Raw genomic sequence first — 55,008 nt, 5'->3', positions numbered from 1 at the left:
CGGCGCTCATCAAGGCGCACCTCGGCCTGGACTAGGACATGCGCGCGGATGCGCCGGGCGCGGGGCACGTGCGGGCGTAGACTCGCCGCGTGGAGCAACAACTGAACGCATACTATTTCGACACCTACCTGTTCGAGGCCGACGCGACCGTCATTGCCGCCGGGCATGACGACGGGGGCGAGCCGTGGATTGCGGTAAGCCCGAACATCTTCCACCCGCGCGGCGGCGGACAAATGGAGGACTCCGGCACCGTTGATGGCCGCGAGGTTGCGGTAGGCCGCCTCGATGACGGGCTGGTGGTACTCACCGGTGCGGGGAAGCCTGCGGTGGGATCCATGGTGCGCACGGCGGTAGACGCGGACACGCGGCTCCTGCACGCCGCCCTGCACACTGCCGGACACCTGCTGGGTTTCCTGGGAGAGGAACGCGGGTGGCGGCACCGCGGACACAGCCACTTCCCGGGCCAGGCGCGACTGGACTTCCACCCGGAGTCCGTCGCCGAGGACCTCGTTGCGGCGCAGGCGCGCGAGCTGGTCGTTGGCGGGATCCAGGAACGGCTCGATGCCCTGGTGGCAACGAAGGCTCCCGTCACGAGCAGCCTCGACGAGGACGGCGTCCGCACCGTGGTGATCGCCGGGGTCAGCGCGGAGGCATGCGGCGGCACCCACGTCCGCGACCTCGGCGCCCTGCGGGGCGCCCGGGTCCTGGATGCCAAGGTCAAGCGCGGAGCGCTCAAGGTGCGATACGAGGCAACGCACGACTGACCCGTGCCCCCGGGCTGCGCAACGGCAGGCGCGGGGCGTTGAAACGCCGCGCCCACCACTAAGCTTGACGACGTGCCACTGCAAATGACTCCCGCCATCAAGACGGCCCTCTCGATCTCCGTCGCAACGGGACTGTATGGCATTTCCTATGGCGCCCTGGGCATCGCCGCCGGCCTGAACCTCTGGCAGGTTGTGGCGCTGAGCCTGCTCATGTTTACCGGAGGCTCGCAATTTGCCTTTATTGGCGTGATTGCCGGTGGCGGCGGCCCCGGAGCGGCCTTCGGTGCGGCCACGCTGTTGGGCGTGAGAAATGCCGTCTACGGCATGCAGGTCAAGGCAATGCTCAGGCCGCGCGGGCTCAAGAAGCTTGCCGCCGCGCAGGTGACCATCGATGAATCCACGGCCACCGCCGCCGGACAGAGCGATCCCGGCGAGCAAAGGCTCGGGTTCTGGGTTGCCGGGATCGGCGTATACGTGTTGTGGAATATCTTTACGGTCGTGGGCGCGCTGCTGGGCGACGCGCTGGGGGACCCGAAAGCCTGGGGCCTCGACGGAGCGGCCGTGGCCGCCTTCCTGGGCCTCCTTTGGCCTCGCCTGAAATCCGCAGAGCCGGTTGCCATCGCCTCGGTCTGCGCGCTTGCCACGGTCCTGGCGATCCCGCTGGTGCCACCGGGCGTGCCGATCCTGGTGGCCGCCGTCGTCGCAGGGGTCTGGGGCTTCTTCGGCCGGGGACCGGCCACCGAAGGGCTCGAACCGGATGTCGAGCCGCACAACATCCCGAAGGGTGACCGATGAGTGAATTGTGGTGGTGGATCCTTGCCGGTTGCGCCGCGGCCTATGGGATCAAGCTCCTGGGGTACCTGGTCCCGGAGAAAATCCTCGAAAACGAGCGGGCGACCCGCGCCGCGGGCGCCCTGACCATTGGGCTGCTTGCCTCCCTGACCATCGTCAACACGGTCGCCAGCGGAAGCAGCGTGGAATTCGACGCCAGGCTTGCGGCCTTGGCTGCGGCCGCAGTCGCACTGCTGTTGCGCGCACCTTTCCTGGTGGTGGTCATTGCCGGCGCCGGGGCGGCCGCGCTGGTGCGTTATCTGGGCTGGGCCTGAACCGGCCGCGGTGCGCCCGATTCCTACTTCTGCGGCCCCGCTGCTCCGGGGTCCGTGGAATAGACGAGCGTCGAGTACGTATTGCCGGGCTCGAGCGCCATTGACACTTTGCTCGGCCGCACCTCGGCGGTGACGGGGATGTCGACGGTGGCAATATTCCTGTCGCAGGGGACCACCAGACCGTCCGCGTGGTCCAGGGAAAGTCGCAGATTGCCTTCGCCTTGGCAGACGGCAACCACGGTCAGCCGGGTTCCCCGGTAGGTGCCGAGCTCAGCGGTTGCCATGACCTGGGCGTGGTCGTCCGATCCCATGCCCATGAGTACCTGGGCATCGCCGGGAACCAAGGTCAAGAGGTCCTCCAGCACGGCCGCGGAGGAGGAGACCGCCGGCGGTTGCGTCGAAGCGGCACACCCGCACATGGCACACGCCAGGCCAAGTGCCGCGCCGACCCGTATGAGCTGTCCCAAGTTCCCGCCCCCAAACTTTGTCACGTGGATCGAGCTTCGCAGAGCCCTTGGCACTTGGCAAGGAAAATGCCAAGGGTTTGCGCCGCAAGTCTTTTTCGCGATGCCGACAAGTGACATGTCGGGGCGGCGGTGGCAAAGTGGAAGCATGATTGTTGCCTTTTCCGTAGCCCCCAGCACCGACAACTCCGATGGATCGGTCCACGATGCAGTGGCCGCCGCCGTCAAGGTCGTCCGCGAGTCGGGCCTGCCCAACTCCACCTCCTCGATGTTCACCGAGTTGGAGGGCGAGTGGGACGAGGTCATGGATGTGGTCAAGCGCGCCACCGAGGCCGTTGCCGCCTATGGCTCGCGCGTTTCGCTCGTCCTGAAGGCCGACATCCGGCCCGGCTACAGCGGGGAGATCACCGGAAAGATCGAGCGTCTGGAAAAGGCCATTAGCGAGCAGGAGTAGCAACAATGGACACCTCGGCGACCTCCGCCAGCCCCGTCGACGTCGACAGATTCCTTGTGGAAAAGCTGCTTGCCCCGGAACCGGAAATGGCGGCGGCCCGCGAGCGCGCGCACCAGGCGGGGCTTCCCCGGATTGAGGTCAGCGAGGTGCAGGGCAAGTTCCTGATGCTGCTGGCGCAGATCGCGGGAGCCAAGCGGGTGCTGGAAATCGGAACCCTTGGCGGCTATTCCACCACCTGGCTGGCGCGCGGGGTGGGCCCCGACGGGCACGTGACCACCTGCGAATTCGAGCCGCTGCATGCCCGGGTGGCCGCGGACAACCTGGCCGCCTGCGGGGTCGAGGACCGGGTGGAAATCCGCATTGGCGCCGCCCTCGACACCCTCGACGCGCTTTTGGCCGAGGACGGGGAACCCTTTGACCTGTTCTTCATCGATGCCGACAAGGAAAACAACGCCCACTACATCGACCTGGCGATCATGCTGGGACGTCCGGGCAGCGTCATCGTGGTGGACAACGTGGTGCGCGAGGGAGCGGTCCTGGAGGACGGGGATCCGCTCACCGATGCCGGCCGCCTGGTCAATGGCGTGCGGCGCGGGATCGACGCGCTGGGTGCCAACCCGCGCGTGGATGCCACGGCGCTCCAGACCGTGGGCGTCAAGGGCTGGGACGGTTTTGCCATGGCGGTCGTCCGCTAGCGGCGCCAGGTGCGCCCGCCGCACCGCGGCCACCCGTTGAGGTGCATCACGGCTTTCGTCGCCCGGCCCCCGAAGCACATAGGCTTGCCCCTGTGACTACAGAGCCCTATGCCATTCGCCTTGCCGTGCCCGAAGACATCCCTGCCGCACTTCAGATGAAGCTGAAGGCCTGGGAAGAGGCCTATGGCAGCCAACGGCCCGCATCATTCTTTGCCAATGCCCGCGCCGCCCTTGAACAGCAGGCCGACTGGTGGATCCGCGGGCTGGCCCAGGGTGCCGAGCTGTGGATTGCCACCGACACCGCCGGGGACATCGTCGGGGTCGCCGGCGGCGGCCCGGCAGCCGACGACGACGCGGACACCGGGATCGGCATCGAATTGCAGCTGCTCTACGTCCTGGCCGCCCACCACGGCACCGGGCTGGGCGGCCAGCTGCTTGAGGCCGTGCTGGGGGACCGTGCCGCGGTGCTCTGGGTCCTCGAGCACAACCCGCGCGCCCACGCCTTCTATGCCAAGCACGGATTTGCCGCCGACGGCAGGGTCGAGGCACTCGCCGACGACTGGAGCGGACTGAACGAGCTCCGCATGGTCCGCCGTGGCGCACACCGTGGCTAAGGGCAAGAACAAGCGCGCCAAGAACGCCTCCGCTGTCCAGGCCGACGCCCCCGCGGCGCCCCAGGACGGCCCCGTCGAGGGGATCTACCCCATCGACACCGGCACCGCCGAACTGGAACGCGACCACTATTCGCCCACCGGCTGGCTGCTGCGGATCAACGACGTCCCCTCCTCGCACGTTGACCTTGCCGCGCCGGGGCACCTGGACTTCGAATACATGCGCTGGATCGCGGCCCTCATCCGCTCCCGCTTCAACCCGGCGCAGGTCGAGGCGCAGGGGCACAAGCTGCGCGCCCTGCACCTGGGCGGCGGTGCCTGTTCCATGGCGCGCTGGGCGTCGGTGACCTACCCCAATGCCCGCCAGGTCGTGGTGGAGCTGGACGGCAAGCTCGCCGCCCTGGTGCGGGCCTGGTTCGACCTGCCGCGCGCCCCGCTGCTGCGCATCCGCGTCGGGGAGGCAGGCGCAGTGCTTGCAACGCTCACCGACGCCACGCGCGACCTGGTCATCCGCGACGTCTTCGCCGGGGACCAGACGCCGCGGGACCTGACCACCCTGGCCTTCACCGCGCATGCGGCCCGGGTGCTGGACGAGACGGGCCTGTATGTGGTCAATTGCGGGGACACCCCGGCGCTGGAAAACGCCCGGCGCGAGGCAGCCACCATCGGCGCGGTCTTCAAGCACGTGGCCATCGTGGCGGACCCGACCATGCTCAAGGGCAGGCGCCACGGAAACGTCATCATTGCCGGCTCCAACGCGCCGATCCCGGCGGGCCCGGAGTTCATCCGCGAACTGCTCGGCGGCGGCGTCCCCGCCCAACACTGGGACGACGCCACGGTGCGCACCTTCGCGCGCCACGCCACCGCGGTGTAGCGATGCGGCAGGGCCAGGCCCGGCAGCGGGTGCCGGCCCGCCGCCCACTATAGGCTTGGATCCACTGCGCCGACGTTTCGCGGCACCCATCCCACCCCCGTTGAGCAGGAGCGCCAGCACCGCCATGAACACCCCCGCAACAGTTACCTGGACACATAGCGGCCTGGACCGGACGGCGTTGTGGTCCTCGGCCAACGCCGCCCCGCCGCCGAAGAACATCGTCGAGGTCGACGACTCCCTGGGGGCCGACGAGGCCTACCGGATGGCCACCAATGGCACCGGCATGCTGTTCACCGGGGACTACCACAACGCCCGCCAGCTGCTGAGCGCCATCGCCCGCCGCATCCCGGCCGGGACCAAGGCCAAGCGCAACGCGGCGGCCCCCACCACCGCCGAGCGTTTCTACAAGTACCGCCAGGCACGCACGCACCGGGCGCGGATCCTGTCCATGCTGTTGGTCCCGGTGGGCCCCGGACCCGCCGTTACCTTGCGCCGCGCCCCGGATGTCACCGAGGCCTGGACCAACGCCTTCGGGCCCGTGGCCGAACCCGTGGTGGTTTCGCTGCAGGAACTGCTCGGTGCCATCGGCGCCCAGCAGTGGCGCAGCACCGGGCTGCACGTCCCGGCGCTGGATGCGAGGATCCACCCCCACTACGGCACCTTCGCCCCGGTGCGCGGCGAATACCTGGACCTGGTGGCGCGCGCCGAACTTCCCGGCCTCGGGCTGGCCTTCGACATCGGCACCGGAACCGGGGTGCTGGCGGCAATCCTGGCCCGGCGCGGGGTTGCCGAGGTCATCGGCACCGACTCGCAGGACCGGGCCGTGGCCTGCGCGCAGGCGAACCTGGCGGCGCTGGGCCTGGGGGACCGGGCGCGGGCCGTGAAGCAGGACATGTTCCCCGAGGGCCGTGCGGACGTCGTGGTGTGCAACCCGCCGTGGCTGCCGGGCACCCCGCAGACACTGCTTGACTACGCGGTCTACGACCCCAAGTCGGCGATGCTGCGCGCCTTCCTCGCGCAGTTGCCCGACCACCTGGCCGAGGGCGGGCAGGGCTGGCTGGTCATTTCCGACCTGGCCGAGCGGCTGGGGTTGCGCACCCGCGGGGAACTGCTGGGATGGATCCAGGACGCAGGCCTGGTGGTGCTGGGCCGCGACGACACCGTCCCCGCCCACGGGCGGGCGGCCGATGCCTCGGACCCGTTTCACGTGGAACGCTCCGGCGAGGTCACCTCGCTGTGGAAACTCGGCGTGAGGTAGCCGCCCCTCCGGGTCGCGGGGCAAAGGGGAAGCGGGCAGGGGACTTGAGTCCCCTGCCCGCTTCCGTGGTCTTGTGCGTGGTTGGCGTGCCTAGATGCCGATGGCCTGCTCGATGACGCCGATGCCGAAGAACAGCACGAAGGCGCCTGCGACGGCCCACATCAGCGGGTGCACCTCGCGGGCCCGGCCCTGGACGGAGCGGATGAAGACGTAGGCGACGAAGCCCGCCCCGATGCCGTTGGCGATCGAATAGGTGAACGGCATCAGCACGAACGTCAGGAACGCCGGAATGGCAACGCCCCAGTCGCTCCAGTCGATCTTGGACACGTGCGAGATCATCATGAACCCGACGACCACCAGGGCCGGCGCGACGGCCTCGAAGGGCACCAGGTGGATCAGCGGGGTGAGGAACATTGCGGCCAGGAACAGGACACCGGTGACGATGGAGGCCAGGCCCGTGCGGGCGCCCTCGCCGATGCCGGCCCCGGATTCGACGTAGATCTGGCTCGAGGAGCCCGAGGCGCCGCCGCCGACGACCGCACCCATGGCGTCAACCAGCAGCACCTTGTCCACGTCCGGGATGTTCCCGTTCTCATCCACCGTGCCGGCCTCGTTGGCCAGGCCCACCATGGTGCCCATGGCGTCGAAGAAGATCGACAGCAGGATCACGAAGGCCAGCAGCAGGGCGGAGGTGGCGCCCAGGGTGCTGAAGGCGCCGAAGACGTTTGCCTGGCCCACCAGGGACAGGTCGGGAAGCGCCCAGGTGGGCATCGAGGGGGCCACCAGCGACCAGCCCTGCGGGTCCGCCGTGCCGGTGGCCGCGTCGAAGGAGGGGCCGATGTCGAAGACGGCCTCGAGGATGTTTGCCAGGATCGCCGAGACCACGATGCCGATGAGGATAGCGCCCTTGGTCTGGCGCACCACCAGGGCGATGGTGAGCAGCAGGCCAACGATGAACACCAGGATCGGCCAGCCTACCAGCGAGCCGTCAAAGCCCAGGCCCACCGGGACGGTGGTTCCTGCGGCGTCGGGGACGCGGCGCACGAAACCCGCATTGACCAAGCCGATGAGGGCGATGAACATGCCGATGCCGACCACGATGGCCGACTTGAGGCTGGTGGGGACCGCGTTGAACACGGCGGTCCGGAAACCGGTGAGCACCAGCACCAGCATGGTGACACCGGAAATGATGACAAGACCCATGACGTCGGGCCAGGTGAGTCCCGGGTTGGCGGCAACAGTGACGGCGATGAAGGCGTTGACGCCCAGTCCGGCGGCCATGGCGAACGGGTGCTTGGCCCAGGCCCCCATGAGGATCGTCATGATGCCGGCAACCAGCGCGGTGACGGCGGCGACACGGGCCGAGCCCAGCGCGTCGCCGTTGGAGTCGGCACCGGAAAGAATCAGCGGGTTGAGCACCACGATGTAGCTCATGGCGAAGAAGGTGGCGAAGCCGCCGCGGATCTCCCGCGAGTAGTTCGAGCCGCGTTCGGTGATCTTGAAATACCGGTCCAAACGCGACAGGTCGGTCCTTTGGGGGAGGGTTTTTTCCTGAGGGGGCATGTGGGAATTATAGTGCGGGTTTACGCCGCTAGGCGAAAAAACCGGGGAGAAATGCGCCACGCTCGATTGCGGATAGACCCACGTCACACTGTGGTGAACAATGGGAGTACGGGACCTCGTACGGGGGAAGCCCGGGAGGACTCAGACCGTTACACGTAGGAGTGAAGACGATGAGCGAAAACACCAAGTCCCAGGGTGGCGCCGAGGTCATCGAAGGAATCGTTGTCGGCGTCGACGGTTCGGACCAAGGCCTTTGCGCCCTGAAATGGGCGGCACAGGAAGCCAAGCGGCGCGGAAGCGTCCTGAATATCGTGACCGCGTACACGATCCCGGTTTTCGCCGCGTCCTCCATGGATGCCGGCTATGCCACGCTGGATGACCAACTGATCCGCAACGGCGCGGAGGAGGTCGTCCGCCAGGCACGGGCCACGATCACCGACATGGACATCACGGTGCGCACCTACATCGAGTCGGGCGATCCCGCCGGGGTACTGCTGGACCTGAGCCGCCAGGCCGAACTTGTCGTGGTCGGAACCCGCGGTCGCGGAGGCTTCGTGGGCAGGCTGCTCGGCTCGGTTTCCAGCGCGTTGCCGGCACACGCAAAGTGCCCCACGGTCGTGGTTCCATTGTGCGTGTCCAAGCGCGACGAGGATGCCACGATGGTCCAGGACCGGATCGTCGTCGGTGTCGACGGATCCGACCGGGCGCGCCTGGCGGTGCTGGTTGCCGCCGAGCTCGCGGCCTCCCGCGGCCTGGCCTTGCGCGTGGTGTGTGCCCTGGCCCCGATCAGCGGAGCGCTGGCCTGGATGCCGGCAACCGTTGACCAGGAGGCCGTCACCGCCGACGTGCGCCACCAGATGGGGATCGGCAAGGCCTGGCTGCAGAGCCTGTTCCCGGGCCTCGAGATCGAAACCGACGTCATCGACGGTGCCCCGGTGGAAATCCTGATCCGCGAATCCGAGTCCGCACTGCTGCTGGTCACCGGCTCGCGCGGCCGCGGCGGCTTCGCGGGGATGCTGCTGGGCTCGACCAGCCAGGGCGTGCTGCACCACTCGAAGGGCCCGGTCATGGTGGTCCCCGACGGGGACGACCCGCGTCTGGCCTCCCGCCAGGAATTCGAGGACAGGGCCAACGGCCTCTAGGCCTTTCGAGCTATCCAATGCGTGAGGGCGTGGCAACCATTGGTTGCCACGCCCTCACGCATAAGTCCCTGGTGCGGTGTGTTTCCTAGTAGCGTCCCGCGTAGGAGTGCAGGTTGTTGACGTAGCTCAGCGGCGTCACGGAGATGCCGCTGTTCGGGTTCCGCGCGTGCAGGACCTGTCCGCCGCCAAGGTAGATGGCGACATGGTAGAACGAGTTCCCGCCATTGGACGAGGAGAAGACCAGGTCGCCGGGGCGCAGCTGGCTCAGCGGGACCTTCGTCGGAGCGGCCGCATACTGCTGCGACGAGGTCCGCGGCAGGTAGATGCCTGACTTGGCGTATGCCGCCTTGGTGAAGGACGAGCAGTCGTAGAAGTCGGGGCCGTTGGCACCGTACCTGTACTGCTTGGATTCATCGTTGGCGATCATGCGGCCCCAGGAGAAGGCGGCGTTGTAGTTGCCGGACGACTGCGGCGCCTCGGGCTCCTGGGTGGGCTCGGGCTTGGGCTTGATTGACGGTTTCGGGGCCTGCGGAGCAATCGTCGGCTTGGGCTTCGGCTTGACCGTTTCCTTCGGGGCCTCGGGCTCGGGAGCCGGCTTGGGTTTGGGCTTCGGCTTGACCGTTTCCTTCGGGGCCTCGGGCTCCGGGGCCGGCTTGGGCTTCGGCTTGACGGTTTCCCGTGGCGGCTCGGGCGCGGGAGTTGGCTTCGGGGTGGCCTTGGGCTTCTCCTCGACGGGCTTGGCCGGTGCCGGTTCTTCGGTCGGCGGAATCGCGACGGTGAGCTGCGGGGCCTTGGGTGCGGCAGGCTTGGGAACCAGTGACTGGTTCTGCGGGCGTTCGGTGGGGACCTTGGGCGGGGCAGCCAGCGGCTTGATCTCGGGTGCCTGGCTCCGCGTGGCCTCAAGGGGCTTGGCCTGGGGTGCGTTCTCGATCAGTTCCTGGAGTTTCCTGGCCTCGGCCTCCGCTTCCTTGGCGGCAATGCGCTCGGCTTCCTCGCTGGCGTCGACCTCGTGCAGGTAGGCCAGTTGCCCGATGAGCTCCTCTCGGAGTTGTTCCTGGGGCGCAACGGAGGCCTGGTAGCTGGAAAGCGTCGACGAGGCGTCTGCCGCGGCGATTTGCTGGGCGGCGGTGGCTTCGTCGGCGGCCTTGGCCGCGGCAGCGGCATAGTCCTGCCATGCGGTCCACAGTGCTGCGGCGTCCTCGGCGTTGCTGACCGTCAGGGTGCGGTTGGCGCTCAACGCGTCCATGGTGGAGGCCTTGTACAGGACGTCGTTGTCCTTGGAGTCTTCCAGCAAGGTGACAACGCCCGGATTGATGCCACCGTTGCGGTACAGGTCCGAGGCCAGCGCCCCGACGTCCTTCTTGCTCGAGAGCAGGTACTCGGTGGCCTTTTCCGCCTCGGTGGCGGCTTCGGTGGCGGCCTGGGTGCGTTCGGCGAGCAGTTCATCGGCGGCCAGCAAGTTGTCCTGGGCGTCCAGGGCGGCGGCCTCGGCGGTGATGATGCCCTGGCGCCCGGATTCGATGCGGGCCTCTAGCTGTTCGACCAGCGCCTTGAGCGCCTCCGGATCGGACTTGGCGCTCTGCAACTGTGCCTGGGTGGGGAGCGCGGTGTTGGAAGAGCTGGGCTCCATCACGACACTAAGGGTTCTTGGTGCTGTAGGCGTTGCCGCTGCTGCCGGGAACGCGCCCGAAAAGCACGTGGCGGCCAATGCAATTGAGCAGGCGGCGACGCCCAGTGTTTCCCTGATTGCCATGCCGTGTTGTTCCTTACCTCGGCGATCGTTGTGCAAGTCCCGCAACAGATGCGGGAAATATGGCCGGAACGGTGCGGCCTGATCGCTGCTTCCTCTAGCACCTTATGGGAAAACTATTCACACTGGCAACACCAGTCACATCAATAACTACAATTACAACGGTGTAATTATTCGGTAATTTTCTCGGTTTTTTGGCGAATTTTCGAAATGGCCCAGCCTCCCTGGAACGGGTCGCCATAGGTCAGGGCGGAGTGTCGAGTCCCTCGCCTTTTAGCCGGACGTCCGCCGACGCCGGCCGATGGGGGCTATCGGGGGCGCGTGGTGGATATCGGAACGGGCCGGACCAATGCATGCCGACAACCCGGAAATGACGTTCGTTGGCGGGCAACGGGGGATCCCGTGTTGGCCGCGAGCGCTTTCCGCCCGGGCCGCTGGCCTAGCCCCACCCGAGATCGTGCAGCCGTTCGTCGTCGATGCCGAAATGGTGGGCAATCTCGTGAACGATCGTGATGCCAACCTCTTCGACAACCTGTTTCTCGGTGGAGCAGATCTCAAGGATTGCGTCCTTGAAAATGGTGATGCGGTCGGGCATTGCCCCTGCGTCCCATCCCGAATCGCGTTCGGTGAGGGAGATTCCCTCATAAAGCCCCAGCAGTTTGGTTGCGGGATCCTCGCCGGGCAACGGCTTGTACGCATCCTCGATGAAGATGGCGACGTTCTCCATCATGGACAACAGGGCCCCGGGAATTTCATCCAGGGCGCGTTCGGCCACACGCTCAAACTCGTCATCAGACATTTCGTACCCCATGCTTTGCACTCTACCTATTGCCTGACCGGGTTTCGAAGGCAGTTCAACGAGGTGAAGGGCGGGAAGCCGGGGCATAGGCAACTGTGCCGATCGTCACGCGCGCCCCGTTTTGCGCGGTGGGAAATTTACCTCTATAGTTATTTGAGTCCACTGCGGCGGAGTAATCCAACGCGGTGGTTCCTGGCCCCCATCGTCTAGCGGCCTAGGACACTGCCCTTTCACGGCAGCGGCACGGGTTCGAATCCCGTTGGGGGTACGCACGAAATCTGGATTTTGTTGGAGCGAAAAGCTCTGGTAGAGTTCTTGTCTTGTGAGCGAGGGAGACTTCGCGAATAAGGCCCTGTAGCGCAGTTGGTTAGCGCGCCGCCCTGTCACGGCGGAGGTCGCGGGTTCAAGTCCCGTCAGGGTCGCTTAGGTTTTCCGGTTCGCCGGAAGATCGGGTGATCATCTAGCCTGATGATGCCAGGCTCTGTAGCTCAGTTGGTAGAGCGTTCGACTGAAAATCGAAAGGTCACCGGATCGACGCCGGTCGGAGCCACCATCTAAAACCCCCTTGTTTTCAAGGGGGTTTTTGCTTTAACCAATCATGTTCGGAATCGTTCGCCCCTGCCGCCCCAGCGTCCCCGGAAAATTGCCGGCGGCGTCCGCGGAACCCCAACCCACCCGCCAATTCTTGCGATGTCCATCACAATCGGCTGTAGGCTGGGGGCGTACGCCGAGCATGGCGAGGCGAGCGCAGAAAGGACCGGACCCATGGATCGTGAACTTTCGGTGCACAACCTGCCCGAAACCGAAGCCAGCGGAACAACGAGAATCACCGACCTGGCCGTCGCCAAGGTCGCAGCGGCCGCCGCGCGCGCCATTCCCGGGGTGCATTCCCTGGGGCTGGGAACCTCGCGGGCGCTGGGCGCCCTGCGCGGCGCGGTGGGTTCCGCCACCGAGCCCGCGCATGGGGTCAGCGTGGAAGTCGGCACACGCCAGGTCGCGATAGACATGATGCTCACCGCGACGTACGGGTACCGCCTGCACGACCTGGCGACGGCGGTGCGCGAGGCTGTATTCAGCGCCGTCCAGGACCTCACGGACTTCGAAGTCATTGAGGTAAACATCGAAATCGGGGACGTGCATATTCCCGCCCCCGAGCCCGTATCCGAAAAACGGCGCAACGCGGCGGCGGAAGGGTTGGCATGAAAGCAACACTCATTGGCGCGCTCGTGGGGGCCATCCTGGCCTGGGCCGCACTTGAGCACGGACTGGGAGGCTTCCTCCTGATGGCATTGTTCATGTCCATCGGCGCCCTGCTGTCCAGGGTCGCCGGCGGGCGGGTCGACATGCGGGCAATCCTTGACGCCCTGACCGGGCGACGATCCTCGTCATGAGCCAGGGCGTCCCACCGGCGGTGCAGCAGGCGGCGAGTGTTCCCCGCGCCGGGCACACCCGGGTCAGCGCACAAGCGCTCACCGGCACCGCGCGGGCGGTGGCGGCCAGCGTCTTTGGCGTGCGCCCCGGACTAGTTCGGGCGTTTCTGCGCGACGATGCCGGCTACCTGGCGCTGACCGTCCACCTGCCACTGCCGTTGGCCGGGCCCACGGTGTCCCCCGGATCTACCGTCCTTGACCGGGTGCGCAGCCGGCGGGGCGAGATCGGCAAGCAGTTCAGCGAGTTGACCGGCTCCCTGGTCAGCCGGGTGGACGTGCGGGTCACCGGAATCGTGGACGCCGCCGCGGAACGGAGGCGCTAATGCGGGAGGACAACGCAGGCATCAGGGAACGAGAGCTCACCAGCGGCCGCTCACCGGCCGCCATCGCCGTGGCATTGCTCGCCCTGCTGGGCTGCCTATACGCCCTTTTGGAGGTGGCGCTCAGGGCCCTGGGCCAGGAAGCATGGCTGGCCGCCCCGGACACCTGGTGGCACTGGGGCTCGACGCTGCCCGGGCGCCTGGAGCCCGCGGCCCAGGTGGCCATTGGCCTCTGTGCCGCGTTCCTTGGCCTGGTGCTGCTGCTGCACGGGCTGCGCCGCGGGCGCCACGCCCGCCACGCGCTTGCCTGCGAGGACGGTGTCCTCGTCGTCGACGACCAGGTGCTTGCGGCGTCGCTGGCCAGGCGCGCACGCGCCGAGGCGGGCGTGGGGCCGGGCCAGGCACTTGTCACCGTGAACCGCGACCGTGTCGACGTGCAGCTGAGCCCGACCTCCGGCACGCCCATCAACCCGGCACTCGTCGTGGCCGGCCTGGAGGACGAGCTGCGCACCAACCTGGTCGAGCCGCTGCCGCAGGTCCACATCAGGGTTGCCGAACGCGGGGTGATCGGCCAATGAACCGCACTCCGCGACTCCTCAACCGGATCCTGCTCTCCATCCTGGGTCTGGCGCTGCTGGCATGCGGCGCACACCTACTGCTGGCCTGCATTTCGCCGGTCTACGCCGGCGGGTGGCGACGGGTCGCGGCCGACGTGGGTGCACGGGCCAACGACGTCCTTGCGGCCACCACCCTTCCGGGGCAGAGGGAATCCTGGTTGTGGATCCTCATCGCCGCCCTGCTGCTCTGCCTGATCCTGTTGGTGCTGTGGTGGATCGCGGTGCAGGGCCGCGGCCGCGGCGGCGACTACGTGTCGGCGTACTTCGACGACGAGCCCATGCCCGGGCGCGTCGAGATCTCCCAAACCGCGGTTGAGCAGGCGCTGCGGCATGTCCTGGGGCGGCGCAACGACGTCATCTCGATCGGAGTCAGTGTCTGGGAGCTGGAACCGGCCGCCGGCCTGCGGATCAAGGTCCAGCCGCGCAAGGGCACCGCTCCCGGGCCCCTGGGCCGGGACGTGGCCCGGGCAGCGCAGGTGGTCCAACAGGCCCTGGGTGTCAGCGGGCCCGTGGTGGTGTACCTGGCGGTGGGCACCCGTTCCCGTTTCGCCCGGGTCGAGCGCGTCCTGTAGCCGGGCTCGGCTAGCCCTGGTTCGCGATGACCGCCATGACCAGCAAGGCGGTGAACCCCATGAAGGGCAGGCAGAGCAACGCGTGCAGCCACTTGTGCTCCACCAGCACCGCCACGTACTCGCGCAGGAATGCACTGGGAAGGTAGTACTTTGCGGTGGGCGAGCCCACCACCTCGGCCTCGATTCCCAGCCGGCGGGCCAGCAGGGCCGCCCGCAGCACGTGGTAGTTGTTGGTGACAGCCAGCAGCGGCCCGCTGCGCCCGGCTTCCGCAAAGAGCTTCGTGGAAAACATGAGGTTTTCCTCCGTGTTCACGGCCTTGTCCTCCACCGCGACGTCATCCCGCGCGGCCCCGGCGCCAACCAGGTAGTCCGCCATGGCCACGCCCTCTGGCAGGGGCTCGTCATGGCCCTGGCCGCCGGAAGGGATCAGCAGCGGGCGGGGCGTGGTGCGGTGGTAAATCTCCAGCGCCTTGTCCAGGCGGCTGCGCAGCAACGGCGGGACCCCGCCATCGACCAGCCGCGAGCCCAGCACCACGATTCCCTGCGGCGATTCCTTGAAGGGCATGCGCCCGTAGACGACGGCATAGGCCAGGAAGACCACGAACACCACGCCGAAATAGCTGCAGAGGAAAAAGAGCAAGGCGGCCAGCCCGATCCCCAGGGGGCTCATGGTGAGCACCAGCAATAGCGCCAGGGGCGGTAACGCGACGAGCAGCAGCCCCGCCACAAGGGACAACAGGTTGCCCAGCCGCCTGCCTTCGGACTTGAGCATCACCGCTCCGTTGCGGAGCAGGGTGGCTGCCAGCGCCAGGATTGCCAGCGGGGCCAGTGCCAGGACCACCAGAAAAACGTATGACATGCCCGGAACCCAGCGGGAGAGCAGATTGCCGATCTCGATCAGGGCCAGGTAGCAGGCGGCCACCAGCACCACCCCGTTGCGCAGCATCCGGCGGTCGCGCCGGCGCAGGAGGAAATACAGGGCAAAGAGCAGCAACGCGGGGATGAACGACACCGTCCGAGACTATCAAGCGCGGGCGGCACCCCGGCCCGGGACGCGGACTAGTTGGCGCGCGCCAGCTGGCGAACCGCCAGCCACCGGTTCGAAAGCCGGCGGTAGGACGCGGCGGCCCCGGTCAGGTCGGATTCGGCCAGCGACTCGATGCCCAGACGCAGGTCGTGCGGTGAATCGTCGGGCCAGACCAGCGCCGCGATGCGCCCGTAGTCGAGCTCGACCACCGATTCCTGGTCAAAGAGCTGCAGCCATTCGCTCAGCGAGGCAAGCTCGTCCAGCAGGTCCATTTCCGGTGCATGGATGGCCAGGGTCGCCGCCGCATAGCGGACCCGGTCCAGGGCCTGGGGCAGGGGCGTGTAGATCCGGCTGGCGAGCAGCTCCTCGCCGTCCTCGATGACATCCACCTCGTCGTCCTCGTGCACCAGGATCAACCAGCCAAAGGGGATGCCCCAGGTCGCGGTGCGGGTATGCATGTGGGCCAGGTCGTCGGTGAAGCGCTGCCGGTCCACGCGCAGCGCGTTTGCCGCGCGGGCGGCGTCGGGAACCAGCAGTTCCAGCAGTGCCGGGCGCATGGATCCGTCGAGCTGTTCCGAGGCAAGGATGGTGCGGGTGGCCAGTTGGTCGGGGCAGTACAGGGTGTTGACGGTCCCGTCCCAGGAGGTGGTGACCAGCTTGCGGAAGGTCTCGTTGTGCAGGTGCGGGAACGGGTCGGAGGCCGGCCGGGTGAGGCGTTGCAGCGCCGCGGCGGCGCTCGCGTCTTCCATGGCCTCGCGGTTGGTCCGGCCGCTGGCCACCGCCAGCCGCTGGTCGGAATCCGAAAAGGCCCGCAGCGGCTCAAAAATGCGCAGGTAGGAGGTCGGCGGGAGGGCCCGCCGGTTAGCTCCGCTGACCTGCACCATGGCTAATCCAGCTCCACGATCACCGGGACATGGTCGGAGGCACCCTTGCCCTTGCGCTCGTTGCGGTCGATCTCGGCACCGATCACGCGGGCGGCCAGCGCGGGGGAGGCCAGCGTGAAGTCGATCCGCATGCCCTCGTTCTTGGGGAAGCGCAGCTGGGTGTAGTCCCAGTAGGTGTAGGTCTTGGGCGTGTCGGTGTACGGGCGCACCACATCGGTGAAGCCCGTTTCGAGGAAGGCCTCGAAGGCGGCGCGCTCCGGGGCCGAGACGTGGGTGAGTTCATTGGCGAGGAAGAAGTCGATGTCCCAGACGTCCTCGTCGCGCGGGGCGATGTTCCAGTCGCCCATCAGGGCGACCTGCGCCTGGGGGTCCTCGGCCAGCCATCCGGCGGCCTGCTTGTTGAGGGTATCGAGCCAGGAGAGCTTGTAGGGCATGTGCTCGTCCTCAAGGGCCCGGCCGTTGGGCACGTACAGGCTCCAGACGCGCACGCCCCCGCAGGTCGCGGCGATCGCGCGCGCTTCCTGGACGGCGTCCTTGCCGCCCTTGCCGAAGGCCGGCTGGTCAACGAAGGTGCGTTCCACGTCGTCCAGGCCCACGCGGGAGGCGATTGCCACGCCATTCCACTGGCTGAGGCCGAAGTGGGCGACCTCGTAGTCGTTGTTTTCGAACAACTCCCACGGGAAGTTCTCGTCCTTGCACTTGGTTTCCTGGATCGCCAGGACATCGACGTCGGCGCGGCGCAGCCAGTCCTCGACGCGGTCGGCACGGGCACGAAGGGAGTTCACGTTCCAAGTAGCAATCTTCACCCTCCCAACCTATCAACTCTCATCACCGCGGTCAGTTTTGCGCAGCCGCCGGTTGCCCACCTGCCGGGTGGGGGCTCCGTGCCGCGGCGCACGTGCAATGTGCGGCCATGGGCAAGGCCCGGGTGCGGCAAGACCTAGCAATTTAGTAGGAAGTCCGAGTATATTTTTGGGTAACAGGCGTGGTGCGCATCACAGGCCGCTGCCGCGTTCAGGCGAATCTTGCTTAGGAGCATCCATCACATGACCCGCGAATTGACCCACTACGTGGGCGGCGCCCACGCCAAAGGAACTTCCGGCCGCTTCTCCGACGTGTACAACCCCTCCACCGGTGCGGTTCAATCCAGGCTTCCGCTGGCCTCGGCCGACGAGGTCGGCGCGGCCGTCGCCGTCGCCGAGGCCGCGCAGGTCGAATGGGGGCAGACAAATCCCCAGCGCCGGGCCCGCATCCTGAACAAGTTCGTCGAACTCGTCTACGCAAACATGGACGAGCTGGCGGCGCTGCTGACCAGCGAACACGGCAAGACCTTCCCGGATTCCAAGGGTGACATCCAGCGCGGACTCGAGGTCATCGAGTTCTGTGCCGCCGCCCCGCACCTGCTCAAGGGCGAATTCTCCGACAGCGCCGGAACCGACATCGACGTTCACTCGCTGCGCCAGCCCCTCGGCGTGGTTGCCGGAATCACCCCGTTCAACTTCCCCGCCATGATCCCGCTGTGGAAGGCCGGCCCGGCCCTGGCCGCGGGAAACTCCTACATCCTCAAGCCCTCCGAGCGCGACCCCTCCGTGCCGCTGCGCCTGGCCGAGCTCTTCACCGAGGCAGGGCTGCCGGACGGCGTCTTCAACGTCGTGAACGGGGACAAGGAAGCCGTCGACGCATTGCTCGAGGACCCGCGCGTGAAGGCCATCGGCTTCGTGGGCTCCACCCCGATCGCCCAGAGCATCTACGCCACCGCAGCGGCCAACGGCAAGCGCGCCCAGTGCTTCGGCGGGGCCAAGAACCACATGGTGATCATGCCCGACGCCGACCTGGAAATGGTTGCCGACGCCCTCATGGGCGCCGGGTACGGTTCTGCCGGCGAACGCTGCATGGCCATCTCCGTCGCGATCCCGGTCGGCGAGGCCACCGCCGACGCCCTGGTGTCCAAGCTGAAGGAACGCGTGGCGCAGCTCAAGGTGGGCGACGGCATGGACAAGGAATCCGACTTCGGGCCGGTCGTGGCCCAAAGCGCCAGGGAGCGCATCGAGAACTACATCCAGGTCGGCGTCGACGAGGGGGCCTCGCTGCTGGTCGACGGGCGCGGGTTGAAGGTCGAGGGCCGCGAAGGCGGATTCTGGGTCGGCCCCACCCTCTTCGACAACGTCACCGAAAACATGCGGATCTACAAGGAGGAAATCTTCGGCCCGGTGCTCTGCGTGGTGCGGGCCAAGGACTACGAGGAGGCCCTGCGCCTGCCCTCGGAACACGAGTTCGGCAACGGCGTCTCCATCTACACCCGAGACGGCGACACCGCCCGGAACTTCACCTCGCGCGTCCAGGTCGGCATGGTCGGGGTCAACGTGCCCATCCCGGTCCCGATCGCCTACTACACCTTCGGCGGCTGGAAGGCCTCGGGATTCGGGGACCTGAACCAGCACGGCGCCGACGCCTTCCGCTTCTACACCAAGACGAAAACCGTGACCACGCGCTGGCCCTCGGGCATCCGCGAGGGCGCCAGCTTCGTGATGCCGGAAGGAAGCTAGGCGACGTGGACGAACCACAGATCCTTTCCGAGGTGCGCGGCACCCTCGGCGTCATCACGCTGAACCGGCCACGCGCCGTCAATGCCCTGACCGCTTCCATGGCGGCAACCATGCTCGAGACGCTGACCGCCTGGGCCGCCGACCCGGCGGTGAGCCAGGTGCTGGTGCGCGGATCCGGGGAACGGGGGCTGTGCGCCGGCGGCGACATCGTGGCCATCCACCGCGACATCGCGGCCGGCGGCACGGAGACCGAGGCCTTCTGGGCGACCGAATACCGGCTCAATTCGCTCATCAACGCCTATCCCAAGCCCTACATCGCCTACATGGACGGCCTGGTGCTGGGCGGGGGAGTCGGGATTTCCGCGCACGGAAGCCACCGGCTCGTCACCACGCGGACCCGCAGCGGCATGCCGGAGACCACCATCGGCTTCGTCCCCGACGTCGGCGGCACCTACCTGCTCTCCCGCGCCCCCGGGGAAACCGGCACCCATGCGGCGCTCACCGGCGAACACCTGGGCGCTGCCGAGGTGCTGTACCTGGGGCTCGCCGACCACCTCATCGACTTCTCCCGCGCGGAGGAGCTCTTCGAGGCGCTGGAGTCCACGCCGGTGCACGAGGCGCTGCCGGGATTCGTTCTTCCCGCACCCGCCTCGAACCTGGAATCCTGGCGGCCCTGGCTTGACAGGGCCTACGGGCTGGACGACATCGAGGGCATCGTTTCCTCGCTGCAGGACCTGGCACGCGGTGGAAACGAGGAAGCCGAATACGCCGTGGCGACGCTCGCCAAGAAGTCGCCGACCGCGCTGAAGCTCACCCTGGCCTCGCTGCGCCGCGCCAGGGACTTGGATTCCCTCGAAGAGGCGCTGGAGCAGGAATACCGGGTCGGGCTGCGCCTTCTCGGATCCAGCGACTTCCCCGAGGGAATACGCGCCCAGGTCATCGACAAGGACTACGCCCCGGCGTGGAATCCCGCCACCCTGGCAAAGGTGCGGCAGGAAGACATCGACGCCTGCTTCGCCCCGCTCGGGGAACGCGAACTCAAACTCAACCCACGCGCCCTGAGCGACGCGGTCGAATAACGCTGGAGGAAGAACATGTCTGAAAAATCGCCCGCGGCAGCGGGCCGGATAGCATTCCTGGGACTCGGGCACATGGGCGAGCCCATGGCCGTGAACCTCATCAAGGCCGGCTTCGACGTGGTGGGCTTCGACGTCGTCCCCGCGGCCATGGACGCGGCGGCCAAGGCGGGGGTGCCCTGTGCTGCCTCGGCCATCGAGGCTGCCACCGGCGCACACATCGTGCTCACGATGTTCCCCTCCGGGGACATCCTGCTCGACGCCTACCGCGGCGTGGGCGCACCCGGGCTGCTGGAAAGCGCCGAGCCGAACACCCTGTTCCTTGACTGCTCCACCATCGACGTGGCCCAGGCCCGCGAGGCCGCGGCGCTCGCACTGGCCGCCGGGCACCGCTCCGCCGACGCGCCGGTTTCCGGCGGCGTGGTCGGAGCCGAGGCCGGAACGCTGACGTTCATGATCGGCGCCGAGGAGGAAGACCTCGGGCACATCACACCGTTGCTGGAGGTCATGGGCAAGAAGCTGGTGCACTGCGGCGGGCACGGGGCAGGGCAGGCGGCGAAGATCTGCAACAACATGCTGCTGGGCATCTCCATGATCGGTGCCGCCGAGGCCTTCGTGCTGGGTGAAAAGCTGGGACTGAGCCACCAGGCGCTGTTCGACGTGATCTCCACGGCCTCGGGACAATGCTGGTCGGTGACGACCAACTGCCCGGTCCCCGGTCCCGTGCCGACCTCGCCGGCCAACCGCGACTATGTTCCGGGGTTCGCCGGGGCGCTGATGGCCAAGGACCTGGGCCTGGCACTGAACGCCGTGGAGAATGCGGGGGTCGCGGCCGAACTGGGCCCGATGGCCGCACAGATCTACCGCAAGTTCGCCGACGAGGGCGGGGCCGGCCGCGACTTCTCCGGCATCATCACCGAGATCCGGGACAGATCCGGAAGCTAGGCAAGGCAGCGTTTCAATCCAGTCGGGCAGGCCTGGGACCAGCGACGTTCATGACAGGTTTTGTCCTGGACGGTCGTTGGGGCCCGCTCGCTGTGGCCACGCCCTGAAAATCGAGGGAAGCGGGACTTGATGACCATCTTCAGCTGCTCCACCTGCGCCATCGAGCACGCGGATGCCCCGGAGTCGCCCGGGCGCTGTGAGATCTGCGAGGACGAACGCCAATGGGTTCCCGCGTCCGGCCAGTCCTGGACCACCCGGGACGAGCTCGAAGCCCGGGGCCACAGCATGGAGGTCCGGGAGCTGGAGCCCAACCTCCATGCCATTACCACGACACCGAAACTGGGCATTGGACAGCGGGGACTGCTGGTCCGCACCCCCGGCGGCAACCTGCTTTTCGAGCCGCCCGGGTTCATCGATGCGGCCGGTGCGCGGCGCATCGACGAGCTCGGCGGGGTGGCGGCCATTGCCTCGAGCCACCCGCACCTGACCGGCTCGTCCATCCAGTACAGCCATCGCTTCGGACACGTCCCCGTGTACGTTGCCGCGGCAGATGAGCAGTGGATCCGGCGCCCGGATCCTGTCATCAGGCTATGGGAAGGAAAGGTCGAGATGCTCCCCGGCCTCTGGATGTACCAATGCGGCGGGCACTTCGCCGGCAGCAGCGTCGTGCACTGGCCGGCCGGGCGGAAGGGTGCCGGGGTGCTGGTCAGCGGGGACACCATTGCCGTGGGCGGCGACAGGACATCGGCAAACGCCATGCGCAGCTACGTCAACAACATCCCGCTGCCCGCCAGTGCCATAGAACGCATCCTTGACATCGTGATGCCGCTGGAGTTCACCCGGATGTACAGCGCCTTCGGCGTATTGGAGGAGGACGCCCACACCGCGGTCGAACGGACGCTGCGCCGGTACATTTCGTGGGTCAACGGGGAGATGCCCGAGTAGCGGCAGGGGCGGCACCAATCGACCATATGGTCGATGCGCACGGGTGCGGGAAAACGGAGGATGGGAGATAAGAAGGGGGACATTGCCGCCGGCAAGACCCCCGCACCATCCACCGAAAGGGAACCTCCCGCCGTGTTCCTCGCAATCCGCGACATCCGCTTCGCCAAGGGCCGCTTCGCTCTCATGGGCTCGGTGGTCGCCCTCATCACGCTGCTGCTGGTCATGCTCTCCGGGCTCACCGCCGGCCTGGGCGACCAATCCACCTCCGCGCTGAAAAACCTCGGCTCGGCGACCACGCCCGTTGACACCATCGCCTTCGGTGCCGCCAGCGGCAACGACCCCAAGGCCTCCTTCACCGAAAGCCAGGTCACCGCGGACCAGGTCGCGGCGTGGGGCAATCGTCCGGGCGTCGCGTCGGCCGAGGCCCTCGGCATCACCCAAACCCGCTTCCAGGGCTCGGCCGCCGGCTCGGAAACCAGCACCGGAACCACCAACGTGGCGGTCTTCGGCCTCCCGGAGGGCAGCTCCCTTGCACCCCTGCCGGTGGCCGGGGGAGAAGTCGTCATCGGCGCGTCCGTGGCCGAGGACCTGTCGCTGCAGACCGGCGACACCGTCTCCATGGCCGGGGTGGACCTGGTCGTCGGAGGGATTGCCGCGGACAACTGGTACTCGCACACCTCGGTGGTCTACACCGACCTCGACTCCTGGGCCAGGCTCGCCCACCTGGGGGACGACACCCAGGCCGGCACCGTCATCGCCGTCACCAACCAGGAGGGGTCCTCCGTTGACACCGACGCGGCGAACACCGCTGCCGCCACCGCCAGCACCACCCGCACCGGCTCCTATGCCGCGCTCGGGTCCTACAAGAGCGAAAACGGCTCGCTGCTGATGATGCAGGGCTTCCTCTACGGCATCTCGGCCCTGGTGATCCTTGCCTTCCTCACGGTCTGGACCGTGCAGCGCACCCGCGACATCGCCGTGCTCAAGGCCCTGGGCGGCTCCGGCCGCTATGTGCTCCGGGACGCCATCACCCAGGCCGGCATCGTCTTGCTGCTCGGTGCCGGGATCGGCGGCGGCATCGGCATTCTCGGCGGCTCCCTCGCCGCCAACGCGGCTCCCTTCCTGCTGGGCCCCGCAACCACGCTGCTGCCCATCCTCGGGGTCTTCGCGCTCGGCCTGGCCGGGGCGGCGCTCGCCGTCTCCCGTGTCACCAAGGTCGATCCGCTGATCGCCCTGGGTGGCAACTAGCCCCTCGACAGGCCGCGGCCCACGTCCCTTTCCCGTCCCTTTCCCCGCCCTCCCCGCAAAGGATTCCCATGCGCACCCCTGCCACCACCATGCCCCTGCAACTGATCGACCTGACCCTGGAATATCCGGACGGGCAGGGCACCCTCAAGGCCCTGGACGGCGTCAACCTCGGTGTGGGCGCAGGCCGGATGCTCTCGTTGATCGGCCCCTCGGGCTCCGGAAAGTCCTCGCTGTTGGCCGCCGCCGCCACGCTGATCCGGCCCACCAGCGGCCTGGTCATCATCGACGGAACCACCGCCAGCGACCTGAACGATGCACAGGTGACCGCTCTGCGTCGCGAGAAGGTCGGCATCATCTTCCAGCAACCCAACCTGCTGGCCTCGCTGACCGCCGTCGAACAGCTGATGATCTCCGACCACCTGCGCGGCAGGCCGCTGAAGCCCGCCAGGTCGCGCGCCCTGGAGCTGCTGGACATCGTGGGGCTGGCAGACGCCGCCGGGAAGCGCCCGCACCAACTCTCCGGAGGCCAGCGCCAGCGCGTCAACATCGCCCGCGCCCTGATGGGACAGCCGAAGGTGTTGCTGGTCGACGAGCCCACCGCCGCGCTTGACCATGCGCGCAGCGAATCAATCGTGAGGCTTTTGGCCCAGGTGACCAAGGAGTTTTCGGTGGCCACCGTCATGGTCACGCACGACACCGAATTCATCCCGCTCACCGACTCCGTCGCCACCATGCGCGACGGAAGGCTCGGCCTCGCGCAGCTTGTCGACGCCTAGACGGCCCAAGGCCATGGCGTCGGGGAAGGGCCTCGCCCTACTTGGGAGCCGGCTCGTCCGCGGAGAAGTCCCCGGCCTCGCGGCGGAACTTGCTGAAGATCCGGATCAACGTGGAAATGTCGCGGTCGGAAAAACCGGAGTCCGCGAAGACCTGGGCGTTGAGCTCGACGGTGGCGGCCGCGGCCAGCTCCCTGCCCTGCCGCGTCAGGGCAATGAGCGTGGTGCGCTTGTCGGTCGGATGCTTGGTGCGTGCCACCAGCCCGGCGCCCTCCAGCCGGTCCACGGCGTTGGTCACCGAGGTGGCATGCACCTGCAGCAGGGCACTGGCCCGATTCATGGCCAGCTCGCCGTCGCGGGCAAAGCTCAGCAGTGCGAGCATCTCGTACCGGGCGAACGTCAGCCCGAATGGCTTGAGCACCGTTTCCGCGCGCTGCAAAAGGATCTGCTGCGTCCGCATCAGCGCGGTGATCGCCGCCATGGGTTCGGCGACGTCCTGCCACCCGTGGCGTTCCCAATTGCGTTGCGCTTCCAGGATCGGGTCGCGCGGTAGTGGTTGGCTCAATGTTCCCTCCGGATAGAACTCGTGCCCCAGCTTATCCAAGCCACCTCGGGCATCAGGATTTCAGGGACGGGAAATCGTCGTCGCGGTACTCGACCCCCTGGGGCAGGAGCCCCGCGGCGCCCTCGTGGCGTGCCACCTCGCTGTTGCGCAACTCCACCCGCCGGATCTTTCCCGAAATAGTCTTGGGAAGCTCGGCGAACTCCAACCGGCGGATCCGCTTGAAGGGAGCCAGGTGTTCCCGGCAGAAACCCAGGATGCTTTCGGCCAGCTCCACCGAGGGCTCGTGGCCCGCGGCCGTGACCACGAAGGCCTTGGGAACCGACAGCCTGAGCTCATCGGGGGAGGGCACCACGGCTGCCTCGGCCACCGCGGGGTGCTGGATCAGCACCGATTCCAGCTCAAAGGGACTGAGCTTGTAGTCGCTGGACTTGAACACGTCATCCCCGCGACCCACGTAGGTGATGACCCCCTGCTCGTCCATTTCGGCCATGTCGCCGGTGTGGTAGACGCCGTCACGGAAGGCATCCGCCGTCTTTTCCGCATCCCCGTAGTAGGACTTCATCAGCCCCAGTGGACGTGGCTCCAGCCGCAGGCAGATTTCCCCCTCGTTGCCGGCTTCCCCGGTGGCGGGGTCGATGAGGACCACGTCGTAGCCGGGCATGGGACGGCCCATGGCGCCGATCGTGATGGGCATTCCCGGCGGGTTGGCGATCTGCACGGTGGTTTCGGTTTGCCCGAAGCCGTCGCGGATCGTTTGTCCCCAGGCGCGGCTGACTTGGTCGATGACCTCGGCGTTCAACGGCTCGCCGGCCGACACCAGCTTGGCCGGAGGGTTCTTCAGCGCCGTCAGGTCGGCCTGGATGAGCAGGCGCCACACCGTGGGCGGGGCGCAGAAGCTCGTGACGGCCTCGGCGTCCATCTGGGCCATGAGCGCCTTGGCGTCGAAGCGTTCGTAGTTGTAGAGGAAGACCGTCGCCTCGGCAATCCAGGGGGTGAAGAAGTTGCTCCACGCGTGCTTGGCCCAGCCCGGGGAAGCGACATTCAGGTGCACGTCCCCGGGCTCCAGGCCGATCCAGAACATCGTGCTCAGGTGCCCGGCCGGGTAAGAGGTATGGGTGTGTTCCACCAGCTTGGCCTTGGACGTGGTGCCGGAGGTGAAATACAGCAGCAGGGTTTCATCTGCCTTGGTTGCGACTTCCGGTTCGAATTCCGCGGGATGCCCGGTGCTCTCGGTGTAGTCCACGGCGCCCGCCGGTGCGTCGCCGTCGACGTGGACCACCGTGTAGTCGCCGGCGACCCGGTCGAACTTATCGGTGTCTCCGCGACCGGCCAGGGCCCAGCGCGCCCCGCCCCGTTCGACCCGGTCCTGCAGGTCCAGATGGGTCATCTGCGTGGTCGTGGGGATCATGACCATCCCCAACTTGATGCCGGCCAGCATGATCTCCCAGAGTTCCACCCGGTTCCCCAACATGACGATCATTTTCTCGCCGCGCTTCATGCCGATCGAGCGCATCCAGTTGGCGACCTGGCCGGAACGGGCAGACAATTCGGCCCACGTGCGGCGCGTTGACGTACCGTCCTTTTCGACAATGACCAGCGCATCGGTGTTTGCGCGCAGCGGGTCCCCGGCCACCTGGTCGAACCAGTCCAGGCCGAAATTGAACTCCGTGAACTCGGGCCACCTGAATTCCTGGCGGGCGCCGGTGTAATTGGTGCGCAATTCCAAAAGCCGGTCGCGTGCTGCACGGAATTCTTCGGTAACCGTCATTGCCGTCCTTTCGCCCGGACCCCAATTAGTAGGAAGCCCTAGTGATTTGAATCACTTGCAAATATACTTGGATATCCAAGGGTTTGGAAGGGCTTGCAAACATCGAGCCAAACATTTCACCGGACAGAAGGAGTCACCCTCTCATGCCATTGAGTGAGAACCAGGCAACCACCGCCGTAGCCGGCATTGAGCGAAACGCCGCGGGGCTGCCGTTTCCGGACGTCGACCTGATGCACATTTGGCAGCAGCTGGAGCCGTCCGAACGTCGGCGCCTGCGCGAAATCCGCACGTTTCTGCAGGACCGGGTGCGCCCCGAATCCCTCGGGTACTGGAACCGCGAGGAGTTCCCGCACCATCTCCTGCCCGAAATGGCAGCCCACGGGCTCGGCGGAATCCAGCTGGACGGCAGCAGCGAACTTTTCAAGGGCCTGGTCTATGTCGAGGCCGCACGCGCCGATGTCTCCCTCTCGGCCCTCATTGGCATCCACAACGAACTCATCGTCGGCATGATCCGGGAATTGGGATCGGCAGGGCAGCAGGAGAAATGGCTGCCCGCACTGACCCAATTCACGGCCCTGGGTGCCTTTGCCCTGACCGAACCCGAGCACGGCTCCGACATTGCCGGGGGACTGGCCACCACGGCCACCCGCGACGGCGACGAATGGGTCATCAGCGGGGCCAAGCGCTGGATCGGTGCGGCCACCATGGCCGACTTCTCCCTGGTGTGGGCACGCGACACGCAGGACCAGGCGATCAAGGCCTTCATCGTCGAATCGGATCGCCCCGGTTTCAGCGCGACCAAGATCTCCAACAAGATCGGCTTGAGGGTCATGCAAAATGCGGATATCCGGTTGGATGCGGTCCGTGTTCCCGAATCCAACAGGCTGCCCGGCGCCAGGAACTTCGCGGCAGCCAACGAACTGCTCAAGCACTCGCGCGCCTGGGTGGGGTGGCAGGCAGCGGGCGTGCAGCTGGGGATCTTCGACATTGCCAGGGACTATGCCCTGGCGCGCACGCAGTTCGGTGCACCCATTGCCGGCTTCCAATTGGTGCAGCTGCCGCTGGCCGAGATCCTGGGCAACGCCATGGCGAGTCTTTCACTCATGGCGGACCTGGCCAGGATCCAGGGGAGCGGGGACCTCGAAATGGTCCAGGCCGCCCTGGCCAAGTCGACCACCACCCGCCTGGCCCGGGAATCCGCGGCCAAGGGACGTGCGCTGTTGGGAGGCAACGGCGTGACCAGCGACTATGAGATGGCCAAGCTTTTCGGGGACGTTGAAGTCCTCTACACCTATGAGGGAACCTACGAAATCAATTCATTGATCGTCGGCCGGGCCGTCACCGGCATCTCGGCGTTCGTCAACCAACATTGACGAACGCCGTTGCGGAGCCCGGGGTGATCTCGGTGCGGCCGGCATCATGGATGACCGGGCCGCTGGCCGAGCGCGCATTCTTCCTGAATGCCTTGGAGTCCAGGCGCTCGATCGACAGCGGGCAGCCGGCCGCACGCCAGGTATCAAGGTCTTGCGGGTTTCCCTCCAGTACCCAGGCAAACAGCGCATGCGCCGCCTGCGCGGCGGCCTTGCCGGTGCTCATCCCCAATGAGTCGTTCAGCGTGATGCGTACCGCCGTCGGATCCATCGGGGAACCCGGCGGCAGGGTCGTTCCCGAGACCTGGAGTTTGGCCAGGCGCTTGGGCAGCGAGTCTGCCTGCATTGGCGCGAATCCCATGGCCCGGGCCGTCCCGATCTGCGCCAGGGTGTGTCCGGGGAATTCCCCGGCGACCTTGGCGAACATCTTGGCGTCGGCCCGGCGGACGCTCTTGGCAAACGCGCCCTGCGCCCACGGTCGCCAATATGGGTGGCGCGGGTTGGCGAGCAGTGCGCCGACCGAGGCAAGCGCCGCGACGGCAATGCCCTCGTCCTCGGGGCAGGGTTCCTCGCGGTCCACCAGCAGGATGATGGGCTGGACCAGCTCGCCGGTCGGCTCCGGAAATTCCGCCTCCGGATTTTCCGGTGCCTCGGGACGTGGGGATGGTTCGTTAAGGGTGCTTTCCACGGGGTCCAGCCTATGCGGTTCCGGCACCGCTCAGGCCTTCCACCAGGTGTCAAAGATGGTGACCGGGGTGGTGCGCTTGTGGCGCGTGCGCAGGAACTTGCCCTCGATCAGGGACGCGGCGGCTTCCGGGATCTCGCGGCCCTCCAGGTAGTCGTCGATGTTCTCGTAGGTGATGCCCAGCTCGTCCTCGTCGGTGCGCAGCGGCTGCCCGTCGAGCAGGTCGGCCGTGGGGACCTTTTCCCACAATTGCTTCGGGGAACCCAGGTGCCTCAGCAGCTCGCGGTTCTGGCGCTTGTTCAATCCGAAGAGCGGCAGGAGGTCCGCACCGCCGTCTCCGAACTTGGTGAAGAACCCGGTGACGGATTCGGCGCCGTGGTCGGTGCCGAGCACCAGGAGGTTCTCCTCGCCGGCCAGCGTGTACTGCGCGATCATGCGCATGCGCGCCTTGATGTTGCCCTTGTTGAAATCCGAGATCGGTGTGCCCACGGCCTTGTGGAAGGCGGATTCGAGGCCATCGACGCCGGCCTTGACGTTAAAGGTTCGTTCGACGTCGGCGGCCACGAAATCCAGGGCGGCCTGCGCGTCGTCCTCGTCGAGCTGGGTTCCGTACGGGAGCCGCACGGCAACGAACTTGGCGTCGGTTCCCGCCGCGCGGAGCTCCTCGACGGCAAGCTGGGCCAGACGCCCGGCCAGGGTGGAATCCAGCCCTCCGGAGATGCCAAGCACGAAACCGTTGGTGTGCGTGGCGGTGAGGTACTCCTTGAGGAAATCAATGCGGGCACGGACCTCCGCGGCGGGGTCGATCCGGGGCTTGACACCCATTTCCTTGATGATGGCAGCCTGTAGTTCGCGCATGTGCCAAGCCTAGCCTGTCACCGGGACCGGGCCGTGATGGAAATGCCCTACGCGTCTGCCGGTGGCCTGTTGGGGTCCCAGCCAAGGTTGCCGGCCATCTTCCTCAGGGACTCAACGGTGGTGGCGTATTCCTGGGTGGTGATCCCCGCGCTTGATTCCTCGCGCATGGAGTCGACGATCTCGGTCAGTCGGTCCAATGACACCGTACCCCGCTCGGTGAGTGTGAAGGTGTGGCCCTCCTCGGCGACCCAGCCCGATTCAACCAGCTCGGCCAGGTGCTCGGACGGGCTGGCGGGCTCGTCCTCCGCCTGGGCCTCCCCAAAGAAGGGAGCCAGGGCGGCGGTGAGCTCGCCGCCGGTGGCAGGACCGCGCGACAGGACGTTGAGCAATTGCCACTGCCGGCGCGTGACGCCGTGCTCTTCGAGGGAGTTGGCGAACTGCTCGGAGATGAGCGAGTCAACCAATTTAAGCCAGTAACCCAATGGGCGAGAATCGGTCATGACCCCACCCTAACCCGGGGACCACCTGCCTGTCTGTAGTCGGGGAGGCTGCGCCCCGGGTGGGGTGTGGCGGGGCCGCCGGTGCCGGCCAAACGATGACACATAGCCGCTGCGATCGCAGGTATGCCATCGGCCAAACTAGAATTGAACCCATGACCAACACTGCCGCGCGCACCCGCCTGCTCGAACTCATCAAGGAACTCGCCGTGGTCCACGGCAAGGTCATCCTTTCCTCCGGCAAGGAGGCCGACTACTACATCGATCTACGCCGCATCACCCTGCACCACGAGGCTGCCCCGCTGGTCGGCTCCGTCATGCTGGAAATGCTCGACGAGGCGGGGATCGAATTCACCAATGCCGGCGGCCTGACCATGGGTGCGGATCCGGTGGGGACCGCGCTCATGCACGCAGCCGGACACTCCGGGCGCGCAATCGACGCGTTCGTGGTCCGCAAGGCGCAGAAGTCCTACGGCATGGGCCGCCAGGTCGAAGGCCCCTCGGTCGAGGGACGCAATGTCGTGGTCCTCGAGGACACCTCCACCACCGGCGGATCCGCGCTGACCGCCGTCGAGGGCGTGCGCAAGGCAGGCGGCAATGTCGTGGCGGTGGCAGTGATCGTTGACCGCGACACCGGCTCAAAGGAGCGCATCGAAGCCGAGGCCGGCGTGCCCTACCTCTACGCCTACGGCAAGGACGAGCTGGGTCTCTAGGAGACCCGACGCCGCGAGGGAAACGCCAGGGCGTCCCGCCGGTTCCACCCACAGTGGAAACGGCGGGACGTTCTGTCTTTGTCCGAGGTCAGGCAATGGTTGGAAGTCTCTCGTCGCCACCCCGGGAGCCGCGAATCAGCACACGGGCCAAGGTGCTGGCGCGCCAGCCCACGCGCAAGATGGTTGCCGGTTTTCTTCTGCTATTCTTGCCCTATCCACGGACCTCCCGGCGCATCTACCCGCCGGTTGAAGATAACGGGTGGCGTATTTCATTACCGCTGTTGAGAACTGGAGCCCTAGATGCATTTGACCCCGCGTGAGCACGAAAAACTCATGGTGGTTGTTGCCGCCGACCTGGCACGCAGACGCCAGGCCCGCGGACTGCTGCTCAACCACCCCGAGTCCGTAGCCATCATTACCTACGAACTCATTGAGGGTGCCCGGGACGGGCGCACGGTGGCGGATTTGATGAGCTACGGAACCACCATCCTGACCCGCGAGCAGGTCATGGAGGGGGTCGCCGACATGATTCCCGACGTGCAGGTCGAGGCGACCTTCCCCGACGGAACCAAGCTGGTCACCGTCCACAACCCGATTCGCTAGGCCTAAGGGAGAGAAGACCATGAAACCGGGAGAATACATCCTGCGTGACGAGCCCGTGCTCTGCAACGCGGAGCTCGAAACCCGAATCCTGAACCTGGTGAACCACGGGGACCGCCCCATCCAGGTCGGATCGCATTACCACTTTGCCGAGGTCAACCCGCAGCTGGACCTGGACCGGGTCGCGGCCCGCGGCTTCCGCCTGGACATTCCCGCCGGCACCGCGGTGCGTTTCGAACCCGGGGACGCCAAGACCGTCCACCTGGTCGAATTCGCCGGCCGCCGCCACGTCTACGGATTCCAGGACCGCGTGAACGGACCGGTGGGCGAAACCATCCCCGCGGTCGAAACCGAGGCCATTGGCGGTTCTGCCGGCATCAACCCGATCACCGAGGCCGAGCTGGTCGCCGACTACGACATCGACCTGCCCAACCTGGGCCGCGAATCCGTGGGCTTCCACACCGACTTCGGCGTCGACGAGGTCGACGAATCCCTGCCGCCGCACCCCGATGAGGTCCGGCGCGCCAGCGAGGAAGGCGAGGAAGCCGGTTCCAAGGATGCCGTGAATGAGGATCCCGAAGCGGAGGGCACCAAATGAGTTTCGAGATGAGCCGCAAGCACTATGCGGAAATGTACGGCCCCACCACGGGGGACGCCATTCGCCTGGCGGACACCGAGCTGCTGGCCGAGATCGAGCACGACTACACCAACTACGGCGACGAGGTGGTCTTCGGCGGCGGCAAGGTCATCCGCGACGGCATGGGCCAAAACGGCCAGATGACCCGCGACCAGGACATCCCGGACACCGTCATCACCAACGTGGTGGTGCTTGACTACACCGGGATCTACAAGGCCGACGTCGCCCTGCGCGACGGCCATATCTTCAAGATCGGCAAGGCCGGAAACCCCGACATCACCAACGGGGTCAACATCACCATCGGCGCGGCCACCGACATCATCGCCGGCGAGCACAAGATCCTCACTGCCGGGGCCATCGACACCCACATCCACTTCGTGAGCCCCGACCAGATCCCGGTGGCACTGGCCTCCGGAGTCACCACCATGATCGGAGGCGGCGCCGGGCCCTCGGACGCATCCAAGGCCACCACCGTGACGCCCGGGCCCTGGCACATCTCCCGGATGTTGCAGGCCGTGGAAAACCTGCCGATGAACATCGGCCTCCTGGGCAAGGGGCACGCCAGCGCGCGTGCACCGCTGGCCGAGCAGATCCGCGCCGGCGCCATCGGCCTGAAGATCCACGAGGACTGGGGTGCAACCCACTCCTCCATCGACAACTCGCTGAAGATCGCCGACGAATTCGACGTGCAGATCGCCATCCACGCCGACACGCTGAACGAATGCGGCTTCGTCGAGGACACCATCGCGGCCATCGACGGCCGTGTCATCCACACCTTCCACACCGAGGGGGCCGGCGGCGGACACGCGCCGGACATCATCCGCATGGCGGGCCTGTCCAACGTGCTGCCGGCCTCCACCAACCCGACCCTGCCGTATACGAACAACACCGTGGACGAGCACCTCGACATGCTTATGGTGGCCCACCACCTCAACGCTGACATCCCCGAGGACGTCGCGTTCGCCGACTCGCGCATCCGCGCCGAAACCATCGCCGCGGAGGACGTGCTGCACGACATGGGCGTGTTCTCCATGACCTCCTCCGACTCCCAGGCCATGGGACGCGTCGGGGAGACGGTGCTGCGCACCTGGCAGGTCGCCGACGCCATGAAGCGCCAGCGCGGCAAGCTGGAGGGCGACCCGGAGGTCGGGGACAACTTCCGGATCAAGCGGTTCGTGGCGAAGTACACCATCAACCCGGCTATCGCCCACGGCATCGCCGATTCCATCGGAAGCATCGAGGAAGGCAAATTCGCCGACCTGGTGCTCTGGGAACCGGCGTTCTTCGGCGTGAAGCCGGACATGGTGATCAAGGGCGGTTTGATCGTTCAGTCGCTCATGGGCGACGCTAACGGCTCGATCCCCACCCCGCAGCCGCGCACCCTGCGCGAGAACTTCGGTGCGCTGGGCACAGCGGTGCATTCCTCTTCCATCACCTTCCTGTCCCAGGCCGCGATCGAGGAGGGCGTGCCCGAACGCCTGCGGCTGCGCAAGGTCATCCGCCCGGTGTCGGGGATCCGCTCGCTGACCAAGGCCGACATGAAGTTCAACGGGGAAACCCCGGACATCCAGGTCGACCCGCAGACCTACCAGGTCACCGTCGACGGCGTGCTGGCCACCTGCGAGCCCTCCAGCGTGCTGCCCATGGCCCAGCGCTACTTCCTCTTCTAAACCGACGGCGAGAACCACAAGGAGTTTCATGATCATCGAGCAGCTGACGGGGAACAAGAAAGATGTTCCCGAGGCCGAGCTGGCAAAGCTGCACGAAGAAAAAGTCGTGCTGCCCTCCTCGGCCCTGGTCAAGCGCATCCAGCGCGTCACCACCGACCACGGCCGGGAGCTGGGCATCCGCCTGGCCCCGGGACCCGACCTTGTCGACGGGGACATCCTGTTCCGCAACGAGAAGGAAATCATCACGATCTCGGTGCTGCCCACCGACGTGTTGGTCATTGCCCCCGGCAGCATCTTCGAGATGGGGCAGGTGGCGCACGCCCTGGGCAACCGCCACCTGCAGGCCCAGTTCTTCGACGCCGATTCCGACTATGGTGCCGCGGTGATGGTGGTGCAGTACGACCACACCGTGGAGGACTTCCTCAAGCACCACGGAACACCGTACCGGCGCCGGGAGCGCGTGATGCCGGTGCCGTTCCGCCATGCCGAACACACCCACTAGCCCCGGGCCGGGCCACCTGCTGACGCTGCTGCAGCTGACCGACTCGGCGCTGCCCACCGGCGCCTTCAGCCACTCCATGGGCCTGGAAAGCTACCTGGACGCCCGGACCGTGCACGACGAGGCCAGCTTCACGCTGTGGCTCGAAAGGTTCATCGCCCAGTCCCTGGCCTATACCGACGGGCTGGCGGTGCGCCTTGCCCACGAGGCCGCCGGGGCAAAGGAGCTGGCGCGCATCGATGCGCTGGTGACTGCCGCGGCGGTGCCGCGGCAGATCCGCGAGGCCGGGGTGAAGATGGGTGCGCGCATGCTGCACGTGGCCACCAGCGTCTTCCCCACGCCCGAGCTGGAAGCGTACCGCCTGCAGGTGGAATCCGGGGCATGCTCCGGGCACCCGGGCATCGCCTTCGCCCTGGGCGCGAAAGGTGCCGGCGCCCCGTGCGCGGACACCGTGGCCGCCTACCTGTTCTCGACCGTCACCTCGCTGACGCAGAACGCGATCCGCGGGATCCCCATCGGGCAGAACGCCGGGCAGCGGGTGCTGCGGGCCATGCATGCCCCGGTGCTGGCGGCCGTGGACACCATCTTCACCCTGGACGAGGAAGACCTGGGCGCGGCGGCGCCGGGCCTGGAAATAGCGCAGATGCGCCACGAACACTTGCGCGCCCGCATGTTCATGTCCTGACCGGACGGACACGCGGCGCGGGAAACCCATGAGATTAAGGAAGTGCATGATGGAACCCATCAAGATTGGCATCGGCGGGCCCGTCGGTGCCGGCAAGACCCAGCTCATCGAGCGGATCACCCGGCGGCTGAACGACGAGGTGTCGATGGCCGCGATCACCAACGACATCTACACCATCGAGGACGCCAAGATCCTGGCGGCCAACGGCGTGCTGCCGCTGGATCGGATCGTCGGCATCGAGACCGGCGGCTGCCCGCACACCGCGATCCGCGAGGACACCTCGATGAACTCCGCGGCCATCGAGGAGCTGAAGGCCAAGCACCCGGACCTGCAGGTCATCTTCGTCGAGTCCGGGGGAGACAACCTCTCCGCGACGTTCTCCCCGGAACTCGTGGACTTCTCCGTCTACATCATCGACGTGGCCCAGGGAGAGAAGATCCCGCGCAAGGCCGGCCAGGGCATGATCAAGTCCGACCTGTTCATCATCAACAAGACCGACCTGGCACCCTACGTGGGCGCCGACCTGTCGGTGATGGAACGCGACTCCAAGGAGTTCCGCGGGGACAAGCCCTTCTGCTTCACCAACCTCAAGACCGACGAGGGACTGGACACCGTGATCGACTGGCTCAAGCACGAGGTGCTGATGCTGGATCTGGGCTAGGGCCAATGGCACCGACAATGGCCGAACCTCCGGCAATCCGGGAGCTGGGCCCCTCGCCCTTTGCGGGAACCAAGCTCGTGGGCGAGCTGCGCCTGCAGGTGGGAACCCGGGCAGGCAAGGCCATCGCCACCCGGCAGTACCACCAGGGCGCGCTGCGGATCCTGCGCCCGCACTACCTCGATGACACCGCCCAGGTCTGCTACACCATCGTGAACCCCGGGGGCGGGTACCTGGGCGGGGACAACTACGGCATCGAGGTCTCGGTGGACGAGGACACCTCGCTGCTGCTGACCACCCAGTCGGCCACCAAGGTCTACAAGACCCCGGGCACCTTTGCCCGCCAGGACATGGTGGTGCGCCTGGGGCCGGGTGCGGTGCTCGAATACGTGCCCGACCAGCTCATCGCCTACCGCGGGGCCAGCTACCGGCAGTTCACGAGCGTCGACATGCACGAAGACTCCAGCTTGCTGTTCTGCGAGGTGCTCACCCCCGGGTGGAGCCCGGACGGGAAGCTCTTCCGCTACGACGAGGTGCGCCTGCGCACCGAGGTCTCGGTGGGCGGGCGCCTGGCGGTGCTGGACAACCTGCTGGTGCGGCCCGGGGAGGATTCGCTGGATTCACTGCTTTTCCTGCAGGACTACACGCACGTGGGCATGCTGCTGGCCATCGACGCGAAGATCGCGCCCGGCGACGTCGAGCGCATCCGCGAGCTGGCCTACCGCGTCGGGCAGGCCCAGCGCACGCCGGTGCACCTGGGCATCAGCCAGGTGCCGGGGCCCGGGGTCGCGGTGCGCGCGCTGTCGAACTCCACCGAGGCAATCAATGCGGTCCTGATGGCCGTCGTCGACGAACTGCGCCACCACCTGCGGGGCCAGAGGCCGCTGAACCTGCGCAAGTACTAGGACCCGCGCCACACGCGCCATCACCGGCAGCCCATGGCCCGGGCGACGGCAGGCCTGCGCGGGAACTTGCTTCGCGCCGTCCCGCGGCGCATCCCATTCAGCGGGGCGGACAGGCCCCTGTGCTCGGCACGCCCCCAAGTTTGGTCGTGCCGAGTACACGGGCGACGGTCCTGATACCGTCAGTGCCTTCGCTTCCGGGCGCCAGGAGGCCAGCCATGATTCTGGCATTAAATTCCAGGTGAGGAATATGCCTGCGGCCCGAGGGCTCGATGGCCCGGTGGGGCCGCGGCTTTTCTGTCCCGGCCGGTGGAAACCGGGCGTTGGCGGCAGCCCAAATATCAAGATAGCTGACGCGGCAAGTGAAAATGGCTGGTCCACAGATTCTCGAACAACCCCGAACAAGGCCGAATTTTCCGAACGGGTCGTCACCACTTTCCGGGCGGGGTCGCCCGATGCCTATGATTGCAGCTGATGCATTGCGCAGGATGCGCGTGGCCCTGGCCGAAGAGGACCGAATGACTGATCAACCCCGCGCTGTGGACGGCCTTGCGGGATCGTATGACGAAATCGCGCAGGACCTGCAGAAACTGCGCTTTGCCGCAGGCGATGTCTCCTACGCCGAGATCGTTCGACGCATTGCCGCCCACCGGGAACGCCACGGCGTGGACGCCGGAAATGCCCGCCCCGCCCGAACCACCGTCTACGACGCCTTCCGAACCGGGCGGACGCGGGTGAATCCCCAGCTTGTCGGTGAAATCGCCCGCGTCCTGGGGGCCTCCGAAACCGAGGCCGCACAATTGCAGGAGCGGTGCCTCCACGCCAGAAGGAACCAGCCAGCGGCACCGGCCCCCTTGCTGGAACCTGCACCCCCGGCACCCCGGCCCGTGGCGGAAAAAGCGGCGGCTCTGGCCAGGGGCCGAAAACTCATGCTGATTCTGGCATGTGTCGGATTGAACGTCCTGGGGTTCAGCCTCGTGGCCGGGTTGGGGCTTCCACTGTACTTCGACATGGTGGGCACGGCGATAGCGGCGATAGCGCTGGGTCCCTGGGCCGGGGTGGCCGTGGGATTGTCAACCAACGCCATTGGGCTGGCCATCACCGACTCCTCGTCGATTGCCTTCGCGCTCGTCAACGTCGTCGGTGCCCTGGTGTGGGGATACGGGGCGCGCTGCCTCCGACTGTGCCAGACCTTCCCCAGATACCTGTTGCTCAATGTCCTCGTCGCACTCAGCTGTTCGGTGGTCGCAACCACCTTGCTGGTCCTGCTGTTCAACGGAGGAACCGGCCATGCCTCGGAGGCCACGACCCGGAACCTCGCGGAGATGGGCAGTCCCCTGTCCGTGGCCGTCCTGGGATCGAATGTGGTTCATTCCCTGGCCGACAAACTCCTGACCGGCTTCGTTGTCCTGAGTGCGCTGGGCGCGGTGCGGCGATGGATCGAGGTTCCGTTCTACGAAACCCTGAGCGCCGACGTGATGCTCCATTTGAAGGCGGTCGGCAACCCCGCCGGCGGTGCCACGCGTGGTTTCCGCACGTGGCAAGCCCCTCTGGCGGTACGGGCGGCAAGGCCCGGTTCCCGGATGGGCGTCTCGCCACAGGTCGCCGACCCGCCCTGAGCAGCGTTCCGGTCCGGGACACGTCCACCTGACGGAATGCCGGCCCTAGGCGCGCCCGGCAGGATCTGCGGGGCGGTTGATCCGCGCCAGATCGACCATCCCATGGGCGATCCTGGGCAGCGCGGCACCGTCGTGCGAGGCAATGAGGACGGCGGACCCCGCGGCGGCGCGGTCCGCCAGCAACCGCAGGATGGATGCGGTGTTTCGCGCGTCCAGCTGGGCCGTGGGCTCGTCGCAGATCAGTACCGCGGGGTCGAGGGCGAGCGCGCGTGCCACCATGGCCCGCTGGAGCTGTCCGTCCGAGACCTGGTGCGGGTAGCGGCGCAGCAGTGACGGCTCCAAATTCACCAGCTCCGCCAGCTCGGCCAGTCGCTCCGGGTAGCGCCGCGGCTGCGGACGCAGGGCGCCGTCGCGGATGGACATCGGGGCGCAGATCAGCGATTCAAGCCGCAGACGCGGATCGGCGGCCGCCCGGGGAGACTGAAGCACCACGCCCACGCCATGGCGCACCCGGCGCGGGACCGCGGCGTCGGGTGCGAATGTCCGTCCGTTGATGGACACCGTGCCGCGGTCCGCCCGAACCATCAATGCGGCAAGACCCAGCAAAGTCGTCTTGCCGGCCCCCGAGGGGGCGCCCAGGCCCACCACTTCGCCCGCGCCGATTTCCAGGCCGACGCCCTCAAGCAGGGGCCGGGTCCCGGGTGCGGCACCGGGGTGGGTGTAGCAAACCCCTGCCAGTTCCAGGCTCATGCCGGTGTTCCCAACAGCGAACCGGTTGCCGGATGGGCCGGGTTTGCCAGGACGCGCGCGGCGGGCCCCGATTCGACGACCAGACCGTCCTCCAGCACCGCCACATGGTCGGCGATGCCACCGGCAAGCTCGAGGTCGTGTGTGACCATGATGACAGTGGTTCCGGACGCGGCCTGGGCACGCAGAAGTTCCGCAAGGATCCCCGTGGTGGCGGCGTCCAGCGCGCTGGTGGGCTCGTCGACCAGCAGGATCCGTGCACCGGTGGCGATGCCCAGGGCGAGGGCCGCTCGCTGCGCCTGCCCGCCCGAGAGCTCGTGGGGGTAGCGCGCGGCCAGCGACTCGTCGATGGCCGCGGCTTCGAGTGCTTCCAGGGCATCGGCGGGGGAGGCGGGCCGCCGTGAGGCCCTGAGCGTTTGCCGCATCTGCGCGGAGATTGTCCGCACGGGGTTCAACGCGGTGCCGGCCGACCCCGGAACCAGGACGGTTTCGGTGCCGCGCGCCGCCGCCAGTCCCGCCGCGTCGAGGGTGCGTCCGTTCACGGCGATGTTTCCCGTGAAGCGGGCATCTCCTGGCAACAGCCCCGTCAGGGTGCGCAGCAGCAGGGACTTGCCCGCCCCCGAGCTTCCAAGGATGACGTTGATGCACCCGGGTTCGGCCCGGTAGTCCAGGGACTTGAGCACTTGGGTGTCCGCCCCGGCACCGGTGGCCGAAGGGAACCAAAGGCTCAGGTCCGCAACCGCGATGGCCGCGGCGGAAGCCCGGTCCGCCTCGGCGGCGGTCTCCTGCGGGGCGGAGCCGGTGGCCTTCGCGGGGAAGGGCGCCGGCCGGCGGCGCGGCCGCACCGTGCCCGCGGAGTCGATGAGGGACGTGGTGGACCAGCTGACCAGCACCAGCAGCCCGGCGGGGAAGGCGAGCAGCCACCAGGCGCCCGACAGCAACCCGCCGCGGGCATCCTCCAGCAGCAGGCCGAGCGATGCGGATTCCGGGGGCAGCCCCACGCCCAGGAAGGACAGCGAGCTTTCGTGCCATATGGCGTGGGGCAGTTGCAACACCAGGGCAATGGCGGCCTGCGGGGCAACCGCCGGGAGGAGGTGGGTGAACCAGATGAATGCCGTTCCCGCGCCCGAGGCCCGGGCCAGCCGGACGTAGTCGGAGGTGCGTTCGCTCAGGAGCCGCGCGCGCACGATCCGCGCCACCTGGGTCCAATGGGTCAGCGCAATGGACAGCACGATGGCCCACCACTGGCCGCGCCACAACGCCACGATGACCACGGCCAGCAGCAGGTGCGGCAGGGCGTTGGTGGCATCCACCAGGCGCATGGCAATGCGGTCGACAAGCCCGCCGCGCCACGCGGCCAGCAATCCCACCCCGACGCCCAGGAGGGTCGAAAACGCGGAGGCCAGCAACGCCACCAGCAGGGACATCCGAAGCGCCTGGGCGGACCGGATCCACACGTCCCGGCCCAGCTGGTCGGTTCCCATGAAATGGTCGCCGGACGGAGCCCGCAGCACCGCATCCAGATCCACCGCGCGCGGATCCAGCGGCTGCAGCCAGGGGACCAGCACGGCATAGAGCACGGCCAGGGCCAGCAGGAGAACCGGAAGCGGGCGGGGCCTAGACATCGTTCACCCGCGGATCCAGCAGGAGGTAACAGGCGTCGGCCAGCGCGGAACCGGCAAACACCGCCGCACAGGTCAGGGCCGTGACCGCAGCCAGGAGCGGGAAATCGCCCGCGGTGGCGGCGGCGACGGTTGCCGAGGCCAGTCCCGGCCAGGAAAACACCGCCTCGATGAGCAGGGCACCGGTGACGAGCTCGCCCAGGCGGGAACCCACCACGGTCATGAACGGCAACAACGCCACCGGAAGCACGTGGGAACGCATGATGGCGGAATCGCCCAGTCCGCGTCCGCGGGCCGCCAACACCGCGTCTCCCTCGAGCGCCTCGAGCACCGAGGCCCGCAGGTTCAGCACCAGCCAGGGCAACAGGGTCACCGCCATCACGGCCACCGGCAGGACCAGGTGCAGGGCAAGGCCCGCCGGCGTGGGGTCCGCCCCACCCGCGGCGGCACCGCCGGCCGGCAGCCCCAGCCCGATCGCGAAGACGGCGATGGCCACCAGCCCCAGGACAAAGGGCGGGATGGCCTGGGCAACGTGGACCAGGCCCAGCGCCGCGGCATCCACGGGCGAGCCTGGACGCCGGGCGGCTCCCACCGCCAGGACCACGGAGAGGGCAATCGCCACGAGCAACCCCAGCCCTGCCAGCAGCACGGTGAAGGGAAGCCGTTCGGAGACGACCTGTGCCACCGGTTGCCCGTAGATGCGCGAGACCCCCCAGTCCCCGTGCAGCGCGCCGCGAACCCAGCGGCCCCAGATCGCGTACCAGGCATCGTTGAGCCCCAGCTCCCGGGCTAGGGAATCCCGTTGGGCTTCGGTGGCGTGTTCGTAGTGCGAACCCATGTACAGGGCCAGCGGGTTGAACGGCGCCAGGGACGCCAGCCAAAAGACGGCGGCGGTGATCCCGGCCGTGGCGGGAACCCCGACCAGCGCCCGGCGCCCCAGCAGGGTGCAGGCTTCCCGGGCACGCGAGCGCCGCCGCGCCGGGAGTTCCGCCGTCCGCCGGCTCATTGCCGTGGAACCCATTGCCCGATCTTGACCCACGGTCCCCACGCGGTGCCGTGGTCGTGCGGCTCGAGCAGGGTCCCGGTTCCCTGCCATCGGGCGGAGACGGCGGAGCGCTGGACATAGCTGTGGTCGATGAAGGCGAGCAGGACCATGGACGGCTCCTCGACGTAGAGTCGCGCCACTTCGCGGTAGGAGGCGGCCCGCTTGGCGGGGTCCAGGGTGGTGCGCCCGGTTTCCAGGGCGCGGTCCATGGCCGGGTCGGAGTACCGGCTCGGGTTGTCGTAGTAGGCGCCGGCGGCAGGGTAGGAGGAGTGCAGCAACTTGTACAGCTGCGTGTCCACGTCGTAGGGGGTGTCGCCGCCGCCAAGCATGATGGCGTCGGTGCCCATCCGCGGCTCGGCCTGGTCGAACGTCGCCGCCTCGACCGCGACGTCGATGCCGAACTGCTTCATCTGCGCGGAGAATGCCAGGGAAAGGTCCCGGCGCAGCTGGTCGCCGGGGTTGTACATCAGGGTGAATGCCGCGGGGATGCCGTCCTTGGAGCGCATGGAGTCCCCGCCCGCAACCCATCCGGCCTCGTCCAGCAGCCGTGCGGCGCGCTGCGGGTCATGGGCAAAGACTGCGGCGGGGTTGAACGCATCCTCGTACTCGGCCGACACGAAGGTGTGCGCCGGGCGCCCGGATCCGGCCAGCACGCCGTCGATCATTGCCTGCCGATCCACCGCAAGGTTCATGGCCAACCGCACCCTGGGATCGCGGGTCAGCGGGTTCCGGGCGGGAAGGGAAAGGCCGCGCCAGTCGGCGGAAGTGGCCCTCACCAGCTCGAAGCCGGGCTTGCCGGAGAAGGTCTGCGCCAAGCGCGGCGGCAGGACGGTGCCATCGAATTCCCCGGCCAGCATGCGTTGGGCACGTGCGTTGTCATCGGGCGCGGCCTCGTAGGTGACGCGCCTGGGCGCGACCTCCCCGCCACGGAAATCCGGGTTGGCGGCAAGGACCAGCCGCGAGGGGCCGAACGACTCCACGAGGTACGGTCCGGTGCCGACGGGGGCGCGGTTCAGCGGGGAGTCCTCGACCCGAACGCCGGGCACGATGGCCTCGGAAGCGGCAATGCCGATCAGCAGGGCCGTCTTGAAGGAAACCTGGGGTTCGCGCAGCGTGAACCTCACGGTGTGCCGATCCAGGGCCCTCACCGCCGCGACGTTGGACAGCGTGCCCATGATGGGGGAGGCGCTCGCCGGGTCCATGACGGCCCGGTAGCTGGCCACGACATCCTCGGCATCAAGGGCGGTTCCGTCGCTGAACCCTGCATCGGTGCGCAGCCGGATCGTCCAGGTGCGCGCATCCTTGGAGACGGTGGGTTCGGCGGCGGCCAGCAGCGGCACGATCCCCGGCAAGGCATCCGGGGATCCCTCGAGGGTGAAGAGGGATTCGTTGATCTTGCCCGTGCCGTTGCTGTCGAACCCCGCCAGCGGGTTCAGCGTCTCGGGCAGGGCCGCGGTCAGCAGGGCAAGGGAGGAAGAGGACTCGGCACCGCCGGCCCCCGGTGCCACGGGTGCGCAGCCGGTTCCGGCCAATAGAATGGAGCACAGAAGGGCCAGCCGCATCAGGCGTTGTGGTTTGCGCACTTTCGGGGTTTCGGCCTTTCACTGTGTCACCGGGCATGTGGGGGAAGTTGCTGTTGCCCCTACTTTACATCTGTCTGTTTGGACAGATGACGCGACGGGTGAAAAGACCCGGTGAGATCACGCACCAATGAGCGGAACGGGAGGGGACGGAAGCAAATGCCGGAAACCGAACACAGCAAGATCGGGGCCGACGCCGTGGCCGCCTCCGAGGAAAACATGCCGGAGTGGATCGACGTCTTTGCCCTGGTCGCGGATGCCACGCGGATGAAGATCCTCATTGCCGTGCACGCGGCGCCGGACTCCTCGGTGAGCCAGTTGGCAACCGCCACGGCGTTGGGCGCCAACACGGTCACCCAGGCGCTGGCGACCCTGCACAGGGCCGGAGTGGTGAGCGTGCGTGCCGACGGCCGCTACCGCCGCTGGACGCTGACCCATCCGGAGGTCCACCGGCTGCTGCACCAGATGCAGGCGCCGCATTCGCCGCTGCACCCCGAGCACCCGCAGCACTGAGGCCCCGCGCTGCCGGATCCGGGCCTGACCGGACCGTTCACCGGCCGGGAGCGGAACCGCGAAAGCCGCCTCGGTGGCAGCTTTCGCTGCCGCCGAGGCGGCTTTCGTTCGATTCGCCCGGCGACCAGGGTTCCTGCCTTTATTCCTGCCCGTAGACGGTCTTGCGCAAGTCGAACCTGGACTTCCGCAACACGTCGAACTCCGGGTCCTTCCGCAATTCCATGGTCAACGATATTCCCAGCAGTGCAACGATGATGGTGAAGGGCAACGCGGACAGCATTGCTGCCTGCTGCAAGGCGGCCAGCCCGCCGACCAGGAGCAGAAGCGCTGCGCTGGCCCCGGTCAGCACGCCCCAGAGCGTCAATACCGGCCGGGTCGGCGTCAGATGGCCTTTGCTGGACATCATGCTCAGGACATATGTGTTCGCGTCGGCGCCCGAGATGAAGAACAGCGCCACCAGGACCATGGTGATCACTGAGGTGAGCCCAACCAGGGGCAGCTCATTGAGCATGGCGAAGAAAGCCGAATTCAGGTTCTCCGCCGCCTGCGCGGCGATGGGGGCCCCGTCCATCTCGAATTTGATGGCGGTACCGCCGAAGATGGTGAACCACGCGAAGAACACCAGGCTGGGAACGCCCAGAACGCCCGCCACGAACTGGCGGATGGTCCGGCCCTTGGAGATTTTTGCCAGGAACACCCCGACGAATGCGCCCCAGCTGAGCCACCAGGCCATCATGAAGTAGGTCCACCACTGCATCCACTGCAGGTCGTCCGGGGTGGCTGGAGTGATCAGGGAAACCTGGAAGAAGTCGCTGACGTACTGGCCGATGGACCGGAAGAAGATATTCCCGACGAAGCTGGTCGGACCCATCAGCAGCACGAAGAGCGCGAGGCCGGCCGACAGGGCCATCGTGGCCTGGCTGATGTACTTGATGCCTCGGTCAACACCCGATAGCGCCGAAAGCGTGAACAAGACGGTGATGATGGCGATGATGACGACCTGGACGCTGATTCCGGTGGGCAGGCCGAATACCCGGTTCAGCCCTTCCTCGATCTGCGCCGCACCCAGCCCCAGAGACGTTGTGGTCCCGAACAGCGTGGCCAGGATTGCCAATACGTCGACGAGCTTTCCGAACCAGCCATCCACCAGTCGTCCCAGCACTGGGCGCAACATGGGAGACACCAGCCCGGGGCGCCCCCTGCGGTGTGTCGAGTAACCGATGGCCAGGCCGAAGACGCCGAATACCGCCCAAGCGTGGGGCCCCCAGTCGAAGAAGCTGAATTGCAGCGCACGTACTGCGGCAGCCATGGTCCCGGGCTCTTCCAGGGCATGCGGGGGAGCCATGAAGTGGGTGATCGGTTCGGCGACGCCGTAGCTGATCAGGCCGATCCCCATGACGGCAGAGAGGATCATCGCGAGCCAGGCCCACGTGGAGAATTCCGGCCTGTCTTCATTGGAGCCGAGCCGGATGCTGCCGTAGCGGCTCGCACCCAAGTAGACCATCAGGCCGATGCATCCCAGCGTTACCAGCAGATAGCTCCAGCCGACGGATCGCGCTATCCAGTCCATGGTGCCGGTCATGAGGTTGCCCAGGCTCTCCGGCGAGATGCTGGCCCAGGCCAAGAACCCGGCGAGAAGGGCCAGTGACGTCCAGAACACGGCGCCCACCCGGGGCTTGTCGGGGCGCCGCGACGCTGGAATCGGCAGCGGCGGACCAGGACTCGACTTCTGGATCAGTGTCTTCTCGACCATGCTGGTCTCCTACTTCTCTGTTCTCGTCCGCCGGAACGTGCGGTCCGCTTAGGTGGTGGTGCTCTGGCCGGTGCTAAAGCGAGGCGAGGTTTGCCCCGTCGTAGAAGCGTCCCGCCTTGTAGACCATGGGTTCGATGTCGGTGACCTCCGCATGGCGAACGCGGCAGACGAAGATCGTGTGGGTCTTGGCCTGGAACCGCTCACGGATTTCCGCCTCGATCATGGCCGACGAGGAATCGATCAACGGACTGCCTTCCGGGCCCTGGTGCCACTCGATATCCGCGAACTTGTCACTCGACTTCGAGGCAAAGGTGGAGACGGTGTTTTTCTGTTCGCGGGAGAGGATGTTGATTCCCAGGTGGGTGGAGGCGAACAGTGCCGGATACGTCGACGAGGTTTTCTGCACGCACACCATGACCAGCGGCGGTTCCAGCGAGATCGAGGAGTACGCGTTGACGGCAAGGCCCCTGGGCTTGCCATCCTCCATGGTGGTCACAACCGTCACTCCGGTGACGAACTGGCGGTTGAACGCCTTCATGGCATCCAGGTCGGGTTCGCCCGACAGGTCGGCCATGACGACCTCCGATTCCGGGGCCTTCTCCGCGGCGATCGCGTCTGATAGCGAACGGATTCCCAGTGCATTGAGCAGCTCGGTCCCATCCCAGGTGACGGTTTCACGGTGAACCAGACCGTCGCGCAGCTCGATCTGGTTCGAACCCTGGGTCACCACCGACTTCCCCGTGGCTGGCACCCCGAGGAACGTTTCGGTGTGCGTGCCGGTGGTCTTCCAGAAGATGGCCGCCCGATTGCCGTCGACCAAGATCGATTCAACGGTGGTGGTCAAATCAGGAAAACCCCGGCGAATGGCGCGAATCTCCTCCTGATACTGGTCCAGGTTCATCGAGGAGCCGCCCGACTTGCCGTGGCGGGTGTACTCGGTGGTGGAGATGGCGCTAAGTGCTTCAACTTCGCCGCGATCCCAAGCGGCGGTCCAAGCTTCCTTCAAAGTGTCTTCAAATAACTGATGCATACTAGAGACTGTAATGCTCGTCACCATCTCCGTCAACCGACTCGTGACAATTCCCAATAATCCACGTAATCGTGCGGGTTTTCTTCGAAAACTTTGATGCAAATTGACTTGATCTTGCATGCATCGTAGTGTTCTTGTATGCAAGGAATAGCGGAAGTCAGCAATCTCGGGGCACCTCCCCCCTCGGACGATTCATTGCTCGCCCGGATACGTGAATTGGTGCTTGGGGGAACGTACTCCCCTGGTGAGCCGCTCTCCGAAATTTTCCTGGCGCAGCAGTTCGACGTCAGCAGGACCCCGGTGCGCGAGGCCTTGAAGCAGCTCGAGCGAGAGGGCCTGATTGAAATCAGGCCAAAGGTCGGAACCTACGTCCGGGAACCCACCAAGCGTGAAATCGTGGAACTCTTCCAGCTCAAGGAAGGCCTGGAGGGCCTGGCCGCAGGCCTGATGGCGAGGCGGGGCAGGACGCCCAGCCTTGAGTTCCTGGAGAAGAACGTCAAGGCCTCGGAAGCGGCCGCCGCTGCCCGCGACTCCGAACGGTACGCCCAGCTGGTGCACGAGTTCCATTGGGCCCTGGTCAATGGTTCCGACAACACCAAATTGGTGGAGCACTACAAGCTGCTCATGAACCAGCTGGCCTTCCATAGGCTTGTCCTCAAGACTGTCGAGAATCCACTCCGGATTTCGGCGTCCAGTGGCGAGCACCGTCTGGTGCTGCAGATGATCCAGGACAAGGACCACTTCGGGGCCGAGGCCGCGATGCGAAACCACGTCTATGCATCGGCCCGCGAACTGCTGGGCGGCCACCGCGACGCCTAGGGCGTGTCTCCCTATTGGCGTAGCCAGATCAGGATCGAGTAGAGGGTGATCCCTGACCGGTAGGTGACGGCGAGCTTGTCGTAACGGGTGGCGATGCTGCGCCACTGCTTGAGGGCGTTGAAGGACTGCTCGACCACGGCATTAGCGGTTGGCGATCTGGTCCCTGGGCTCGGGAAGCGTTTCACTACAAATTGACGCCTAGCCCATCCCAGCCGGAGCAGCCCAGTCGGCGGGACCGCCGCGTCCGCGGTCGTCGTCTTTGCCGCAACGCTTGCAGCGCCTATATAAGGCGCCATCGTCGGTGTGTTCAATATGCCAATCGTGCCGAATGTTCAGCTTGCACAGCAGCGCCTTGATCATGATCTTCTCCGATCGGAGCGAGGCCGGTGGAGGCCGGCAAGGTAATCGTCGCACGTCGTGCCGCCGCCGCAGAAGACATAAAGCCGGATGGTCTGGCACGGCGATAAGGAGACACTCCCTAGCGCCTGGGCTTGAGTTGAAGGGTCAGGCACTCGCCGTCCAACGCTGCCCCACCTAATCCCATGCCGGCGGCATGGAAACGGCCGTGCCGGGATGAACCAATATTGGTCATCCCGGCACGGCCGTTTCTGTCCGTTCCAGCTCCGGCTCAGGATCCCGAAGGCAGGCCTAGCAGCTTGCTTCCGCCTTCAAGGCTGCGCCATCCAACAGTTCCGCGGTGTCCACGACTTGGACCATGGGGGACAGGAGGTTCATGAGGCCGATGGCCTGGTCATGGGCCTCGGGTGTCGCCCCGCCGCAAGCGTCGGCCACCAAGGTGACGCGCTTGCCTGCGTCGACGGCAGCCAGCACCGTTGACAGTACGCAGCAATCCGTGGCGACGCCACACACGATCAGGTGTTCCTGGCCTGAGGTCATCGAGGCAAGCTCCGGACCCCACTTCGAAAACGTTGGCAGGGTCAAGACCTGATCGTCTTCCCGCACCTGCATGGTCAGGTCCCAGTCCGCCGCGTCTGGCGCCAGCCGGCAGGTGCCCCACCTGTCGTAGTAGGCACCCCAGCTGCCTTGTTCCCCGGGGTCGCGGACGAACTTCGTCCAGATGACGTTCGAGGGGAATTGGGCAACCAGCTCGCCAACCCTTGGCGCCACCTGCTCGTACGTCGATACGTGCCACTGGCTGTGGGGGTCCTGGAAGATCACCTGCATGTCGATGACCACGAGTGCCGTGTTCGCATGGGTGATGCTCCCCGGTGCATTGCCGGTCATGTTACTTGGCCTCCGCAGTCTCGGAACGTGGAACGCTCGCCGTCTGGCCTCGGCCGGCGGTGCGCATAAAGGGCAGTACGGGAAGACGGTACAGCAACAGGAATGCAGCCGTCGAAGCGATGGCTCCGGTGACGAACCCGAGGTCTCCCCAGGCCACGAATGTATTGGCCAGGGGCCCGGTCCATAAGCTGGTGTTCCAGAAGAGGGAGGAGACCACGCAGCCGACGATCCATGCCACGAAGCCCCACTCGATCGAACGACGGGAGTCGAACAGTTCCTTGACGGCCGACGCGAGGTCATGGCGCATGCGCAGGTAGTAGTCCAGCAGCAGGATGGTGCTGAACGGAACGACCAGATAGGCCAGGACCGAGAGGAAGTCGTAGAAGTTGCCGTAGGGATTGGTCTGCATCAGCAAGGTGATCCCGAGGCTGACTGCGGCAATCAGGATCACTCCGATGACGCGGTTGACCGGGACGCGGATGGTGAGCAGCGACAGGGATCCCCCGTAGAGGTTCATGGCACTGACCGGCAGCGTGGAGAGCACCACGGTGAGCATGGCCACCGGCGCCCAGGAACCGGTCAACTCCGCCAGTGCCGCGATCGCATCGAGCTCGCCGGCGAAACTCGACACGAGCACGCCGATGCTGCCCAGCCACGTCATGGCGACGAAACTTCCGCCCGCGGTGTAGGCCATCACCTTGATGTGTGAGGTCTTTCGCGGAAGGTAGCGCGAAAAGTCGGAGGCAAACGGGGTCCAGGTCATCACGTAGGCGAAGAAGAAGCCGGCGAAGGTTGCCCATCCGGCGAAGCTTCCCATGTACAGCGGAGCCTCGACGTTGACCGCGGCGCTGAAGTCGGCCTCGCGCATCGACAGGACCGTGATGACGGCGAACAGGATGGCCAGTACGACCGTGGCGATCTTGTTGACGAGGTGGACCAGGTTGTGGCCCCAGATGGCGAAGACCGACTGCACCGCGAAAATGAGTGTTGCCGCGAGCCAGAAGGGGACGTCGACGAGCATCCGCAGGGCGATCACGGCAAAAACGGTGTTGACGGCGGTCCAGCCGATGGCCGAAACGATGGTCAGCAACGTGATGGGCGCGAAGTTGGCGTAGAAACCCATGGGCCCCCGGCCCTGGACCTGCTGCGGAACCCCAAGCTTCGTTCCGATCCCGGCCAGGACGCCCATGACGATAACGCCCAAAAGGGTTCCGACTGCCACGGCGCTCAGGCCCTGCCACACCGAAAGGCCGAACATCGAGGAGAAGAACCCGGAGACCATGACGGCAAGCACCATGTTGGCGGCGAACCACAGGGTGAATTGGTTGCGGGAATGGCCGTGGCGTTCGCCGTCGGGGATTTCCTCGGTTGCGAATGGCTCTGCCTTGGTAAGCGACGTGCCGTACGCAGGTTGCGAGTCATCGTACTGTGACATCGTTTTGTCCTTTGTCTGAGAGTGAATGCGAAATTGTCACTCGCCGGTGCGACCCTCGCGGGTTGGGTCGCACCGGCAAGTGCCCTTGATCGGCGGGATGGCGCCAGTGGCATCCCCGGTTCGGTCGGCGCCATGTTGATTGCTCGGCGTCGGTTGATCAGTGATCCCGGTGCGAAGCCAGCGACCGCTGGTTGTTCCCCGTCCTGGTGCGTTCCGGGTGGCAGGGGTCCATGCATTGCCTGCGGGCCGCGGGAGGGACTGCCTTCCGGAGCCTTGGATCTGGGTGTGGCGGGTGACCTGTAGCTTGCGTCGCGGCCCCGGCACCGAATGGGTGGTGCGGGAACTGCGGACGTGGATTCGTGCTGGTACCGCATAGCGGGCCCACCGAATTCCCGGGACCGGTTCTGGAGATCATCCACGGCCGGCCTTCGTCGAAACAGGATTTCCGGCCAGCAATACCCCGCGAGCCGCGGTAACGGCCGGCGGAGGCCGCGGCAGGCAAGCCGCCCGCTCCGCTGGATCCGTATCGACCGGTGCCCGGGAACCCCGAGGCCGGAAGAAAGTCCTGTATTTGTTGCATGCATCATATATTAGCACTTGATGTGAAGTGCGCAACAGTTAACGTACATTTCGCTGAATATCAGCATATCCGCAGTGACTTCTTGCACACCGGCATCGAAAAGACTACAGTTCTTGTATGCAACGCATTGGATTTGGGCGTCATTGCTCCTGAGGCCCCGGTGCCGATATTGGAATCAATGGCGCGCACGGATCGGCGCCGCATCGGATGCCGCCATGCTGCGGAGACACTCCACGCCAGTCAGGGCTCGGAATGGGGTGGCGGGCCGCGGCCGATCACGCCTTTTCCAACCAAGCCAAGAGCGAACCAACGACGTTATAGACCAGAAAGCTCCAGATCATGACAACAACCCCACTAGCGGCGACGAGAGTTGTGGATCTCAGCACGCGTTCGACCCTGAGCCACTATGACGACATTGCCGCTGCCATTGGACTTCGCAAGATCTCCACATTCAGCGAAGAGATCCCGCACGCCGAGGGAGGTTCGATCCTGCGGGCCACCTCGACCGCGGTGATCGCCAACCCGTGGAAGGGCACCGGCACCGATTTCGAGCTCGCCCCGGAAGCCGAGCGCATCGCCCCGCTGCTGTCGAAGCTGTTGACCGACCGCCTGCTGGACGCGCTGGGAGGCGCCGAGAAGGTTGAGGCCTTCGGCAAGGCCGCCCTCGTTGGGGCCGGCGGGGAAATCGAACACGCCGGGGCGTTGATCCACACCCCGTACTTCGGCAACCTGATGCGCGAGGCGCTGGAAGGCACTTCCATCCTGTGCTTCGCCGACGGATTCGGCCAGCCGGGCGAACGGCTGCGGATCCCGATGTGGCACAAGACCGCACCTGCAACCCGCAGCCACTACCAGACCATTGAAATATTCTTGTCGGATGCCCCGAGCGCAGCGGAAATCGCCGTCGTCGCCGCAGCTTCCACCGGCCCCCGCCCGTTCGCGCGGATCGGGGACCGCAACACCGATATTCCCGTCACCTCCGAGATCCTGAAGGAAATTACACTGTGAAATACCGCAAGCTTGTGACCATCGTTGAGGAAACCGCCCGTGAGGGAGGCCGCGACGTCGACCCCGTCGCACGTGTTGCCGTCGTGGCGGCGATCTTTGAGAACCCGTGGGCCGGCCAGGGCTTCGTCGAGGACCTGAACGCCGGCATCGACGCCGTCGCCTCCGACCTCGGCGCGCTCTTGGCGCCGAAGGTCATCGAGGCGCTGGGCGCGCCGCTGGAGGCCTACGGCAAGGCGGCCATCGTGGGACTTGAAGGGGAAATCGAGCACGGTTCGGCGCTGATCCACACCCTGAAGTTCGGCAACCACTTCCGCGATGCCGCGCAGGCAACCACCCTGCTGCCTGCGGTGGAAAAGCGCGGCCCGGCCGGGGTGCACTTCGACATCCCGTTAAAGCACTTCACCGATGCGACCATTCGCTCGCACCACCAGAGCATCGAGGTCAGCATTCCCGATGCCCCGCACCCGGGAGAAATCATCATCGCCCTGGCCGCGGCCACCGGTGGACGTCCGCAGCAGCGCCTGGCCGCGCTCTCGACCGAGCTCTAGGAGCGACTGGTAGTGATGGGTGCCCTCGAACCACGAATCGTGCTCCTGCACGGCGTCGGCCTGGACCGGAGCATGTGGGAAACATTCCAGGGAATCTGCGACCGCCCGACGCTCGCGCTGGACCTGCCGGGCCACGGCGCGCAGCCGCCCCTGCGGGAATCGCAGACATTGGCGAGCCTGGCCCGGGACGTGATCTCACGGCTGCCCGAAGGGCCCGTGCACCTCGTCGGGTTCTCGCTGGGGGCACTCATCGCCCAGTATGCCGCACGCTTCGCCCCGGCCAAGGTCCTCACGCTGACCTCCGTCAACTCGGTGTGCCAGCGCACCGCGGAGGAATCCGAGGCGGTTGCCCGCCGCTTGGACACCGCGGGAACGGAGTTCGCCGCCGGGGTGGACCTGGCCATCGAGCGCTGGTTCCCCCACGCCACGACGACCGTGCCTGTCGAGAGCATCGCGGCAGTCCGGCAGGTCCTGGCCGGCAACGACATCCAGTCCTACCTGCACTCCTACCGGGTGTTCGCGCACGGGGACCGGGAGATCGGACCCGAGCTCGGCGCCATCACCGCACCCGCGCTGGCCATCACCGGCGAAAACGACCCGGGCTCCACCCCGCAGATGTCGCACCGGCTGGGACGGGCGATGCCCGACTGCCGGGTTGTCGTCGTACCGCACGCCCGGCACATGCTGCCCATCGAGAACGCACCGGCCCTGGCCGACGCACTGACCACATTGATCGACAACCCGAAAGGGATGAACCGTGACTGAACGCCTCAACCACTTCATCGACGGCGAGCACGTGGCCCCGTCCGAGGGGACCTACTTCACCAGCAACAACCCGGCGACCCTGGAGGTCCTCTATGAGGCCGCCCGCGGCAACGCCGAGGACGTGGACCGGGCCGTCAACTCCGCCCGCCGCACCTTCGAATCCGCCGCCTGGAAGCGGCTCGGTGCCACCGCGCGCGGCCACCTGCTGCGCCGCCTGGGCGACCTGGTCGGCGAGAACGCCGAGCAGCTGGCGATGTGCGAAAGCCTGGACAACGGCAAGCTGCTGCGCGAAATGCGCGGCCAGATGCGCATGCTGCCGGAGTACTTCTACTACTACGCCGGGCTGGCCGACAAGATCCAGGGCTCGCAGATCCCGAGCACGAACCCGGACATCCTGAACTACACCCAGCGCGAGGCGCTCGGCGTGGTCGGGGCGATCACCCCGTGGAACTCGCCGCTGACGCTGACCACATCGAAGATCGCACCGGCCCTGGCCGCGGGCAACACCGTGGTCATCAAGCCCAGCGAATACACCTCCCGCACGGTGCTGCTGCTTGCCGAGCTCGCGGACCGGGCCGGTTTCCCTGCCGGCGCCATCAACGTGGTGACCGGACTGGGCGCCGAGGCAGGCGCCGCGCTGGTGAGCCACCCGCAGATCGCCAAGATCTCCTTCACCGGTTCCACCGGCACCGGGTCGCACATCGCCGCCCAGGCGGCGGCCAGGTTCATCGGATGCACCCTGGAGCTCGGCGGCAAGAGCCCGAACATCGTCTTCGGGGATGCGAACGTGGCCAACGCCGCGATGGGTGTCGTCGCGGGCATCTACGCCGCGGCCGGGCAGACCTGCATCGCCGGCAGCCGCGTCTTCGCGCACAAGTCCGTGTACGACGAACTGCTGGAACGCGTCACCGACCGCGCCCGCTCGATCCAGATCGGCGACCCGCTGCTGGATGCGACCGAGCTGGGCCCGCTGGCCTTCGCCGACCAGCTGGCGAAGGTCGATTCCTACGTGAAGATCGGCGCCGCGGAGGGCGCGACGGTGCACACCGGCGGGGGCCGCCCCGAGGGCCTCGAGCTGCCCGGCTACTTCTACGAGCCCACGGTGCTGACCGACGTGGACAACGACATGCGCGTTGTCCGGGAGGAAATCTTCGGCCCCGTGGCGGCCATCATGCCCTTCGAGCACGAGGACGAGCTGCTCGCCCTGGCCAACGACACCGAGTACGGGCTGGCAGCCGGGGTGTGGACGCAGAACCTGGCCACCGCGCACCGCGTCGCGCGAAAACTTGACGCCGGCACCGTCTGGGTCAACACCTACCGGGCGATGTCTCCGATGTCGCCGCGCCAGGGCTTCAAGAACTCCGGCGTGGGCATCGAACACGGCATCGAGTCGATGTACGAGTACACCCGGCTCAAGAGCATCTGGATCAACACCGACGAGGGGCCGGTCGCCGACCCCTTCGTCATGCGCGGCTAGGACGGGGACCCCCATGCCACTGATCGATGTTTCCATCGCCCGGGGCCGCAGCCCGGAACAGCTGCGGGCCCTCATCGACGCGCTGCACCAGGCCGCGGTGACCACCGTCGATGCCGCGCCCGAGAACGTCACCGTAATCGTCAGGGAAGTCGAACGCGCACAGTGGTCACGCCACAACGTGACCATCGCCGAGCGCGACGCCTCCGCTGCAAGCCACTAATTTCTGAAAGGACGCCTGATGCGTTTTTCGCTGTTTGTTCACATGGAGCGCTATGACGATTCCATTTCCTACGAGGACCACTGGGCGAATCTCGTCGAGCTTGCCCTCATGGCCGAGGAGGGTGGGTTCGGCACGATCTGGATCGGGGAGCACCACTCGATGGATTACACCGTCTCGCCGAACCCGCTGCCGCAGCTGGCCTACCTGGCGGCACGGACCTCGAAGATCCGGCTCGGCTCGGGCACCATCATCGCCCCGTTCTGGAACCCGATCCGTGCGGCCGGGGAAATGGCGCTGCTCGATGTCATCAGCGGCGGCCGCGCGGAAGTGGGCGTGGCGCGCGGGGCGTACCAGTTCGAGTTCGACCGCATGTCCGGCGGCATGTCCGCCGCGGACGGCGGTGACCACCTGCGCGAGATCGTCCCCGCCATGAAGGCCCTGTGGGCCGGCGACTACGCCCACGACGGCAAGGTGTGGCAGTTCCCGACCTCGACCAGCGTCCCCAAGCCGGTCCAGAAGGAGCTCCCGGTCTGGGTTGCCGCCCGCAGCCCCGAATCCCACGACTTCGCCGTGGCCACCGGCTGCAACGTCATGGTCACTCCGCTGATGAAGGGGGACGAGGAAGTCGAGTCATTGGTGGAAAAGTATGAAACCGCCATTGCCGACCACCCGGAAATCGAACGCCGCCCGGAGATCATGGTGCTGCGCCACACCCACGTGCACTCCGCGGACGACGCCGAGGGCTGGCGTCCGGCCGCCGAGGGAATCCAGAAGTTCTACCGGACCTTCGATGCCTGGTTTGGCAACAAGACCGTCCCGGAAAATGGTTTCCTGGAACCCAGCCCGGTCGAGAAGTTCGAGTCCCGCCCCGAGTTCTCGGTGGATTCCCTGCACCGGACCGCCATGATCGGCACCCCCGCCGAGGTCATTGAGCGCCTGCGCCGCTACGAAGCGCTGGGAATCACCGAGTACAGCTTCTGGGCCGACAACACCCTCAGCCACGAGGAGAAGAAGCGCTCGCTGGAACTGTTC

60 protein-coding genes, 3 tRNA genes and 1 pseudogene (2 of these 64 running past the window's edge) are annotated in these 55,008 nt (G+C 66.7%); 42 read left to right on the top strand and 22 right to left on the bottom strand.

From position 1 onward, the window contains the following. From KRR55_RS10120 to KRR55_RS10105, 4 genes are all read left to right on the top strand, one after another. Nucleotides 1–35, top strand: partial view of a glycerophosphodiester phosphodiesterase gene (locus tag KRR55_RS10120; protein WP_217388953.1) — the final stretch only. Its footprint begins 826 nt before the window's first position; the window shows 35 of its 861 coding nt (coding positions 827–861); its start codon lies beyond the left edge, outside the window; the stop codon is at nt 33–35. Nucleotides 36–89: 54 nt separating this feature from the next. After that, nucleotides 90–764, top strand: a complete 675-nt coding sequence (locus tag KRR55_RS10115) for an alanyl-tRNA editing protein (RefSeq protein ID WP_217388952.1) — start codon at nt 90–92, stop codon at nt 762–764. Nucleotides 765–848: 84 nt separating this feature from the next. Beyond that, nucleotides 849–1,559, top strand: coding sequence for an AzlC family ABC transporter permease (locus KRR55_RS10110; RefSeq protein WP_217389005.1), 711 nt, complete (start codon nt 849–851; stop codon nt 1,557–1,559). After that, entirely contained in the window at nt 1,556–1,870 is a 315-nt protein-coding gene (locus tag KRR55_RS10105; protein WP_217388951.1) for an AzlD domain-containing protein, read from the top strand. Before KRR55_RS10110 ends, KRR55_RS10105 begins: the two co-directional genes overlap by 4 nt. 23 nt (nt 1,871–1,893) lie before the next feature. Here the strand turns inward: KRR55_RS10105 and KRR55_RS10100 are convergent, their stop codons facing one another. After that, nucleotides 1,894–2,337 (bottom strand): hypothetical protein, encoded by a 444-nt coding sequence (locus KRR55_RS10100; protein WP_217388950.1) that lies wholly within the window; start codon nt 2,335–2,337, stop codon nt 1,894–1,896. 145 nt (nt 2,338–2,482) lie between these two features. Here KRR55_RS10100 and KRR55_RS10095 point away from each other — a divergent pair, with 145 nt between their 5' ends. From KRR55_RS10095 to KRR55_RS10075, 5 genes are all read left to right on the top strand, one after another. After that, nucleotides 2,483–2,788, top strand: a complete 306-nt coding sequence (locus KRR55_RS10095) for a thiamine-binding protein (RefSeq protein ID WP_217388949.1) — start codon at nt 2,483–2,485, stop codon at nt 2,786–2,788. 5 nt (nt 2,789–2,793) lie between these two features. After that, nucleotides 2,794–3,483 (top strand): O-methyltransferase, encoded by a 690-nt coding sequence (locus KRR55_RS10090; RefSeq protein WP_217388948.1) that lies wholly within the window; start codon nt 2,794–2,796, stop codon nt 3,481–3,483. Between the two features lie 92 nt (nt 3,484–3,575). Next, nucleotides 3,576–4,097: a GNAT family N-acetyltransferase gene (locus KRR55_RS10085; protein WP_217388947.1), complete on the top strand. Its 522-nt coding sequence runs from the start codon at nt 3,576–3,578 to the stop codon at nt 4,095–4,097. After that, nucleotides 4,090–4,968, top strand: a complete 879-nt coding sequence (locus KRR55_RS10080) for a spermidine synthase (RefSeq protein ID WP_217388946.1) — start codon at nt 4,090–4,092, stop codon at nt 4,966–4,968. Before KRR55_RS10085 ends, KRR55_RS10080 begins: the two co-directional genes overlap by 8 nt. Nucleotides 4,969–5,092: 124 nt before the next feature. After that, nucleotides 5,093–6,226, top strand: coding sequence for a methyltransferase (locus tag KRR55_RS10075; RefSeq protein WP_217388945.1), 1,134 nt, complete (start codon nt 5,093–5,095; stop codon nt 6,224–6,226). 90 nt (nt 6,227–6,316) lie between these two features. On the opposite strand, the gene KRR55_RS10070 is transcribed toward KRR55_RS10075, so the two are convergent. Continuing rightward, nucleotides 6,317–7,789 carry an NCS2 family permease gene (locus KRR55_RS10070; protein ID WP_217388944.1) on the bottom strand — a complete coding sequence of 491 codons (1,473 nt, stop codon included), beginning with the start codon at nt 7,787–7,789 and terminating at the stop codon, nt 6,317–6,319. A gap of 170 nt (nt 7,790–7,959) precedes the next feature. On the opposite strand from KRR55_RS10070, the gene KRR55_RS10065 reads away from it, so the two are divergent. Continuing rightward, entirely contained in the window at nt 7,960–8,931 is a 972-nt protein-coding gene (locus KRR55_RS10065; RefSeq protein ID WP_217388943.1) for a universal stress protein, read from the top strand. Nucleotides 8,932–9,016: 85 nt separating this feature from the next. On the opposite strand, the gene KRR55_RS10060 is transcribed toward KRR55_RS10065, so the two are convergent. Both KRR55_RS10060 and KRR55_RS10055 read right to left on the bottom strand, forming a co-directional pair. Then, the gene (locus tag KRR55_RS10060; RefSeq protein ID WP_217388942.1) at nt 9,017–10,684 is read right to left on the bottom strand and encodes an NlpC/P60 family protein; all 1,668 of its coding nucleotides are present in this window, start codon (nt 10,682–10,684) and stop codon (nt 9,017–9,019) included. A gap of 436 nt (nt 10,685–11,120) precedes the next feature. Further along, the gene (locus KRR55_RS10055) at nt 11,121–11,492 is read right to left on the bottom strand and encodes a metallopeptidase family protein (RefSeq protein ID WP_217388941.1); all 372 of its coding nucleotides are present in this window, start codon (nt 11,490–11,492) and stop codon (nt 11,121–11,123) included. A 183-nt stretch (nt 11,493–11,675) separates the two neighbouring features. Between KRR55_RS10055 and KRR55_RS10050 the strand changes: the two genes are divergently transcribed. The 8 genes from KRR55_RS10050 (at nt 11,676) to KRR55_RS10015 (ending at nt 14,419) form a co-directional block, all read left to right on the top strand. After that, nucleotides 11,676–11,748, top strand: a tRNA-Glu gene (locus KRR55_RS10050). An 80-nt stretch (nt 11,749–11,828) separates the two neighbouring features. Continuing rightward, nucleotides 11,829–11,902, top strand: a tRNA-Asp gene (locus KRR55_RS10045). 55 nt (nt 11,903–11,957) lie between these two features. After that, nucleotides 11,958–12,033 (top strand) — tRNA-Phe (locus tag KRR55_RS10040). Between the two features lie 212 nt (nt 12,034–12,245). Continuing rightward, a complete protein-coding gene (locus KRR55_RS10035; RefSeq protein WP_217388940.1) occupies nt 12,246–12,683 on the top strand; it encodes an Asp23/Gls24 family envelope stress response protein in 438 nt (145 codons plus the stop codon). After that, nucleotides 12,680–12,871 (top strand): hypothetical protein, encoded by a 192-nt coding sequence (locus KRR55_RS10030; RefSeq protein WP_217388939.1) that lies wholly within the window; start codon nt 12,680–12,682, stop codon nt 12,869–12,871. The genes KRR55_RS10035 and KRR55_RS10030 overlap by 4 nt, the downstream gene beginning before the upstream one ends. Then, the gene (locus KRR55_RS10025; protein ID WP_217388938.1) at nt 12,868–13,233 is read left to right on the top strand and encodes a hypothetical protein; all 366 of its coding nucleotides are present in this window, start codon (nt 12,868–12,870) and stop codon (nt 13,231–13,233) included. Before KRR55_RS10030 ends, KRR55_RS10025 begins: the two co-directional genes overlap by 4 nt. Further along, nucleotides 13,233–13,808, top strand: coding sequence for a hypothetical protein (locus KRR55_RS10020; RefSeq protein WP_217388937.1), 576 nt, complete (start codon nt 13,233–13,235; stop codon nt 13,806–13,808). The genes KRR55_RS10025 and KRR55_RS10020 overlap by 1 nt, the downstream gene beginning before the upstream one ends. Continuing rightward, nucleotides 13,805–14,419: a hypothetical protein gene (locus tag KRR55_RS10015; protein WP_217388936.1), complete on the top strand. Its 615-nt coding sequence runs from the start codon at nt 13,805–13,807 to the stop codon at nt 14,417–14,419. The genes KRR55_RS10020 and KRR55_RS10015 overlap by 4 nt, the downstream gene beginning before the upstream one ends. A gap of 10 nt (nt 14,420–14,429) precedes the next feature. Here KRR55_RS10015 and KRR55_RS10010 read toward each other — a convergent pair whose 3' ends face one another. Genes KRR55_RS10010 through KRR55_RS10000 form a run of 3 tightly spaced genes read right to left on the bottom strand, consistent with a single transcriptional unit; the run spans nt 14,430 to nt 17,136 of the window. Further along, nucleotides 14,430–15,431 carry a YdcF family protein gene (locus KRR55_RS10010; protein ID WP_217388935.1) on the bottom strand — a complete coding sequence of 334 codons (1,002 nt, stop codon included), beginning with the start codon at nt 15,429–15,431 and terminating at the stop codon, nt 14,430–14,432. A 47-nt stretch (nt 15,432–15,478) separates the two neighbouring features. After that, a complete protein-coding gene (locus tag KRR55_RS10005; RefSeq protein WP_217388934.1) occupies nt 15,479–16,330 on the bottom strand; it encodes a DUF8083 family protein in 852 nt (283 codons plus the stop codon). Nucleotides 16,331–16,332: 2 nt separating this feature from the next. Then, nucleotides 16,333–17,136 (bottom strand): exodeoxyribonuclease III, encoded by an 804-nt coding sequence (locus tag KRR55_RS10000; protein WP_217388933.1) that lies wholly within the window; start codon nt 17,134–17,136, stop codon nt 16,333–16,335. A 240-nt stretch (nt 17,137–17,376) separates the two neighbouring features. On the opposite strand from KRR55_RS10000, the gene KRR55_RS09995 reads away from it, so the two are divergent. From KRR55_RS09995 to KRR55_RS09970, 6 genes are all read left to right on the top strand, one after another. Then, nucleotides 17,377–18,876: a CoA-acylating methylmalonate-semialdehyde dehydrogenase gene (locus KRR55_RS09995; RefSeq protein ID WP_217388932.1), complete on the top strand. Its 1,500-nt coding sequence runs from the start codon at nt 17,377–17,379 to the stop codon at nt 18,874–18,876. A gap of 5 nt (nt 18,877–18,881) precedes the next feature. Then, on the top strand, nt 18,882–19,955 hold the full coding sequence (locus KRR55_RS09990) for an enoyl-CoA hydratase/isomerase family protein (RefSeq protein WP_217388931.1): 1,074 nt from the start codon (nt 18,882–18,884) through the stop codon (nt 19,953–19,955). A 15-nt stretch (nt 19,956–19,970) separates the two neighbouring features. Beyond that, the gene (gene mmsB, locus KRR55_RS09985) at nt 19,971–20,897 is read left to right on the top strand and encodes a 3-hydroxyisobutyrate dehydrogenase (protein ID WP_217388930.1); all 927 of its coding nucleotides are present in this window, start codon (nt 19,971–19,973) and stop codon (nt 20,895–20,897) included. Nucleotides 20,898–21,026: 129 nt separating this feature from the next. Next, a complete protein-coding gene (locus tag KRR55_RS09980; protein ID WP_217388929.1) occupies nt 21,027–21,842 on the top strand; it encodes an MBL fold metallo-hydrolase in 816 nt (271 codons plus the stop codon). A 132-nt stretch (nt 21,843–21,974) separates the two neighbouring features. Further along, complete coding sequence (locus tag KRR55_RS09975; RefSeq protein ID WP_217389004.1) at nt 21,975–23,090, top strand: ABC transporter permease; 1,116 nt, start codon at nt 21,975–21,977, stop codon at nt 23,088–23,090. Nucleotides 23,091–23,158: 68 nt separating this feature from the next. Then, nucleotides 23,159–23,866, top strand: coding sequence for an ABC transporter ATP-binding protein (locus tag KRR55_RS09970; protein ID WP_217388928.1), 708 nt, complete (start codon nt 23,159–23,161; stop codon nt 23,864–23,866). Nucleotides 23,867–23,903: 37 nt separating this feature from the next. Here the strand turns inward: KRR55_RS09970 and KRR55_RS09965 are convergent, their stop codons facing one another. Then, entirely contained in the window at nt 23,904–24,428 is a 525-nt protein-coding gene (locus KRR55_RS09965; RefSeq protein ID WP_217388927.1) for a MarR family winged helix-turn-helix transcriptional regulator, read from the bottom strand. Nucleotides 24,429–24,480: 52 nt separating this feature from the next. Then, nucleotides 24,481–26,196 (bottom strand): AMP-binding protein, encoded by a 1,716-nt coding sequence (locus KRR55_RS09960; protein ID WP_217388926.1) that lies wholly within the window; start codon nt 26,194–26,196, stop codon nt 24,481–24,483. 143 nt (nt 26,197–26,339) lie between these two features. Here KRR55_RS09960 and KRR55_RS09955 point away from each other — a divergent pair, with 143 nt between their 5' ends. Continuing rightward, entirely contained in the window at nt 26,340–27,569 is a 1,230-nt protein-coding gene (locus KRR55_RS09955) for an acyl-CoA dehydrogenase family protein (protein WP_217388925.1), read from the top strand. On the opposite strand, the gene KRR55_RS09950 is transcribed toward KRR55_RS09955, so the two are convergent. From KRR55_RS09950 to KRR55_RS09940, 3 genes are read right to left on the bottom strand one after another with little or no spacing between them, the layout of a single operon-like run. Beyond that, nucleotides 27,556–28,254 carry a peptidyl-tRNA hydrolase gene (locus tag KRR55_RS09950; RefSeq protein WP_336245088.1) on the bottom strand — a complete coding sequence of 233 codons (699 nt, stop codon included), beginning with the start codon at nt 28,252–28,254 and terminating at the stop codon, nt 27,556–27,558. The genes KRR55_RS09955 and KRR55_RS09950 overlap by 14 nt on opposite strands. Before the next feature lie 30 nt (nt 28,255–28,284). Next, on the bottom strand, nt 28,285–29,109 hold the full coding sequence (nadE, locus tag KRR55_RS09945) for an ammonia-dependent NAD(+) synthetase (protein WP_217388924.1): 825 nt from the start codon (nt 29,107–29,109) through the stop codon (nt 28,285–28,287). 47 nt (nt 29,110–29,156) lie between these two features. Beyond that, nucleotides 29,157–29,609, bottom strand: a complete 453-nt coding sequence (locus KRR55_RS09940) for a MarR family winged helix-turn-helix transcriptional regulator (RefSeq protein WP_217388923.1) — start codon at nt 29,607–29,609, stop codon at nt 29,157–29,159. A 152-nt stretch (nt 29,610–29,761) separates the two neighbouring features. Here KRR55_RS09940 and pyrE point away from each other — a divergent pair, with 152 nt between their 5' ends. The 9 genes and pseudogenes from pyrE to KRR55_RS09895 all read left to right on the top strand — a co-directional run bounded on the left by pyrE (nt 29,762) and on the right by KRR55_RS09895 (nt 37,589). Next, a complete protein-coding gene (gene pyrE / locus KRR55_RS09935) occupies nt 29,762–30,319 on the top strand; it encodes an orotate phosphoribosyltransferase (RefSeq protein WP_217388922.1) in 558 nt (185 codons plus the stop codon). 300 nt (nt 30,320–30,619) lie between these two features. Then, nucleotides 30,620–30,922: an urease subunit gamma gene (locus tag KRR55_RS09930; protein ID WP_217388921.1), complete on the top strand. Its 303-nt coding sequence runs from the start codon at nt 30,620–30,622 to the stop codon at nt 30,920–30,922. A 19-nt stretch (nt 30,923–30,941) separates the two neighbouring features. Then, nucleotides 30,942–31,283 (top strand): annotated as a pseudogene (locus KRR55_RS20335) (urease subunit beta); the annotation flags it as partial. A 230-nt stretch (nt 31,284–31,513) separates the two neighbouring features. Then, nucleotides 31,514–33,226: an urease subunit alpha gene (gene ureC, locus KRR55_RS09920; protein ID WP_217388920.1), complete on the top strand. Its 1,713-nt coding sequence runs from the start codon at nt 31,514–31,516 to the stop codon at nt 33,224–33,226. A gap of 28 nt (nt 33,227–33,254) precedes the next feature. Next, a complete protein-coding gene (gene ureE / locus KRR55_RS09915) occupies nt 33,255–33,728 on the top strand; it encodes an urease accessory protein UreE (RefSeq protein WP_217388919.1) in 474 nt (157 codons plus the stop codon). Further along, nucleotides 33,709–34,410 carry an urease accessory protein UreF gene (locus KRR55_RS09910; protein ID WP_217388918.1) on the top strand — a complete coding sequence of 234 codons (702 nt, stop codon included), beginning with the start codon at nt 33,709–33,711 and terminating at the stop codon, nt 34,408–34,410. Before ureE ends, KRR55_RS09910 begins: the two co-directional genes overlap by 20 nt. A 46-nt stretch (nt 34,411–34,456) precedes the next feature. Then, nucleotides 34,457–35,071 carry an urease accessory protein UreG gene (ureG, locus tag KRR55_RS09905; protein ID WP_217388917.1) on the top strand — a complete coding sequence of 205 codons (615 nt, stop codon included), beginning with the start codon at nt 34,457–34,459 and terminating at the stop codon, nt 35,069–35,071. 17 nt (nt 35,072–35,088) lie between these two features. Then, entirely contained in the window at nt 35,089–35,973 is an 885-nt protein-coding gene (locus tag KRR55_RS09900) for an urease accessory protein UreD (protein ID WP_254456045.1), read from the top strand. A 515-nt stretch (nt 35,974–36,488) separates the two neighbouring features. Then, nucleotides 36,489–37,589 carry an ECF transporter S component gene (locus KRR55_RS09895; RefSeq protein ID WP_217388915.1) on the top strand — a complete coding sequence of 367 codons (1,101 nt, stop codon included), beginning with the start codon at nt 36,489–36,491 and terminating at the stop codon, nt 37,587–37,589. Nucleotides 37,590–37,634: 45 nt separating this feature from the next. On the opposite strand, the gene KRR55_RS09890 is transcribed toward KRR55_RS09895, so the two are convergent. The 4 genes from KRR55_RS09890 to KRR55_RS09875 are packed head-to-tail and all read right to left on the bottom strand — an operon-like array spanning nt 37,635 to nt 42,586. Beyond that, nucleotides 37,635–38,339, bottom strand: coding sequence for an ABC transporter ATP-binding protein (locus tag KRR55_RS09890; protein ID WP_217388914.1), 705 nt, complete (start codon nt 38,337–38,339; stop codon nt 37,635–37,637). Further along, entirely contained in the window at nt 38,336–39,961 is a 1,626-nt protein-coding gene (locus KRR55_RS09885) for an ABC transporter permease subunit (RefSeq protein WP_217388913.1), read from the bottom strand. Before KRR55_RS09885 ends, KRR55_RS09890 begins: the two co-directional genes overlap by 4 nt. Continuing rightward, nucleotides 39,954–40,979, bottom strand: a complete 1,026-nt coding sequence (locus KRR55_RS09880) for an ABC transporter permease (RefSeq protein WP_254456044.1) — start codon at nt 40,977–40,979, stop codon at nt 39,954–39,956. The genes KRR55_RS09885 and KRR55_RS09880 overlap by 8 nt, the downstream gene beginning before the upstream one ends. Then, complete coding sequence (locus KRR55_RS09875; RefSeq protein ID WP_336245087.1) at nt 40,961–42,586, bottom strand: ABC transporter substrate-binding protein; 1,626 nt, start codon at nt 42,584–42,586, stop codon at nt 40,961–40,963. Before KRR55_RS09875 ends, KRR55_RS09880 begins: the two co-directional genes overlap by 19 nt. Before the next feature lie 156 nt (nt 42,587–42,742). On the opposite strand from KRR55_RS09875, the gene KRR55_RS09870 reads away from it, so the two are divergent. Beyond that, nucleotides 42,743–43,096: an ArsR/SmtB family transcription factor gene (locus tag KRR55_RS09870; RefSeq protein WP_217388912.1), complete on the top strand. Its 354-nt coding sequence runs from the start codon at nt 42,743–42,745 to the stop codon at nt 43,094–43,096. Between the two features lie 139 nt (nt 43,097–43,235). Here KRR55_RS09870 and KRR55_RS09865 read toward each other — a convergent pair whose 3' ends face one another. Further along, the gene (locus KRR55_RS09865) at nt 43,236–44,849 is read right to left on the bottom strand and encodes a BCCT family transporter (protein ID WP_217388911.1); all 1,614 of its coding nucleotides are present in this window, start codon (nt 44,847–44,849) and stop codon (nt 43,236–43,238) included. A 73-nt stretch (nt 44,850–44,922) separates the two neighbouring features. Then, entirely contained in the window at nt 44,923–45,879 is a 957-nt protein-coding gene (locus KRR55_RS09860) for a flavin reductase (protein ID WP_217388910.1), read from the bottom strand. A 138-nt stretch (nt 45,880–46,017) separates the two neighbouring features. Here KRR55_RS09860 and KRR55_RS09855 point away from each other — a divergent pair, with 138 nt between their 5' ends. Then, nucleotides 46,018–46,698, top strand: a complete 681-nt coding sequence (locus KRR55_RS09855) for a GntR family transcriptional regulator (protein WP_217388909.1) — start codon at nt 46,018–46,020, stop codon at nt 46,696–46,698. 11 nt (nt 46,699–46,709) lie between these two features. Here the strand turns inward: KRR55_RS09855 and KRR55_RS09850 are convergent, their stop codons facing one another. From KRR55_RS09850 to KRR55_RS09835, 4 genes are all read right to left on the bottom strand, one after another. Beyond that, on the bottom strand, nt 46,710–46,835 hold the full coding sequence (locus KRR55_RS09850; RefSeq protein WP_217388908.1) for a transposase: 126 nt from the start codon (nt 46,833–46,835) through the stop codon (nt 46,710–46,712). 61 nt (nt 46,836–46,896) lie between these two features. Next, a complete protein-coding gene (locus KRR55_RS09845) occupies nt 46,897–47,058 on the bottom strand; it encodes a hypothetical protein (RefSeq protein ID WP_217388907.1) in 162 nt (53 codons plus the stop codon). Nucleotides 47,059–47,346: 288 nt separating this feature from the next. Then, complete coding sequence (locus tag KRR55_RS09840; protein ID WP_217388906.1) at nt 47,347–47,943, bottom strand: cysteine hydrolase family protein; 597 nt, start codon at nt 47,941–47,943, stop codon at nt 47,347–47,349. Between the two features lies 1 nt (nt 47,944). Further along, nucleotides 47,945–49,378: a purine-cytosine permease family protein gene (locus KRR55_RS09835; protein WP_217388905.1), complete on the bottom strand. Its 1,434-nt coding sequence runs from the start codon at nt 49,376–49,378 to the stop codon at nt 47,945–47,947. Nucleotides 49,379–50,297: 919 nt separating this feature from the next. Between KRR55_RS09835 and KRR55_RS09830 the strand changes: the two genes are divergently transcribed. The 6 genes in view from KRR55_RS09830 to KRR55_RS09805 are tightly spaced (at most 18 nt apart) and all read left to right on the top strand, a layout consistent with a single transcriptional unit that may run on beyond the window. Next, entirely contained in the window at nt 50,298–50,966 is a 669-nt protein-coding gene (locus tag KRR55_RS09830; RefSeq protein WP_217388904.1) for an amino acid synthesis family protein, read from the top strand. Then, on the top strand, nt 50,963–51,514 hold the full coding sequence (locus KRR55_RS09825; RefSeq protein ID WP_217388903.1) for an amino acid synthesis family protein: 552 nt from the start codon (nt 50,963–50,965) through the stop codon (nt 51,512–51,514). The genes KRR55_RS09830 and KRR55_RS09825 overlap by 4 nt, the downstream gene beginning before the upstream one ends. Before the next feature lie 15 nt (nt 51,515–51,529). Continuing rightward, complete coding sequence (locus KRR55_RS09820) at nt 51,530–52,279, top strand: alpha/beta fold hydrolase (protein WP_217388902.1); 750 nt, start codon at nt 51,530–51,532, stop codon at nt 52,277–52,279. Further along, nucleotides 52,272–53,756 (top strand): aldehyde dehydrogenase, encoded by a 1,485-nt coding sequence (locus KRR55_RS09815; RefSeq protein WP_217388901.1) that lies wholly within the window; start codon nt 52,272–52,274, stop codon nt 53,754–53,756. Before KRR55_RS09820 ends, KRR55_RS09815 begins: the two co-directional genes overlap by 8 nt. Before the next feature lie 13 nt (nt 53,757–53,769). Further along, nucleotides 53,770–53,976, top strand: coding sequence for a tautomerase family protein (locus tag KRR55_RS09810; protein WP_217388900.1), 207 nt, complete (start codon nt 53,770–53,772; stop codon nt 53,974–53,976). A gap of 18 nt (nt 53,977–53,994) precedes the next feature. Beyond that, nucleotides 53,995–55,008, top strand: the 5' portion of a protein-coding gene (locus tag KRR55_RS09805) for an LLM class flavin-dependent oxidoreductase (protein WP_217388899.1). 57 nt of this gene lie beyond the right edge of the window; 1,014 of the gene's 1,071 nt are visible here — the first part of the coding sequence; it begins with the start codon at nt 53,995–53,997; its stop codon lies beyond the right edge, outside the window.

Origin of the sequence: Paeniglutamicibacter quisquiliarum (genome assembly GCF_019084045.1) — a bacterium.
Taxonomy (GTDB): domain Bacteria; phylum Actinomycetota; class Actinomycetes; order Actinomycetales; family Micrococcaceae; genus Paeniglutamicibacter; species Paeniglutamicibacter quisquiliarum.
Note: the sequence above shows the minus strand (reverse complement) of the source record. Positions and strands in the feature narration are given on the sequence as shown.

Coding starts and splice junctions, on each gene's coding strand:
- KRR55_RS10110 (WP_217389005.1), top strand. CDS start 849: ATGACTCCCGCCATCAAGACGGCCCTCTCGATCTCCGTCGCAACGGGA.
- KRR55_RS10105 (WP_217388951.1), top strand. CDS start 1,556: ATGAGTGAATTGTGGTGGTGGATCCTTGCCGGTTGCGCCGCGGCCTAT.
- KRR55_RS10095 (WP_217388949.1), top strand. CDS start 2,483: ATGATTGTTGCCTTTTCCGTAGCCCCCAGCACCGACAACTCCGATGGA.
- KRR55_RS10090 (WP_217388948.1), top strand. CDS start 2,794: ATGGACACCTCGGCGACCTCCGCCAGCCCCGTCGACGTCGACAGATTC.
- KRR55_RS10075 (WP_217388945.1), top strand. CDS start 5,093: ATGAACACCCCCGCAACAGTTACCTGGACACATAGCGGCCTGGACCGG.
- KRR55_RS10070 (WP_217388944.1), bottom strand. CDS start 7,789: ATGCCCCCTCAGGAAAAAACCCTCCCCCAAAGGACCGACCTGTCGCGT.
- KRR55_RS10065 (WP_217388943.1), top strand. CDS start 7,960: ATGAGCGAAAACACCAAGTCCCAGGGTGGCGCCGAGGTCATCGAAGGA.
- KRR55_RS10060 (WP_217388942.1), bottom strand. CDS start 10,684: ATGGCAATCAGGGAAACACTGGGCGTCGCCGCCTGCTCAATTGCATTG.
- KRR55_RS10055 (WP_217388941.1), bottom strand. CDS start 11,492: ATGGGGTACGAAATGTCTGATGACGAGTTTGAGCGTGTGGCCGAACGC.
- KRR55_RS10035 (WP_217388940.1), top strand. CDS start 12,246: ATGGATCGTGAACTTTCGGTGCACAACCTGCCCGAAACCGAAGCCAGC.
- KRR55_RS10030 (WP_217388939.1), top strand. CDS start 12,680: ATGAAAGCAACACTCATTGGCGCGCTCGTGGGGGCCATCCTGGCCTGG.
- KRR55_RS10025 (WP_217388938.1), top strand. CDS start 12,868: ATGAGCCAGGGCGTCCCACCGGCGGTGCAGCAGGCGGCGAGTGTTCCC.
- KRR55_RS10020 (WP_217388937.1), top strand. CDS start 13,233: ATGCGGGAGGACAACGCAGGCATCAGGGAACGAGAGCTCACCAGCGGC.
- KRR55_RS10015 (WP_217388936.1), top strand. CDS start 13,805: ATGAACCGCACTCCGCGACTCCTCAACCGGATCCTGCTCTCCATCCTG.
- KRR55_RS10005 (WP_217388934.1), bottom strand. CDS start 16,330: ATGGTGCAGGTCAGCGGAGCTAACCGGCGGGCCCTCCCGCCGACCTCC.
- KRR55_RS09995 (WP_217388932.1), top strand. CDS start 17,377: ATGACCCGCGAATTGACCCACTACGTGGGCGGCGCCCACGCCAAAGGA.
- mmsB (WP_217388930.1), top strand. CDS start 19,971: ATGTCTGAAAAATCGCCCGCGGCAGCGGGCCGGATAGCATTCCTGGGA.
- KRR55_RS09980 (WP_217388929.1), top strand. CDS start 21,027: ATGACCATCTTCAGCTGCTCCACCTGCGCCATCGAGCACGCGGATGCC.
- KRR55_RS09970 (WP_217388928.1), top strand. CDS start 23,159: ATGCGCACCCCTGCCACCACCATGCCCCTGCAACTGATCGACCTGACC.
- KRR55_RS09960 (WP_217388926.1), bottom strand. CDS start 26,196: ATGACGGTTACCGAAGAATTCCGTGCAGCACGCGACCGGCTTTTGGAA.
- KRR55_RS09955 (WP_217388925.1), top strand. CDS start 26,340: ATGCCATTGAGTGAGAACCAGGCAACCACCGCCGTAGCCGGCATTGAG.
- nadE (WP_217388924.1), bottom strand. CDS start 29,109: ATGCGCGAACTACAGGCTGCCATCATCAAGGAAATGGGTGTCAAGCCC.
- KRR55_RS09940 (WP_217388923.1), bottom strand. CDS start 29,609: ATGACCGATTCTCGCCCATTGGGTTACTGGCTTAAATTGGTTGACTCG.
- pyrE (WP_217388922.1), top strand. CDS start 29,762: ATGACCAACACTGCCGCGCGCACCCGCCTGCTCGAACTCATCAAGGAA.
- KRR55_RS09930 (WP_217388921.1), top strand. CDS start 30,620: ATGCATTTGACCCCGCGTGAGCACGAAAAACTCATGGTGGTTGTTGCC.
- ureC (WP_217388920.1), top strand. CDS start 31,514: ATGAGTTTCGAGATGAGCCGCAAGCACTATGCGGAAATGTACGGCCCC.
- ureE (WP_217388919.1), top strand. CDS start 33,255: ATGATCATCGAGCAGCTGACGGGGAACAAGAAAGATGTTCCCGAGGCC.
- KRR55_RS09910 (WP_217388918.1), top strand. CDS start 33,709: ATGCCGAACACACCCACTAGCCCCGGGCCGGGCCACCTGCTGACGCTG.
- ureG (WP_217388917.1), top strand. CDS start 34,457: ATGATGGAACCCATCAAGATTGGCATCGGCGGGCCCGTCGGTGCCGGC.
- KRR55_RS09900 (WP_254456045.1), top strand. CDS start 35,089: ATGGCCGAACCTCCGGCAATCCGGGAGCTGGGCCCCTCGCCCTTTGCG.
- KRR55_RS09895 (WP_217388915.1), top strand. CDS start 36,489: ATGACTGATCAACCCCGCGCTGTGGACGGCCTTGCGGGATCGTATGAC.
- KRR55_RS09890 (WP_217388914.1), bottom strand. CDS start 38,339: ATGAGCCTGGAACTGGCAGGGGTTTGCTACACCCACCCCGGTGCCGCA.
- KRR55_RS09885 (WP_217388913.1), bottom strand. CDS start 39,961: ATGTCTAGGCCCCGCCCGCTTCCGGTTCTCCTGCTGGCCCTGGCCGTG.
- KRR55_RS09880 (WP_254456044.1), bottom strand. CDS start 40,979: ATGGGTTCCACGGCAATGAGCCGGCGGACGGCGGAACTCCCGGCGCGG.
- KRR55_RS09870 (WP_217388912.1), top strand. CDS start 42,743: ATGCCGGAAACCGAACACAGCAAGATCGGGGCCGACGCCGTGGCCGCC.
- KRR55_RS09865 (WP_217388911.1), bottom strand. CDS start 44,849: ATGGTCGAGAAGACACTGATCCAGAAGTCGAGTCCTGGTCCGCCGCTG.
- KRR55_RS09860 (WP_217388910.1), bottom strand. CDS start 45,879: ATGCATCAGTTATTTGAAGACACTTTGAAGGAAGCTTGGACCGCCGCT.
- KRR55_RS09855 (WP_217388909.1), top strand. CDS start 46,018: ATGCAAGGAATAGCGGAAGTCAGCAATCTCGGGGCACCTCCCCCCTCG.
- KRR55_RS09845 (WP_217388907.1), bottom strand. CDS start 47,058: ATGATCAAGGCGCTGCTGTGCAAGCTGAACATTCGGCACGATTGGCAT.
- KRR55_RS09840 (WP_217388906.1), bottom strand. CDS start 47,943: ATGACCGGCAATGCACCGGGGAGCATCACCCATGCGAACACGGCACTC.
- KRR55_RS09835 (WP_217388905.1), bottom strand. CDS start 49,378: ATGTCACAGTACGATGACTCGCAACCTGCGTACGGCACGTCGCTTACC.
- KRR55_RS09830 (WP_217388904.1), top strand. CDS start 50,298: ATGACAACAACCCCACTAGCGGCGACGAGAGTTGTGGATCTCAGCACG.
- KRR55_RS09820 (WP_217388902.1), top strand. CDS start 51,530: ATGGGTGCCCTCGAACCACGAATCGTGCTCCTGCACGGCGTCGGCCTG.
- KRR55_RS09810 (WP_217388900.1), top strand. CDS start 53,770: ATGCCACTGATCGATGTTTCCATCGCCCGGGGCCGCAGCCCGGAACAG.